The organism is Roseburia sp. AF12-17LB, assembly GCF_003479605.1.
Taxonomy (GTDB): Bacteria; Bacillota; Clostridia; order Lachnospirales; family Lachnospiraceae; genus Roseburia_C; species Roseburia_C amylophila.
This window is the reverse complement of sequence record NZ_QUHR01000013.1, coordinates 5,269-61,426: the sequence shown is the minus strand read 5'-3', so window position 1 is coordinate 61,426 and position 56,158 is coordinate 5,269. Positions and strand designations below refer to the sequence as shown.

Annotated in this window: 61 protein-coding genes and 2 tRNA genes; 54 read left to right on the top strand and 9 right to left on the bottom strand. The window is 41.2% G+C overall.

Features of this window, described 5'->3' with window-relative positions:
• Positions 1-81 precede the first annotated feature (81 nt).
• Positions 82-166: transfer RNA gene (locus tag DWV68_RS13080), tRNA-Leu, on the bottom strand.
• 183 nt (positions 167-349) lie between these two features.
• Between DWV68_RS13080 and DWV68_RS13075 the strand changes: the two genes are divergently transcribed.
• The 7 genes from DWV68_RS13075 (at position 350) to DWV68_RS13050 (ending at position 4,129) form a co-directional block, all read left to right on the top strand.
• Positions 350-433, top strand: a tRNA-Leu gene (locus tag DWV68_RS13075).
• Between the two features lie 313 nt (positions 434-746).
• Positions 747-1,091 carry a YlxM family DNA-binding protein gene (gene ylxM, locus DWV68_RS13070; RefSeq protein ID WP_117840863.1) on the top strand — a complete coding sequence of 115 codons (345 nt, stop codon included), beginning with the start codon at positions 747-749 and terminating at the stop codon, positions 1,089-1,091.
• Position 1,092: 1 nt separating this feature from the next.
• Positions 1,093-2,454, top strand: a complete 1,362-nt coding sequence (gene ffh / locus DWV68_RS13065) for a signal recognition particle protein (RefSeq protein ID WP_118665991.1) — start codon at positions 1,093-1,095, stop codon at positions 2,452-2,454.
• Positions 2,455-2,503: 49 nt separating this feature from the next.
• Positions 2,504-2,749, top strand: coding sequence for a 30S ribosomal protein S16 (gene rpsP / locus DWV68_RS13060; RefSeq protein ID WP_022243187.1), 246 nt, complete (start codon positions 2,504-2,506; stop codon positions 2,747-2,749).
• Positions 2,750-2,761: 12 nt separating this feature from the next.
• Positions 2,762-2,989, top strand: coding sequence for a KH domain-containing protein (locus tag DWV68_RS13055; RefSeq protein WP_022243186.1), 228 nt, complete (start codon positions 2,762-2,764; stop codon positions 2,987-2,989).
• Between the two features lie 308 nt (positions 2,990-3,297).
• The gene (locus DWV68_RS15010; protein WP_330419946.1) at positions 3,298-3,510 is read left to right on the top strand and encodes a hypothetical protein; all 213 of its coding nucleotides are present in this window, start codon (positions 3,298-3,300) and stop codon (positions 3,508-3,510) included.
• The gene (locus DWV68_RS13050) at positions 3,464-4,129 is read left to right on the top strand and encodes a hypothetical protein (RefSeq protein ID WP_330419945.1); all 666 of its coding nucleotides are present in this window, start codon (positions 3,464-3,466) and stop codon (positions 4,127-4,129) included. The genes DWV68_RS15010 and DWV68_RS13050 overlap by 47 nt, the downstream gene beginning before the upstream one ends.
• Positions 4,130-4,234: 105 nt before the next feature.
• On the opposite strand, the gene DWV68_RS13045 is transcribed toward DWV68_RS13050, so the two are convergent.
• Together DWV68_RS13045 and pyrB are read right to left on the bottom strand one after the other, a co-directional pair.
• Positions 4,235-4,675: an aspartate carbamoyltransferase regulatory subunit gene (locus DWV68_RS13045; protein WP_022243184.1), complete on the bottom strand. Its 441-nt coding sequence runs from the start codon at positions 4,673-4,675 to the stop codon at positions 4,235-4,237.
• A gap of 5 nt (positions 4,676-4,680) precedes the next feature.
• Positions 4,681-5,595 carry an aspartate carbamoyltransferase gene (gene pyrB / locus DWV68_RS13040; RefSeq protein ID WP_022243183.1) on the bottom strand — a complete coding sequence of 305 codons (915 nt, stop codon included), beginning with the start codon at positions 5,593-5,595 and terminating at the stop codon, positions 4,681-4,683.
• A gap of 179 nt (positions 5,596-5,774) precedes the next feature.
• Here pyrB and DWV68_RS13035 point away from each other — a divergent pair, with 179 nt between their 5' ends.
• Positions 5,775-6,191 (top strand): PH domain-containing protein, encoded by a 417-nt coding sequence (locus tag DWV68_RS13035; RefSeq protein ID WP_022243182.1) that lies wholly within the window; start codon positions 5,775-5,777, stop codon positions 6,189-6,191.
• Between the two features lie 86 nt (positions 6,192-6,277).
• On the opposite strand, the gene DWV68_RS13030 is transcribed toward DWV68_RS13035, so the two are convergent.
• Positions 6,278-6,676, bottom strand: a complete 399-nt coding sequence (locus tag DWV68_RS13030; RefSeq protein WP_117840866.1) for a putative ABC transporter permease — start codon at positions 6,674-6,676, stop codon at positions 6,278-6,280.
• Positions 6,677-7,150: 474 nt separating this feature from the next.
• Here DWV68_RS13030 and DWV68_RS13025 point away from each other — a divergent pair, with 474 nt between their 5' ends.
• The 24 genes from DWV68_RS13025 (at position 7,151) to DWV68_RS12910 (ending at position 33,176) form a co-directional block, all read left to right on the top strand.
• Positions 7,151-8,605: a UDP-N-acetylmuramoyl-L-alanyl-D-glutamate--2,6-diaminopimelate ligase gene (locus DWV68_RS13025; RefSeq protein ID WP_118087332.1), complete on the top strand. Its 1,455-nt coding sequence runs from the start codon at positions 7,151-7,153 to the stop codon at positions 8,603-8,605.
• Between the two features lie 9 nt (positions 8,606-8,614).
• Complete coding sequence (gene priA / locus DWV68_RS13020; protein ID WP_118665989.1) at positions 8,615-10,840, top strand: replication restart helicase PriA; 2,226 nt, start codon at positions 8,615-8,617, stop codon at positions 10,838-10,840.
• Between the two features lie 27 nt (positions 10,841-10,867).
• Positions 10,868-11,338: a peptide deformylase gene (gene def / locus DWV68_RS13015; protein WP_117698487.1), complete on the top strand. Its 471-nt coding sequence runs from the start codon at positions 10,868-10,870 to the stop codon at positions 11,336-11,338.
• Between the two features lie 2 nt (positions 11,339-11,340).
• Positions 11,341-12,282 carry a methionyl-tRNA formyltransferase gene (fmt, locus tag DWV68_RS13010; protein WP_118087334.1) on the top strand — a complete coding sequence of 314 codons (942 nt, stop codon included), beginning with the start codon at positions 11,341-11,343 and terminating at the stop codon, positions 12,280-12,282.
• A 15-nt stretch (positions 12,283-12,297) separates the two neighbouring features.
• Positions 12,298-13,002, top strand: a complete 705-nt coding sequence (locus DWV68_RS13005) for a zinc metallopeptidase (protein ID WP_118087335.1) — start codon at positions 12,298-12,300, stop codon at positions 13,000-13,002.
• Entirely contained in the window at positions 12,995-14,305 is a 1,311-nt protein-coding gene (rsmB, locus tag DWV68_RS13000) for a 16S rRNA (cytosine(967)-C(5))-methyltransferase RsmB (RefSeq protein WP_118665987.1), read from the top strand. The genes DWV68_RS13005 and rsmB overlap by 8 nt, the downstream gene beginning before the upstream one ends.
• Positions 14,302-15,339: a 23S rRNA (adenine(2503)-C(2))-methyltransferase RlmN gene (rlmN, locus tag DWV68_RS12995; protein WP_022243174.1), complete on the top strand. Its 1,038-nt coding sequence runs from the start codon at positions 14,302-14,304 to the stop codon at positions 15,337-15,339. Before rsmB ends, rlmN begins: the two co-directional genes overlap by 4 nt.
• Before the next feature lie 10 nt (positions 15,340-15,349).
• A complete protein-coding gene (locus tag DWV68_RS12990) occupies positions 15,350-16,093 on the top strand; it encodes a Stp1/IreP family PP2C-type Ser/Thr phosphatase (RefSeq protein WP_118087338.1) in 744 nt (247 codons plus the stop codon).
• Positions 16,087-18,150 carry a Stk1 family PASTA domain-containing Ser/Thr kinase gene (gene pknB, locus DWV68_RS12985; RefSeq protein ID WP_117698491.1) on the top strand — a complete coding sequence of 688 codons (2,064 nt, stop codon included), beginning with the start codon at positions 16,087-16,089 and terminating at the stop codon, positions 18,148-18,150. Before DWV68_RS12990 ends, pknB begins: the two co-directional genes overlap by 7 nt.
• Before the next feature lie 8 nt (positions 18,151-18,158).
• A complete protein-coding gene (gene rsgA / locus DWV68_RS12980) occupies positions 18,159-19,037 on the top strand; it encodes a ribosome small subunit-dependent GTPase A (RefSeq protein ID WP_118665985.1) in 879 nt (292 codons plus the stop codon).
• A 105-nt stretch (positions 19,038-19,142) separates the two neighbouring features.
• Positions 19,143-19,802 (top strand): ribulose-phosphate 3-epimerase, encoded by a 660-nt coding sequence (gene rpe / locus DWV68_RS12975; protein WP_118056829.1) that lies wholly within the window; start codon positions 19,143-19,145, stop codon positions 19,800-19,802.
• A 1-nt stretch (position 19,803) separates the two neighbouring features.
• Positions 19,804-20,451, top strand: a complete 648-nt coding sequence (locus DWV68_RS12970; RefSeq protein WP_118056949.1) for a thiamine diphosphokinase — start codon at positions 19,804-19,806, stop codon at positions 20,449-20,451.
• 234 nt (positions 20,452-20,685) lie between these two features.
• On the top strand, positions 20,686-21,726 hold the full coding sequence (locus tag DWV68_RS12965) for an ABC transporter substrate-binding protein (RefSeq protein ID WP_118056827.1): 1,041 nt from the start codon (positions 20,686-20,688) through the stop codon (positions 21,724-21,726).
• A gap of 48 nt (positions 21,727-21,774) precedes the next feature.
• On the top strand, positions 21,775-23,244 hold the full coding sequence (cobA, locus tag DWV68_RS12960; protein WP_118056826.1) for a uroporphyrinogen-III C-methyltransferase: 1,470 nt from the start codon (positions 21,775-21,777) through the stop codon (positions 23,242-23,244).
• 129 nt (positions 23,245-23,373) lie between these two features.
• Entirely contained in the window at positions 23,374-24,306 is a 933-nt protein-coding gene (gene cysK, locus DWV68_RS12955; RefSeq protein ID WP_117946590.1) for a cysteine synthase A, read from the top strand.
• A gap of 38 nt (positions 24,307-24,344) precedes the next feature.
• A complete protein-coding gene (locus tag DWV68_RS12950; protein WP_118056948.1) occupies positions 24,345-25,385 on the top strand; it encodes a sulfate ABC transporter substrate-binding protein in 1,041 nt (346 codons plus the stop codon).
• Positions 25,386-25,399: 14 nt separating this feature from the next.
• Positions 25,400-26,248: a sulfate ABC transporter permease subunit CysT gene (gene cysT / locus DWV68_RS12945; RefSeq protein ID WP_117946588.1), complete on the top strand. Its 849-nt coding sequence runs from the start codon at positions 25,400-25,402 to the stop codon at positions 26,246-26,248.
• A 12-nt stretch (positions 26,249-26,260) separates the two neighbouring features.
• Entirely contained in the window at positions 26,261-27,124 is an 864-nt protein-coding gene (locus DWV68_RS12940) for a sulfate ABC transporter permease (protein WP_117946586.1), read from the top strand.
• Position 27,125: 1 nt separating this feature from the next.
• Positions 27,126-28,187, top strand: a complete 1,062-nt coding sequence (locus tag DWV68_RS12935) for an ABC transporter ATP-binding protein (protein ID WP_117946584.1) — start codon at positions 27,126-27,128, stop codon at positions 28,185-28,187.
• Positions 28,188-28,193: 6 nt separating this feature from the next.
• Complete coding sequence (locus tag DWV68_RS12930) at positions 28,194-29,906, top strand: adenylyl-sulfate reductase subunit alpha (RefSeq protein ID WP_117946582.1); 1,713 nt, start codon at positions 28,194-28,196, stop codon at positions 29,904-29,906.
• A complete protein-coding gene (locus tag DWV68_RS12925) occupies positions 29,890-30,204 on the top strand; it encodes a 4Fe-4S dicluster domain-containing protein (RefSeq protein ID WP_117946580.1) in 315 nt (104 codons plus the stop codon). Before DWV68_RS12930 ends, DWV68_RS12925 begins: the two co-directional genes overlap by 17 nt.
• 33 nt (positions 30,205-30,237) lie before the next feature.
• Positions 30,238-31,137, top strand: a complete 900-nt coding sequence (gene cysD / locus DWV68_RS12920; protein WP_117946578.1) for a sulfate adenylyltransferase subunit CysD — start codon at positions 30,238-30,240, stop codon at positions 31,135-31,137.
• Between the two features lies 1 nt (position 31,138).
• On the top strand, positions 31,139-32,836 hold the full coding sequence (locus DWV68_RS12915; RefSeq protein WP_117840880.1) for a sulfate adenylyltransferase subunit 1: 1,698 nt from the start codon (positions 31,139-31,141) through the stop codon (positions 32,834-32,836).
• Positions 32,837-32,930: 94 nt separating this feature from the next.
• Entirely contained in the window at positions 32,931-33,176 is a 246-nt protein-coding gene (locus tag DWV68_RS12910; RefSeq protein ID WP_242988732.1) for a LacI family DNA-binding transcriptional regulator, read from the top strand.
• 287 nt (positions 33,177-33,463) lie between these two features.
• Here DWV68_RS12910 and DWV68_RS12905 read toward each other — a convergent pair whose 3' ends face one another.
• Both DWV68_RS12905 and DWV68_RS12900 read right to left on the bottom strand, forming a co-directional pair.
• Positions 33,464-34,132: a hypothetical protein gene (locus DWV68_RS12905; protein ID WP_008402220.1), complete on the bottom strand. Its 669-nt coding sequence runs from the start codon at positions 34,130-34,132 to the stop codon at positions 33,464-33,466.
• A 71-nt stretch (positions 34,133-34,203) separates the two neighbouring features.
• Positions 34,204-34,968: a class I SAM-dependent methyltransferase gene (locus DWV68_RS12900; RefSeq protein ID WP_117699067.1), complete on the bottom strand. Its 765-nt coding sequence runs from the start codon at positions 34,966-34,968 to the stop codon at positions 34,204-34,206.
• A gap of 298 nt (positions 34,969-35,266) precedes the next feature.
• On the opposite strand from DWV68_RS12900, the gene DWV68_RS14590 reads away from it, so the two are divergent.
• The 3 genes from DWV68_RS14590 to larE all read left to right on the top strand — a co-directional run bounded on the left by DWV68_RS14590 (position 35,267) and on the right by larE (position 37,491).
• Entirely contained in the window at positions 35,267-35,512 is a 246-nt protein-coding gene (locus tag DWV68_RS14590) for a hypothetical protein (RefSeq protein WP_197420871.1), read from the top strand.
• A gap of 189 nt (positions 35,513-35,701) precedes the next feature.
• The gene (locus tag DWV68_RS12890; RefSeq protein WP_117699068.1) at positions 35,702-36,646 is read left to right on the top strand and encodes an Rpn family recombination-promoting nuclease/putative transposase; all 945 of its coding nucleotides are present in this window, start codon (positions 35,702-35,704) and stop codon (positions 36,644-36,646) included.
• Positions 36,647-36,657: 11 nt separating this feature from the next.
• The gene (gene larE / locus DWV68_RS12885; RefSeq protein WP_118056823.1) at positions 36,658-37,491 is read left to right on the top strand and encodes an ATP-dependent sacrificial sulfur transferase LarE; all 834 of its coding nucleotides are present in this window, start codon (positions 36,658-36,660) and stop codon (positions 37,489-37,491) included.
• 5 nt (positions 37,492-37,496) lie between these two features.
• Here larE and DWV68_RS12880 read toward each other — a convergent pair whose 3' ends face one another.
• Complete coding sequence (locus DWV68_RS12880) at positions 37,497-38,255, bottom strand: ABC transporter ATP-binding protein (protein WP_117947607.1); 759 nt, start codon at positions 38,253-38,255, stop codon at positions 37,497-37,499.
• Positions 38,248-39,252 carry a FecCD family ABC transporter permease gene (locus DWV68_RS12875; RefSeq protein WP_197420870.1) on the bottom strand — a complete coding sequence of 335 codons (1,005 nt, stop codon included), beginning with the start codon at positions 39,250-39,252 and terminating at the stop codon, positions 38,248-38,250. Before DWV68_RS12875 ends, DWV68_RS12880 begins: the two co-directional genes overlap by 8 nt.
• A 289-nt stretch (positions 39,253-39,541) precedes the next feature.
• Between DWV68_RS12875 and DWV68_RS12870 the strand changes: the two genes are divergently transcribed.
• From DWV68_RS12870 to DWV68_RS12825, 10 genes are all read left to right on the top strand, one after another.
• Entirely contained in the window at positions 39,542-40,792 is a 1,251-nt protein-coding gene (locus tag DWV68_RS12870; protein ID WP_118056822.1) for an O-acetylhomoserine aminocarboxypropyltransferase/cysteine synthase family protein, read from the top strand.
• A gap of 16 nt (positions 40,793-40,808) precedes the next feature.
• Positions 40,809-41,675, top strand: a complete 867-nt coding sequence (locus tag DWV68_RS12865; RefSeq protein ID WP_022243151.1) for a 4Fe-4S binding protein — start codon at positions 40,809-40,811, stop codon at positions 41,673-41,675.
• Positions 41,676-41,752: 77 nt separating this feature from the next.
• Positions 41,753-42,004: a sulfurtransferase TusA family protein gene (locus DWV68_RS12860; RefSeq protein WP_242988730.1), complete on the top strand. Its 252-nt coding sequence runs from the start codon at positions 41,753-41,755 to the stop codon at positions 42,002-42,004.
• Between the two features lie 21 nt (positions 42,005-42,025).
• A complete protein-coding gene (trxA, locus tag DWV68_RS12855; protein WP_022243149.1) occupies positions 42,026-42,349 on the top strand; it encodes a thioredoxin in 324 nt (107 codons plus the stop codon).
• A 29-nt stretch (positions 42,350-42,378) separates the two neighbouring features.
• On the top strand, positions 42,379-42,600 hold the full coding sequence (gene thiS / locus DWV68_RS12850) for a sulfur carrier protein ThiS (protein WP_022243148.1): 222 nt from the start codon (positions 42,379-42,381) through the stop codon (positions 42,598-42,600).
• Positions 42,584-43,390: a HesA/MoeB/ThiF family protein gene (locus DWV68_RS12845; RefSeq protein WP_117699072.1), complete on the top strand. Its 807-nt coding sequence runs from the start codon at positions 42,584-42,586 to the stop codon at positions 43,388-43,390. The genes thiS and DWV68_RS12845 overlap by 17 nt, the downstream gene beginning before the upstream one ends.
• A 60-nt stretch (positions 43,391-43,450) precedes the next feature.
• Positions 43,451-43,861 carry a M67 family metallopeptidase gene (locus tag DWV68_RS12840; RefSeq protein WP_118056821.1) on the top strand — a complete coding sequence of 137 codons (411 nt, stop codon included), beginning with the start codon at positions 43,451-43,453 and terminating at the stop codon, positions 43,859-43,861.
• Positions 43,855-44,757, top strand: a complete 903-nt coding sequence (locus DWV68_RS12835; RefSeq protein ID WP_022243145.1) for an NAD(P)/FAD-dependent oxidoreductase — start codon at positions 43,855-43,857, stop codon at positions 44,755-44,757. The genes DWV68_RS12840 and DWV68_RS12835 overlap by 7 nt, the downstream gene beginning before the upstream one ends.
• Positions 44,758-44,773: 16 nt before the next feature.
• The gene (gene cysK / locus DWV68_RS12830) at positions 44,774-45,709 is read left to right on the top strand and encodes a cysteine synthase A (RefSeq protein WP_117699075.1); all 936 of its coding nucleotides are present in this window, start codon (positions 44,774-44,776) and stop codon (positions 45,707-45,709) included.
• Between the two features lie 78 nt (positions 45,710-45,787).
• Entirely contained in the window at positions 45,788-48,415 is a 2,628-nt protein-coding gene (locus DWV68_RS12825; protein WP_118638985.1) for an ATP-binding protein, read from the top strand.
• 77 nt (positions 48,416-48,492) lie between these two features.
• Here the strand turns inward: DWV68_RS12825 and DWV68_RS12820 are convergent, their stop codons facing one another.
• A complete protein-coding gene (locus tag DWV68_RS12820; RefSeq protein ID WP_118638986.1) occupies positions 48,493-48,822 on the bottom strand; it encodes a winged helix-turn-helix transcriptional regulator in 330 nt (109 codons plus the stop codon).
• Positions 48,823-49,022: 200 nt separating this feature from the next.
• Here DWV68_RS12820 and acgA point away from each other — a divergent pair, with 200 nt between their 5' ends.
• From acgA to DWV68_RS12775, 9 genes are all read left to right on the top strand, one after another.
• On the top strand, positions 49,023-49,217 hold the full coding sequence (gene acgA / locus DWV68_RS12815; protein WP_118665983.1) for an ACGX-repeat peptide: 195 nt from the start codon (positions 49,023-49,025) through the stop codon (positions 49,215-49,217).
• Positions 49,218-49,246: 29 nt separating this feature from the next.
• On the top strand, positions 49,247-50,308 hold the full coding sequence (gene acgM, locus DWV68_RS12810) for a radical SAM/SPASM domain protein, ACGX system (protein WP_118665981.1): 1,062 nt from the start codon (positions 49,247-49,249) through the stop codon (positions 50,306-50,308).
• Positions 50,309-50,351: 43 nt separating this feature from the next.
• On the top strand, positions 50,352-50,966 hold the full coding sequence (locus tag DWV68_RS12805) for a 4Fe-4S binding protein (RefSeq protein ID WP_118665979.1): 615 nt from the start codon (positions 50,352-50,354) through the stop codon (positions 50,964-50,966).
• Position 50,967: 1 nt separating this feature from the next.
• Positions 50,968-51,750 carry a protein-ADP-ribose hydrolase gene (locus tag DWV68_RS12800; protein ID WP_118665977.1) on the top strand — a complete coding sequence of 261 codons (783 nt, stop codon included), beginning with the start codon at positions 50,968-50,970 and terminating at the stop codon, positions 51,748-51,750.
• Positions 51,751-51,778: 28 nt separating this feature from the next.
• A complete protein-coding gene (locus DWV68_RS12795; protein ID WP_118665975.1) occupies positions 51,779-52,702 on the top strand; it encodes an SIR2 family NAD-dependent protein deacylase in 924 nt (307 codons plus the stop codon).
• A gap of 237 nt (positions 52,703-52,939) precedes the next feature.
• Positions 52,940-53,257, top strand: coding sequence for a GNAT family N-acetyltransferase (locus tag DWV68_RS12790; RefSeq protein WP_330419944.1), 318 nt, complete (start codon positions 52,940-52,942; stop codon positions 53,255-53,257).
• 163 nt (positions 53,258-53,420) lie between these two features.
• On the top strand, positions 53,421-53,945 hold the full coding sequence (locus tag DWV68_RS12785) for a restriction endonuclease subunit S (RefSeq protein WP_118665973.1): 525 nt from the start codon (positions 53,421-53,423) through the stop codon (positions 53,943-53,945).
• Positions 53,946-53,949: 4 nt separating this feature from the next.
• The gene (locus DWV68_RS12780) at positions 53,950-55,545 is read left to right on the top strand and encodes a type I restriction-modification system subunit M (protein ID WP_118665971.1); all 1,596 of its coding nucleotides are present in this window, start codon (positions 53,950-53,952) and stop codon (positions 55,543-55,545) included.
• Between the two features lie 2 nt (positions 55,546-55,547).
• The coding region (locus DWV68_RS12775; RefSeq protein WP_197420868.1) for a restriction endonuclease subunit S at positions 55,548-56,158 on the top strand (611 nt) is incomplete at its 3' end.

The following is a 56,158-nucleotide window of genomic DNA, read 5'->3' as shown; positions in this document are numbered from 1 at the left end:
ATACCGACCTCCAATCGTTAGATTTTTTGGTCTAACTTTTAGGGGTCGGTACAATAAAGGTTTCCTCATCTTTTCATTGAATGCGGAAGATGGGACTTGAACCCACACAAGCGCAATGCTTACAAGATCCTTAGTCTTGCTCGTCTGCCAGTTCCGACACTTCCGCATACCGTATGAACTTACGTCTCATGACGACTTGTAAATAGTAACAAATTCCGGGACAATTGTCAATGCCTATTTTTAACTTTTTTCGATTTTTGTCAATTTTATATATTTTTTCAAAAAAAGGGAAAAAATTAAAAATAGGGGTTGACTTATTACCGTTGAAACGGTAAAATATCATTTGTTCGCAGGAGTGGCGGAATTGGCAGACGCGCAGGCTTCAGGTGCCTGTGGTAGCAATATCGTGTGGGTTCAAGTCCCATCTCCTGCATGAAAAAAGCCTTGATGATATCAAGGTTTTTTTTTAACTTTGCAGGAAATTGCTTTCCTGTAAAGTAAAAAACGTTCCGCGAGGATGCACTAAGGCACATTCTTTGTTCTATTGTAAAGTATCTGTAAGAAGCTGCCGGTGGCAGACTTTGCAACTCTGAAATTTCTTGATGAATTGTAAAAAGGAGCGTATAACAAATATTCGGAAAAATGAAAAGCGAGTGTAATAGAAGAAAAAGCAGGGTGTCAAGAAAAAATACTTGACACCCTGCTTCCTTTATAGTATGATAGCTAAGGTCGCAAGGAGTGAGAACATGGAAGAAAAAGTAGAACAGGCTTATTTATATGATTTTTATGGAGAGCTGCTCAATGAACATCAGAGAAGAATCTACGAAGATTTCGTGTTCAATGATTTATCTTTAGGCGAGATAGCTTCCTGCGAGGGCATCAGCCGCCAGGGTGTACATGATCTGATTAAGCGGTGCAATAAGATGCTGGAAGGCTATGAAGAGAAGCTTCATCTGGTAAAGAAATTCCTAGAGACGAAGCAGAAGGTAGAAGAGATTAACAAATTAGCGGAAAGCTTCAGGGCAGAACGCGCAGATACAGTAATTGATAAGATAGAGAGAATTTCAGGAGAGATATTGGAGGAGCTGTAATATGGCATTTGACAGTCTTTCACAGAAACTTCAAAATGTGTTTAAAAATCTTCGCAGTAAGGGACGTCTTACAGAAGATGATGTGAAGGCAGCACTGAAAGAAGTAAAGATGGCTCTGCTTGAGGCAGATGTTAACTTTAAAGTAGTAAAACAGTTTACCAAAGCAGTGCAGGAGCGTGCAATTGGTTCTGATGTAATGAACGGACTGAATCCTGGACAGATGGTAATTAAGATTGTAAATGAAGAGATGGTCAGGCTCATGGGCTCCGAGACGACGGAGATAGCACTTCGTCCGGGACAGCAGATTACCATTATTATGATGGTGGGTCTTCAGGGAGCTGGTAAGACAACGACGACCGCTAAGATTGCAGGTAAATTAAAACAGAAGGGCAAGAAGCCGTTGTTAGTAGCCTGCGATGTATACCGACCGGCTGCGATTGAGCAGTTGAAAATCAATGGAGAGAAGCAGGAAGTTGAAGTATTCTCCATGGGCGATAAGAATAAGCCGGTAAATATTGCAAAAGCAGCAGTAGAGCATGCAGTAAAGAATGGCAATCAGGTAGTCATCTTAGATACCGCCGGACGTCTTCATGTAGATGAAGATATGATGGATGAGTTGATTGAGATAAAAGAAAATGTGGATGTGGCACAGACCATTTTGGTTGTAGATGCCATGACCGGACAGGATGCCGTAAATGTGGCGGGAACGTTCGATGAGAAGATTGGAATTGATGGAGTTGTACTGACAAAGTTAGACGGTGATACCAGAGGTGGAGCGGCATTATCCATCCGTGCAGTAACCGGTAAACCGATTCTTTATGTTGGTATGGGAGAGAAACTTTCTGATTTGGAACAGTTCTATCCGGATCGTATGGCAAGTAGAATTCTTGGCATGGGCGATGTGCTTACATTGATTGAAAAAGCACAGAACGAGATTGATATAGATGAAGAGAAAGCCAAAGACATGCAGCAGCGTCTGAAGAAAGCAAACTTTACCTTTGATGATTATCTGCTTTCCATGGAACAGATGAAGAAAATGGGCGGCCTTGGAAATATTCTTGGTATGCTGCCGGGACTTGGCGGCGGAAAGATGCCGGATATTGATGAAGGTGAAGCTGAGAAAAATATGGCACGTACAACAGCCATCATCTATTCCATGACAAAGAAGGAAAGAAGTAATCCTTCACTTTTGAATCCGAGCCGTAAGCACCGGATTGCAAAAGGTGCAGGGGTAGATATCAGTGAAGTAAACCGTCTGGTAAAGCAGTTTGAACAGGCGAAGAAAATGATGAAACAGATGCCCGGACTTATGGGTGGACGTGGACGCGGTGGTAAAATGGGAAAATTCAAGTTTCCTTTTTAACATATAAGCATTTGCTTAGGATAGCATAATTCAAGGAGGTGAAACAGTAATGGCAGTAAAGATCAGATTAAGAAGATTAGGACAGAAAAAGGCTCCTTTCTATAGAATCGTAGTTGCAGATTCCCGTTCCCCAAGAGATGGAAAATGCATCGAAGAGATTGGAACTTATGACCCAACTAAGGATCCTAGTGAGTACCATGTAAATGAAGAACTGGCTAAGAAATGGTTAGCAAACGGCGCACAGCCAACAGAAACCGTAAACCGTATCTTCAAAGCAACCGGTATCGTAAAATAGTGAGGTGTACCTATGAAGGAATTAGTAGAAGTAATTGCAAAATCACTTGTAGATTACCCGGATGAGGTCAATGTCACAGAGACAGAGAACGAGAAAGCCATCGTATTGGAACTGCGCGTAGCTCAGTCCGACATGGGTAAGGTAATCGGAAAACAGGGACGCATTGCAAAGGCAATCCGTTCTGTTGTGAAAGCAGCAGCCTCAAAAGAAAACAAAAAAGTAATCGTTGATATTATGTAATAATATCGATGACATAAAAGGAAGCAGCAGAGTAATCTGTTGCTTCCTTTTTATCTATATGCACAGGAATTCGTTCCTGTGCACTTTTCCATCTTGTCCCATTGTGCGACATATGTTAAAATACAAAAAAGCATACATTAATACAATCGAAATAGCAAATTCTATTATTCAATTCTTGTTTCATTTTGAACATGACATTTCTGTATCTATCTATGCTTTTATTCACTAATTAATCAAAAAAGCAGGAGAGGTACAGCAGTGGATTTTGTAGCAATGGTTCTCCTGCCACATACAAGGAGGACTTGCCTATGACAAGAGAAACAAATGAAAACACACAGGTAGCAAACCGTAAATTCAAGGACACTATTTTTCGCATGCTATTTTCGGAAAAGGAAGCTTTGCTGTCACTTTATAATGCGGTTAATAGCAGTAATTATACGGATGCAGATGCGCTGGAAATTGTAACTTTAGAAAATGCTATTATTTTATATTGCAGCAGAATACCAGAGGCTTGTAGATAAGAAATCCCTATATTCTTCTGCGTTGCAGAAAATTCCAAATCCCCATTTTATTGTATTTTATAACGGAAGCATGCCGATAGAGGATTGTTGTACCAGACGGCTGTCAGATGCGTTTTATCATGCAACAGACAATCCATCTTTGGAGCTTGTTGTTACCACATTTAATGTGAATGTGGGGCACAACACGGAGTTAATGTCCCAGTGCCAGATATTGAGGGAATATTCCATTTATGTCGCAAAAGTGCGTGTTTTTACGGAACAGATGCCAGTAGATGCTGCTGTACAAAAAGCAGTTGCAGAATGCATCCATGAAAATATTCTGGCAGATTTCCTTAGGAAAAATCAGGCGGAGGTAATTGCTATGAGTATATTTGAATATGACAAAGAGGAAGAGGAAAAGAAATTAAGGAAAGCAGAATTTGAGGCAGGAGTCGAGCATGGAATAGAGCAGAGTTTAGTTTCACTTGTAATAAAGAAAATGAAAAAAGGAAAATCTGTAGAAGAAATTGCGGATATGCTAGAAGAAACTCCAGAAAAAATTCAAAATATATATGAACTGGCAAGAGATATGGCACCAGACTATGATGTAGAGAAAATCTGTGGACAATTGACAAGATAAAAAGATAAAACTGTAAGTTTTTTTCTAGGGGAAAAGAAAAGCAGTTATATAGTTTCATAAAAAGTGCACAGGAATTCGTTCCTGTGCACTTTTTAACAATTTTACTCATGCACGAAAACCGTAGTCGGTATACATTTCTTCGCAGTATTTGCAGCGATAGGTTTCTTCTTTTTCATCTGTGAGCAGGAAAATCTGGTCTAATTCCTGTTCGATGGAAGTAATGCAGCGTGGGTTCTTGCAACGGATTACATTTTTTACCTGCTTTGGAAGATGCAGTTCCTTTTTCTCAACGATTTTATCGCCTTTGATAATATTTACGGTAATATTGTGGTCGATAAAACCTAAGATATCTAAGTCTAAGGCATCAATCGGGCATTCGACTTTGATGATGTCTTTTTTTCCCATTTTATTGCTTTTGGCATTCTTGATAATGGCAACGGTACAGTCTAACTTGTCCAGCTTTAAATTGTGATAGATAGAAAGGCTCATACCGGCTTTGATATGGTCGAGAACGAAACCTTCATGAATTCCACTGATATTTAACATATTGATTACCTCCATTTTAATAGTGTAAGAATTAGAGCCATTCGCACATAGACACCGTACTGTGCCTGACGGAAATAAGCAGCTCTTGGGTCATCATCTACTTCTACGGATATTTCATTGACACGAGGAAGTGGATGAAGAACATACATATCGTCCTTGGCAAGCTTCATTTTTTCCTTGTCTAATATGTAATAGTTTTTCAGACGGACATAATCTTCTTCATTGAAGAAACGTTCCTTCTGCACTCTGGTCATATAAAGAATATCAAGTTTTGGCATTGCATCATCCAGTCTTGTTACTTCTTCAAACGGAATATTATTTTTTACCAGAACGTCTTCGCGGATATAGTCCGGAATTTTAAGTTCTTCCGGAGAAATAAGAACGAAGCGGATTCCGGGATAACGAATCAGTGCATTAATCAGAGAGTGCACGGTCCGGCCGAATTTTAAATCACCGCATAAACCGATTGTCATATTGTCTAATTTCCCTTTTAAAGAACGAATGGTTAATAAATCAGTTAATGTCTGGGTTGGATGTTGATGACCGCCATCACCGGCGTTGATTACTGGAATAGAAGATTTCTGGGAAGCTACGAGAGGCGCACCTTCCTTTGGATGACGCATGGCACATATATCTGCGTAACAGGAAATGATTCGGATAGTATCGGAAACACTTTCACCTTTTGCTGCGGATGAACTGTCTGCACTGGCAAAACCAAGAACAGAACCACCAAGGTTTAACATGGCAGCTTCAAAACTAAGACGGGTACGGGTACTTGGTTCATAGAAACAGGTTGCAAGTTTCATGCCATCACAGGCATGTGCATATTTTTGTGGATTTTTTTCAATATCACCTGCTAAATCCAGCAGTTGATCCAGCTCCTCTACGGATAAATCGAGGGGACTCATTAAGTGTCGCATAAGATTCCTCCTGTATGATGTTTTTAGTAATGTCATCTAGGCATTTTTACTATCATATAATAATAAAATATAAAATTCAAGGTAAAATATAAAGACGCAATATTCTGAAATTTGAAAAATTTTTCAGTATATGATAAAGTAGGGTATCATAAGGTGATGCAAAGAGAAGGAGAGCAAAAATGATTGAGGAAAGAAATGACATGCAGATGGACTTTGATGAGGATGCCCAGTACACAGAACGCAAGAGAATACTCTTTTTCGGTCTGCCATGGACCTTTACCAAATATAACATCAAACCAAGTGTAATTACTGTAGATGCAGGCTTATTCAAAATTGAAGAAAATGACTGCTATATGTATAAGGTACAGGATGTAAAATTAACGGCAACTTTGCTGGAGCGGATGTTCGGACTTGGAACTGTAATCTGTTATACCGGAGATGTTACCACACCGGAGCTTCGGCTGACACATATCAAACATTCCAGGGAAGTAAAAAATTACATCTTAAAAGCATCCGAAATTGCAAGAATGAAACGCCGTACTTTAAATACGTTAGATATTGGAGCTGGCGCAGATATTGATGATTTAGACTCATAAGCGTAACAGGACATTGCAGGATTCAGGCATCGCACGGACTTAATAAAGAAGTTCCGTGCGATGCTGTTTTATGCAGAAAAGGGGATTTAAGATTTTCTCCGGGGAACAGTGGTAACACGTTCAAATAGGAGACCTGCCATCATCCAGAGAGGCGCATAGTCTAAGCGGATGACACCGTTGATATTGGTTTTGGCATTGCTGTAATCCCATGGACAGATGCCCTTTTTCTTTAAGAAGGTTCCGGTCAGATACTCACAGACAAAGATACCGGCAGAGTAAATGGAACCCCGGAAGATGGCAGGCAGCTTATGAATGTGCTTATAAACAGGCGGAATAACCGCCGCCATGCCATAAATCGGGAACATCCAGATAGAAGTATGCCCCGTCAGTTTAAAATTGTTATTGCGGACAGAATCAAGGGAGGTGAAGATAATTTCCATGCACCAGCCCGTGAGTCCGCATATCATAAAATTATTCTTCATCATAAGAAAAGTATCTCCTTTGAATTTAGAAAAATACTATGAAATTATGAAACAGGGATGGAATGCGGCTGGTAATTTTTGTGTGTAAAATAACTGGGTGTTCACGAAAGGACGAATGTATGATAAGACCTGTTAGAAGCACTTGGAATTCTGTATAAAAACAGGCAACGCTGACACATGGATGTGGCAGTGAAGCGCATATGAACATGGATGTGAATTTGCGCTGGTTGCCGGAACAAATCATAACAATATCAGAATTCTTAGTGCTTCTTGCAGGTCATTATGTTACATTCAGATTTCGTGAACATCCGGTTATTTCGGTTACACAATAAATACATTTGCAGCATCACCCTGTTTCGTAATTTCATAAAATATCTGTAAGAAATTATGAAATCTTTCATAAATAAAAAGTGGAAAACTTGTAAAAACCCACCCGGTAGCATATAATGATAAAAGTGTATTTTTAAGGATACGTCTATGGCATATCTTAAGGATTTACTAAAGCAGGTTACATATATTTGTACACGGGGAACGATGGATTGTAAGGTGACACATATCTGCCATGATTCCAGACAGGTGGTCAGAGGAAGCATGTTTATCTGCCTTGCGGGAAGCAGAGAAGACGGGCACGATTATCTTGCTCAGGCAATTCGTAAAGGTGCAGCGGTTTGTGTAGTATCAAAGCATGTCTGGGTGGAAGGTGATGTGACAGTCATCCGGGTACGCAATACCAGTGAAGCCATGGCATGGATAGCCAGAAATTATTATGGTGCACCGGCAGAAGCCATGCAGATGATAGGAATTACCGGAACAAAAGGAAAGACCACGACTGCCTGTATGCTGTATCAGATGTTAAAGGAAGCCGGGGTAAAATGCGGACTGATCGGAACTCTTGGCGTACGAAGAAGCGATGGATTAAAAAAGCCAGGCAGCAATACGACACCGGATGCCCTGGTATTACAGAAGGAACTGCGGGAAATGGCGGATGCCGGATGCAGTTGTTGTGTGATGGAAGTATCCTCCCAGGGACTGAAGCATTACCGGGTGGAAGGAATCACCTTTGCCATTGGAATTTATACTAATCTGTCCATGGACCATATCGGACCGGGGGAGCATCGGAGTTTCCGGGAGTATGCCTGCTGTAAAAAACGGCTTTTTGAGCGTAGCCGGATGATTTGTATCAATGCAGATGATAAATATCATGGTTTTATGACAGCGGATCTTTCGGCTCCGGTTTATACTTATGGAATCGAACAACCCTGTGATATAAGAGCAGAGCATATCCTATATGAAAGAAGCAGTCGTGGATTAAATGTCACATATCAGACAACCGGGTGGATAAAGGATGAAATCGTATTAAAAATGCCCGGAACTGCCAATGTATATAATTCCCTTGCTGCCATGGAAGCAGCACATCTCCTTGGAATTTCCCCGGAGACGATAAGGAAAACCTTAAGAAATGTTTCAGTAAAAGGAAGAATTGAAGAAGTAAGAATTTCAGATAAATTTGATGTAGTCATTGATTATGCCCATAATGCGGCAAGTCTGGAATCACTGATAAAGACATTGCGGCAGTATCAGCCCAAGCGTCTGGTATTATTGTTTGGCTGCGGTGGAAACCGTTCTCCGCTGCGGAGGTTTCAGATGGGGGAGACAGCAGGAAGACTTTCGGATGTCACGATATTGACATCGGATAATCCAAGATATGAAAAGCCGGAGGCAATCCTTTCTGACATCGAACAGGGAATGAAGAGAACGAAAGGAAAGTATAAAATTATCCCGGATAGAAGAGAAGCCATTTCTTATGCTGTTTCTCAGGCACAGGAGGGCGATTTGATTGTAGTGGCAGGAAAAGGTCATGAAGAGTATCAGGAGATAGAAGGACATTTTTATCCGATGAACGAACGGGAAATGATAGAGAACAGTAGATGAGGTGAATCTATGGCAAAATATGCCAATATCATAATTGATATTTCTCATGAAAAATTAGATAAAACCTTTCAGTATCGGATTCCACCGGAAATGAAGGATGAGATAACGGAAGGAATGCAGGTCATTGTTCCCTTTGGAAACCGGACGATAAAGGGCTATGTGTTAGAACTGACAGATAAAGCAGAATTTGACACGGCAAAATTAAAGGACATTAAAGCCGTTGATAACAATGCCATGCAGATTGAATCACAGTTCATTGCCCTGGCAGCGTGGATGCGTAAAAATTATGGTGGAACCATGAACCAGGCATTAAAGACAGTGATTCCAATTAAAGAGAAAGCCAAAGAAAAAAAGAGCCGTTTGGTACGCCTTATGCTTCCTTTTAATGAGGCAGCAAGCCTTTTGGAAGAACTGAAAAGAAAGCACAGAACTGCCCGGGCAAGACTGTTAGAAGCACTGTTAGAAGAAACTGTCTTAAGTTATGATGTAATAACCAAAAAGCTTCATATTACGGCAGATGTCATCAAAGCAATGGTGCAGCAGGGAGTTATAACGGTAGAAGAAGTGCGGACTTACCGTAATCCTGTCCGTACACAGGAGATGGGAGCCTATACCCTGACCTTAAATGCAATGCAGCAAAAAGTGGTGGATGCAGTGATAGAAAATGCCAGAACAGAAAAGAAGCCGTGCCTCATTCACGGAGTGACCGGAAGCGGTAAGACAGAAGTATATATGGAGCTGATTGCAGAAGCTGCCGGCAGGGGAAAGCAGTCCATCGTATTAATTCCGGAGATTGCACTGACCTATCAGACGGTGATGCGGTTTTACCATAGGTTTGGCGACCGGGTTTCCATTATGAATTCGAAACTGTCACCGGGAGAGCGTTCCGACCAGTTTGAGCGGGCAAAAAAAGGTGAAATTGATGTTATGATTGGCCCTCGTTCTGCTTTGTTCACACCTTTTTCAAATCTTGGGTATATTATAATAGATGAAGAGCATGAGGGCACTTATAAAAGTGAGACGATACCAAGGTATCATGCAAGGGAAACCGCAATAGAGCGGGCGAGAATGTCCGGTGCCACCGTGATTTTAGGCTCGGCGACCCCTTCCATAGAAAGCTTTTATCATGCGAAAAAGGGTGACTATTTACTCCTTTCCATGGATAAGCGGGTGAAGGAAAAGCCACTGCCGGAATGTGAAATTGTGGACTTAAGAGAAGAATTAAAGGCAAGAAACTTTTCGATTTTAAGCAGAAGCCTTCATAAAAAAATAGAGCAGCGGTTATTGCGGAAAGAACAGGTTATGCTATTTATTAACCGCAGGGGAATGGCAGGCTTTGTATCCTGCCGTGCCTGTGGTCATGTAATGAAATGTCCCCACTGTGATGTGTCATTGCATGCACATAATAATGGAAAACTGATATGTCACTATTGTGGTTATGAGCAAAATCATGTTAAGATATGTCCGAGCTGTGGTTCAAAATATATCAGTGGTTTTAAAGCCGGAACCCAGAAAATTGAGGAGCTGGTAAAAAAAGAATTTCCTGAGGCAAGGATTCTTCGGATGGATTTTGATACCACAAGAAGCAAAGACAGCTATGAGAAAATCCTCTCCGCATTTGCCAATCAGGAAGCAGATATCCTGATTGGAACCCAGATGATTGTAAAAGGACATGATTTTCCAAATGTAACATTAGTAGGAGTGCTGGCGGCAGACTTATCTCTTTATGTATCCGATTATCATGCCGCTGAGAGAACCTTTCAGCTTCTGACCCAGGCAGCCGGAAGGGCAGGACGAGGTGAGAAACCGGGAGAGGTCATTATCCAGACTTATAATCCGGAGCACTACAGTGTCATCTGTGCAAAGAATCAGGATTATAACCAGTTCTATGAAGAGGAAATTTTCTACCGGCAGGCAATGCGTTATCCGCCGGTATGGCATATGCTGGTTGTGCTTTGTGCATCAAAAGAAGAAGCAGAAGCCTATGCATGTGCAAAAGAGCTTGCAGATACCATGGAAAAAGTGCAGGCTGATAAAAAGCTTCAGATGATTGGACCAGCAGATGCAGCAGTAGCCAGGGTAAATGACATTTATAAAAAAGTACTTTATTTCAAACACCCGGATTATGGTGTGTTGATTCAGATAAAAGATAAAGTAGAACAGCTTATGGAAGAAAAACAGGGAGTAAGAAACGTATCGGTGCAATTTGATTTTGACCCGGTAAATGGCTTTTAGAGAAAGAGATTTAAGGAGGAAGCAAAAATGGCATTAAGACAGATCCGGACAGTAGGAGATCCGGTATTGACAAAGACCTGTAAAGAAATTAAAGAGATAACACCAAAGATTTTAGAACTGGCAGATGATATGTTAGAAACCATGTATGAAGCCAATGGTGTGGGACTTGCCGCACCGCAGGTTGGAATCTTAAAGAGAATGGTAGTTATTGATATCGGAGATGGCCCGATTCTTATGATTAATCCTGAGATTATTGAGACCTCCGGAACCCAGACAGGGGATGAAGGCTGCTTAAGTCTTCCGGGTAAGGCAGGAACGGTTACAAGACCCAATTATGTAAAAGCCCGTGCATTTAATGAAGATGGTGATGAATATGAGATTGAGGGAACAGAGCTTTTAGCAAGAGCAATCTGTCATGAATTAGACCATCTGGATGGACATATGTATATGGAAAAAGTAGAGGGCGAGCTTCATGATGTAGTCTATGAGGAGGGTTAGAAATGAAAGTAATATTTATGGGAACACCGGATTTTGCGGTGGGTACATTAGAGGCAATTGTGGCAGCAGGTCATGAAGTAGTGCTTGCGGTAACACAGCCGGATAAACCCAAGGGAAGAGGAAAGAGCATGCAGTATCCGCCGGTAAAGGAAGCTGCAATCGCCTATGGAATTGAAGTGTATCAGCCGGAGCGGGTACGCCGTTCAGAATGCATAGAATATCTGGCAAAATATCAGCCGGACATCATTGTGGTAGCAGCCTTTGGACAGATACTTCCAAAAGAAATTTTAGAGATGCCAAAATATGGCTGTATCAATGTCCACGCATCCCTGCTTCCAAAATACCGTGGGGCTGCACCAATCCAGTGGGCAGTAATCAATGGAGAGAAGGCTTCCGGCGTAACGATTATGCGTATGGATGAAGGCCTGGATACCGGAGATATGATAGCATCTGTGGCTGTGGAACTGGATGCACAGGAGACCGGTGGCAGCCTTTTTGATAAATTGCAGGATGCCGGGGCACGATTATGTGTAGAAACCATGAAATCCATTGAAGATGGTACAGCAGTGTATACACCACAGGATAATGAGATTGCAACGCATACCAAAATGATTCAGAAGTCATTGGGAAAGATTAACTGGTCTTTATCTGCAGTGCAGATTGAGAGGCTGATTCGTGGACTGAATCCATGGCCGAGTGCCTATACTTACCTTTCCGGCAAGACATTGAAAATCTGGAAGGCAACGGTACATCCGGGCAATACGGATGCTGCACCGGGAACAGTGGTAAAGGCAGATAAACAGAGCCTTGTCATACAGACAGGCGTTGACCGCCTTTCGCTGGAAGAAGTGCAGTTAGAAGGAAAAAAACGTATGCCGGTTGCTGATTTCTTACGTGGATTTACAATCGGAAACGGAACGGTGCTTGGAACAAAACAGCAATAAAAAGGAGGAATTCATATGCCATATTATTATTGGTGGGACCCGACTTATTTCTTGGTAATTATTGGTGCAGTAATCTGTCTTCTGGCATCTGCCCATGTAAACAATACGTTTAAAAAATATTCAAAATACAGCAGTATGTCCGGAATGACAGGGGCACAGGCGGCACAGAGAATCTTAAATGCAGCAGGCATTTATGATGTGGAAATCCGCCATATTTCCGGAAACCTTACCGACCATTATGACCCGAGAAATAAGACCTTAAGTCTTTCAGACAGTGTCTATGGTTCGACATCTGTTGCAGCGGTTGGTGTAGCAGCCCATGAGTGTGGACATGCTATCCAGCATCAGAAGAATTATGTACCGCTTACCATTCGTGGTGCCATTGTTCCGGTAGCCAATATCGGTTCTACGCTGGCATGGCCGCTGATTCTGATTGGATTATTTATCAGCAGCCGCAGTGGTCAGGCATTGATTACAGCAGGAATCATCTGCTTTTCACTGGCAGTATTATTTCAGATTGTAACACTTCCGGTAGAATTTAATGCATCGAGAAGAGCAGTAAGAATCCTTGGAGAGACAGGAATCTTAGGAGAACAGGAACTGGGCTATACGAGAAAAGTTTTAGGAGCTGCAGCGTTAACTTATGTAGCGGGAGCAGCTTCAGCGATTCTTCAGTTACTGCGTCTGATTTTATTATTTGGAGGACGACGGGATGACTGATTCGGTGAACAGCCGGGAACTGGTGCTTGCAATTTTGCTGGCGGTAACAAAGGATGGCATATACAGTCATGTGGCGATTTCTGATGTACTGACCAAATATCAGTATCTTGAGAAACAGGAGCGCAGCTTTATTACCAGAGTCAGCGAGGGCACATTGGAGCGCATGCTGGAACTTGATTATATTATCAATCAGTTTTCCAGTGTGAAGGTGAATAAAATGAAGCCGGTAATCCGTTGTATTATCCGGAGTGCCGTCTATGAAATGAAATATATGGACAGTGTTCCGGTATCGGCTTCCTGCAACGAAGCAGTAAAGCTTGCAAAGAAAAAAGGCTTTGGAAAGCTTTCCGGATTTGTCAATGGAGTGCTTCGGAATATCGGAAGAAATCTTGATAAGATTGCATACCCGGATAAGAAAAAAGCTTATAAACAGTATTTATCCGTAACCTGTTCCATTCCGGAATGGATGATTACACTCTGGGAGAAAAATTATTCCTTAGAACGGATTGAAAAGATAGCAGAAGCATTTTTGAAAGAAGAACCACTGACCATAAGGTGTAATATTACAAAGATTACACCAGAAAGCTTGGTGGAGCGCTTGAAAAATCGTGGCATGGAAGTGAACATAGATGAAAAACTTCCTTATGCATTGCATGTAAGAGGTGTGGATTATCTTGGCAGCATTCCGGAATTTGCGGAAGGACTTTTTTATGTGCAGGATTTAAGCTCCATGAAGGTGGCTGAGGCGGCAGAGGTAAAAGCAAATGATACTGTCATTGATGTGTGCGGAGCACCCGGTGGAAAGAGTATACATATTGCACAGCTGCTTTCCGGCAGTGGCAGGGTTATCACCAGGGATGTCAATGAGTATAAAGTCTCTTTGATAGAAGAAAATATCAAACGTCATCAGGTGGTCAATATGACAGCCGAACAGTGGGATGCCCGTGTATCAGATAAAGGCAGTATCGGTAAAGCAGATGTAGTCATTGCCGATTTACCATGTTCCGGACTGGGCGTGCTCCGGAAAAAACCGGATATCAAATACCGGATGCAGCCGGAAGATATCAAGTCACTGATCGCATTACAGCGGGAGATTTTATCCACGGTACATCAGTATGTGAAGCCGGGCGGCAGAATGATTTACAGTACCTGCACCATTGATGTGGGAGAGAATGAAGAAAATGTTGCATGGTTTATGGCAAATCATAAAGAATTTGAATTAGAAAGCATGGAACAGATTCTGCCGGATGAATTAGGCAGTGATGGATTTTTCATTGCCAGATTAAGGAAAAATAATGTATGATAGAAAAAGTTGATGTAAAATCCTTAAATTTAAAAGAATTAGAAGAATTTCTTTTATCTCTGGGAGAGAAGAAATTCCGGGCAAAGCAGATATATGAATGGATGCACATCCATCATGTCACCTCCTTTGATGAAATGACAAATCTTTCGAAGAATTTAAGGGAGACATTAAAAGAGAAAGCAGACCTTATAGTATTAGAAGAAGAACTGGTACAGATTTCGAAGATTGACGGAACGAGAAAGTACTTATTTGCATTGGCAGATGGGAATATGATAGAAAGTGTGCTGATGAAATATAAGCATGGCAATTCCGTATGTGTTTCTTCCCAGGTGGGCTGCCGTATGGGCTGCCGGTTCTGTGCATCAACACTGGACGGACTGGTGCGTAATCTGACACCATCGGAAATCTTAGAGCAGATATACCGGATTCAGGAGAGCATCGGAGAACGTATTTCCAATGTGGTAGTCATGGGAAGCGGAGAACCTATGGATAATTATGATAATATTGTAAAATTCATTGAACTGCTGACAGACGAGCATGGACTTCATATCAGCCAGAGAAATCTTACGGTATCTACCTGTGGACTGGTGCCACGGATGAAGCAGCTCGCTGATTTGAAACTTCAGATTACACTGGCACTTTCCCTGCATGCATCCTCACAGGAAAAGAGGAAAGAGCTGATGCCGGTTGCCAACAGTTATGAGCTTTCCGAGGTCTTAGATGCCTGCAGATATTATTTTGACAAGACAGGACGAAGAATCACTTTTGAGTACAGTCTGGTGGGCGGCGTCAATGATACGGATGAGGATGCAGAGCGGCTGGTTAAGCTGGTTTCCGGCATGAACTGCCACATTAATCTGATTCCGGTAAATCCCATTAAAGAGCGGGATTATGTGCAGTCAGACCATGAGGAAATCCTCAAATTTAAAAATAAACTTGAAAAAAACGGAATTAATGTTACTATTAGAAGGGAAATGGGCAGAGATATTGATGGTGCCTGTGGACAGTTAAGAAAGAAATTTTTAGAAAGGTAGGTGGACTATCATGAAGACTTTTTCAATTACAGATATCGGACAAAAGCGCAGCTCCAATCAGGACTATGTCTTTTCCTCTGAGCAGCCGATTGGTAATCTGCCAAATCTTTTCATTGTTGCAGATGGAATGGGAGGACATAAAGCGGGAGATTATGCTTCCAGATATACGGTAGAGACATTAGAGAAGCTGATTCGTGAGTCGACATTGTCAGAGCCGGCTGCAATTATTGAGTCTGCAGTAAAGCAGGCAAATACCATGCTGTTAGAGGAAGCGAATCACCATGAGGAAATGAAGGGAATGGGAACTACTCTGGTAATTTGTACCATTCATGACAACGTGCTTACGGTTGCCAATGTGGGAGACAGCAGACTATATGTAGTAAATCAGGAAATCAGGCAGATTACGAAAGACCATTCGCTGGTAGAAGAAATGGTGCGGATGGGTGAGATGGACAAAGAAACAGCCCGGAATCACCGTGATAAAAACATTATTACAAGGGCAATCGGAGCAGTTCCGGAAGTGGATGTGGATTTCTTTGAGATTAATCTGGATCCGGAAGATGAAATACTTATGTGTACCGATGGATTAACCAACATGGTAGAGGATGCAGATATCAGAAATATTATGCTCAGTCAGCGTGATATTGCAGAACAAGCAGAAAGACTGGTAAAGACTGCCAATGAAAATGGCGGTAAAGACAACATTACAGTAATTGTAATAAAACCATTTTCGGATGAGGTGAAGATATGTTAACAGAGGGAATGTTTATCGCAGAACGTTATGAAATTATTGGGAAAATAGGCGCAGGCGGAATGTCTGATGTTTATAAGGCAAAGGATCATGTCTTAGGACGTTTTGTGGCAATTAAAGTTTTAAAGCAGGAATTCAGTGAAGATGTTAATTTTGTGACAAAGTTCCGTACAGAGGCACAGTCAGCAGCAGGCTTAGAGCATCCAAACATCGTAAATATCTATGATGTCGGAAGCGAAAACGGCATGCATTATATTGTCATGGAGTATGTGGATGGAATCACATTAAAGACATATATTGAGAAGAAAGGCAAACTGACTTACAAAGAAGCAGTCAGCATTGCCATTCAGGTGGGCAGAGGTATTGAGGCTGCACACAATAAGAATATTGTGCACCGTGATATCAAGCCACAGAATATTATTATTTCCACAGAAGGAAAAGTAAAGGTAACCGATTTTGGAATTGCCCGTGCAGCAACTTCCAACACCATTAATTCTGATGTTATGGGTTCCGTACATTATTCTTCTCCGGAGCAGGCAAGAAACGGTTTCGTAGATGGCAAGAGTGATATTTATTCTCTTGGAATTGTCATGTATGAAATGGTAACCGGAAGAGTTCCTTTTGATGGAGATACTACCGTTGCAGTAGCAATCCAGCATTTACAGGAAGAAATGGTTCCACCAACCGCGTATACACCGGACCTTCCAATCAGCTTGGAGAAGATTATTTTAAAATGTACACAGAAGAACCCGGACCGCCGTTATGAGAATATGGGCGAACTGTTGATTGATTTAAAGAAATGTCTGATTAGTCCGAATGAAGATTTTGTTACCATGGTTCCACTTGGCAGCAATGATAAGACAAGAGTCATCGGACAGGATGAATTAGAGCAGATCCGGGAAGGCTCCGGAAAAGTTTCCTATGATGAAGAGGAAGAAGCAGGAGAGGAAGAAGAACCGGATGAGGATGAATTAACAGAGGATGAGGAGAAGGAGAATGGAATTCTCAATCCGAAGATGGAAAAAGCAGTTACTATTATGGGAATTGTCGCTGCAGTTATCATCGTAGGAATCGTCATTTGCCTGGTTGGTAATATCCTTGGAATTTTCCGATTTGGCGGCAACAAGAAAAATGATACCGAGACAGAGATTGCAACAGAAACCGAAACAGACACCGAAGATAAAATCGAAATGATTGATTTGCGTGGTCTTACTTTTGAAGAAGCACAGAATGAAATCAAAGATAAGAAGCTTGATATCAAGTTAGAAGAAGGCGAGGAGATTTCCTCTGATGATTATGAGGAAGGACAGATTGCCGAGCAGAGTGTGAAGAAGGGTGAATCTGTAAAGGCTGGCGATACCGTTACTGTCCGTATCAGCAGCGGAGCAGGAGATGTTCCGATTCCTGACGTAGCCGGTTATAAGTCTTCGGAAGCACAGAAAAAATTAGAGGATATGGGCTTTAAGGTAAGCACGGATTATGATTACAGCGATACCGTACAGCAGGATTATGTTATCAAGACTACACCAGATATCGGAACCAATGCGAAGAAGGGTGATACCATTACCCTGATTTTGAGCCGTGGTATTGAAAGCGTACAGGTACCGGATGTCAGAGGACACTCAGAAACTGATGCGAAAAATGAATTAACCGGTGCAGGCTTAAATGTTACAACCAAGACCGATTACAGTGATGATGTGGCAGAAGGCCTTGTTATCAGTCAGGATCCGGTAAATGGCAAATTTGTTGACCGTGGAACAACCGTTACCCTGACCATCAGTTTAGGCAAGAAGACCACATACTATTCTTATAAGAGTGATACATTAGCAGTACCGCAGGATGGCAAGAATTATACCGGCGGAACCGTTACACTGAAAGGTTCTGATGGAAGTACCCTCTGGACAACAACCTTCGAGGGAACAACACCTGGTTCTGTGAATGTAGATAATATTAAAAATATGAGCAGCGGTACCCTTGAGGTTGACTGGACATATACCAACGAAGATGGTACAACAGGAACCAATGTGGTATCGACCTCTGTAAACTTTACTGAAAAATAAGGATGCACATGCAGGGAAAAATAGTCAAAGGAATTTCCGGATTCTACTACGTTCATGTAGTGGAATCCGGAATTTATGAATGTAAGGCAAAAGGAATATTCCGCCAGCAGAAGATGAAACCGCTGGTGGGAGATGATGTAGAGATTGATATTATTTCAGAAGAAAAGAAGACCGGAAATGTCGCAGCAATTCTTCCTAGAAAAAATGCACTGATTCGTCCGGCAGTTGCCAATGTGGAGCAGGCTCTTTTGATTTTTGCGGCGGCAAGTCCCAATCCGAATTTTAATCTTTTAGACCGCTTTCTGGTAATGATGGGACGGCAGGATGTTCCGGTAATCCTTTGTTTTAATAAGTGTGATTTGATTACTGAAGAACAGCAGCAGGAGATTGCTTCTATTTATGAAGCAAGCGGCTGCAAGATACTCTTTGTCAGTGCAAAAAAGGAACTGGGACTGAAAGAACTTCAGAAAATATTAGAAGGAAAGACTACAACGGTAGCAGGACCTTCCGGAGTGGGAAAATCTTCACTTATTAATCTTTTAGCACCGGAAGCCTGTATGGAGACCGGTGAAATCAGTAAGAAGATAGAGCGCGGTCGTCATACCACAAGACATGCGGAACTGATTCAGCTTAAGGGCGACGGTTATATTATGGATACACCGGGATTTAGTTCTCTTTATCTTCCGGAAATGGAGAAGGAAGAATTGCAGGATTGTTATCCGGAGTTTGCAGCCTTTGAACCGTATTGCAGATTTCATGGCTGTTCCCATATCAGTGAGCCGGACTGCGGAGTCAAAGAAGCTTTATCAGAAGGAAAGATTCATCCGGTGCGTTATGAAAATTACTGCCAGCTTTATGGAGAATTAAAGGACAGAAAGAAGTATTAAATAATTAGAGTATCGAAAGAGAAGAGATAGAAAATAGGATATCGAAAATAAAGTACAGCCAAATAAGATACGAAAGAAATATCAGATACAGAAAGGAATCAGACAATGAATTGTTTATCCCCATCTATTTTATCAGCAGATTTTAGTAAATTAGGAGAAGAGATTAAGACGGTAGATGAAGCCGGGGCGCAGTACATTCATATCGATGTAATGGATGGAAGCTTTGTGCCAAGCATTTCTTTTGGAATGCCGGTCATCCGTTCTATCCGGAAATGCACCGATAAAATGTTTGATGTTCATCTGATGATTGATGAGCCAATCCGTTATATTGATGAGCTGGTAGACTGCGGAGCAGATTTGATTACGGTGCATGCAGAAAGCTGTAAGCACTTAGACCGGACCATTGAAGCTATTAAGGAACGTGGCATCATTGCAGGAGTAGCATTAAATCCTGCTACACCATTAACTGCCATTGAACATATTTTAGAAAAAGTGGATATGGTATTAATCATGACAGTAAATCCGGGCTTTGGCGGACAGAAGCTGATTCCTTATACTATCGATAAAGTGCGTCAGTTAAAGAAAATGGTGCAGGAGCGGAAGCTGAAGCTTGATATTGAAGTGGATGGCGGCGTAAACCTTTCCAATGTTGAAACATTGATGGATGCAGGAGCAAATATTATTGTTGCCGGAAGCGCAGTTTTTGGCGGAGATGCGGAAGAGAACACCAGATGTTTCTTAAATCTCATTAATGGTGGTAAATAAGATGAAAACATTGATTATCAATGGCGGAACCATAGAGGATGCATTTGCATTAAGTTATATAGAACGGGTAAAACCGGATTGTATCTTAGCAGCAGACCGTGGCATGGAATTCTGTTACCGCAATCAGATAAAACCGGATGTCATATTAGGAGATTATGATTCGGCAGATAAAACCATATTGGAAGCATTTCGACGGCAAAGCGGCATTGAGTGGCACCAGTATCAGCCGGAGAAGGATTATACCGATTCTGAAATTGCCATCGGAAAAGCTATGGAGCGAAACAGCAGTGAAATCCATATATTGGGCGGCACCGGCACAAGGCTTGACCATGTGTTAGGTAATATACAGCTTCTGATGCAGCCGCTGGCAAAAGATATTCCGTGCTTTCTCATAGATTTCCATAACCGGATTCGTCTGTTGAAAGAGCGCGCGGTTCTTCAAAAGAGTCAGCAGTTCGGAAAGTATGTATCCTTACTTCCTCTTACAACAGAAGTAACCGGAGTAACATTGACCGGAATGAAATATCCTCTGCAGGATGCCGCATTTACCAGTGATAATACATTGGGCGTCAGCAATGAAATTGTAGAGGATGAAGCGGTGATAGATTTAAAAAACGGAATATTGATTATGATTGAATCGAGAGACTGATTCTTAAGAGACTGAATTCTGTAAGACGGAAGGAGGTCTCTTTTTTGTTATTAAGCTTCTTCAGGCATGAGAACGAAGGAGTAAATAACTTTTTTTGTTTAGTAGAATAGTGGACAGATTGTGCTGCTATTTTATTAAATGCAAAGAAAGGTATTTTCTATATCTTGACAAATCAAAAAAATATAGTACAATACAATTCATAGTAAATAAATAGGAAAAGGATGAAAAGAAAAAATGAACAGAAGTGTAAGAACAAAAATAACAGCACTCGGTCTTTGCGTAACATTAATGTTTACAGTACTGACAGGATGTGGAAATAAGGATACAAAGGAGACCTTAAGCACGGAGCAGCAGTCTGTGACAGAGGTAATTGAGAGTACAGAAAATGTGACAGAAGCAGGAAATGAAGTGACAGAGGGAGCCAGTGAAGAGAATCCGATTACTTTTACGGATGCACTGGGAAGAGATGTAACCGTAACTTCCCATGACCGTGTGGCAGCCATGATTGGAAGCTTTGCAGATGTCTGGTTATTATCCGGTGGTGAACTGGTGGCAACAGCCAATGATTCCTGGGAGTCATTAGACCTTGACTTAGGAGATGATGTGGTAAATCTTGGAAGTATTCAGGAGCCAAATACAGAAGCATTACTTGCCACACAGCCGGATCTTGTAATTGCAAGCACCAATACTACTTCTAATGTGGAGATGGAAAATATGCTGACAGAAGCAGGCGTTACAGTAGCATATTTTGATGTATCTGATTTTGACGCATATCTTCAGATGTTAGACATTTGTACAGATATTACCGGAAGAAAGGATTTATATGAAAAAAACGGACTTGATGTTCAGAAACAGATTGAAGAAATCAAGGCGAGAGTAGACGATTCCCATCCAAGCGTATTATTTTTACGTGCAGCAGCAAGTGGTGTAAAAGCCAAAGGAAGTGAAGGCAGCGTAGGTGGTGAGCTGTTAAAGGATTTGGGATGTGTGAATATTGCAGACAGTGACAGCGGATTATTGGATAATCTGAGCCTTGAAGCAATCGTAACCGCAGATCCGGATTATATTTTCGTGACTACACAGGGAACCGATACAGATGCGGCACTGGAAAATGTGCAGGAAACATTAATTGACAGTCCGGTATGGAGCAGTCTTACTGCAGTGAAAGAGAATCACTATTATGTACTGGATAAACGGCTTTACAACCTGAAACCAAATGCCCGCTGGGGAGAAGCGTATAAAGAACTGGCAGACATTTTATATCAGGAAAACTAAGACGCAGAAACTTAAGTGACAGAGTATAGGCAATAAAGGAGAATCGGGATGGGATATTTTCCATTTTTTGTGGAACTAAAAGGAAAAAGAGGACTGATTGTCGGTGGCGGTATTGTAGCAGAACGCAAGGTAAGAAAGCTGCTGCCTTATGAACCAGAGCTTCTGGTTGTTGCACCAAAGATTGATGATGGAATCTGGAAACTTTCCGAAGAAATAAAAGAGAAAAGAAAAAAGAACGCAGATACGTCGGAACTTATTTTATCCGAGCGGGATTTTGAAACTACAAATCTGGAAAAAATGGATTTTGTTATTGCGGCAACCTCGGATGAAACATTGAATGCAAGGATTGCAAAGCTTTGTGAAGAGAGGAATATTCTGGTAAATGTTGTAGATGATAAGGAAAAATGTGGATTCCTGTTCCCGTCACTGATTCGGGAAGGAAAGCTCAGTATCGGCATTTCTACCGAAGGAGCAAGTCCAAGAGTAGCAACCACGTTCCGTGCCCGGTTAAGCGCAGACATCCCGGAGCGGATGGAAGAAATCCTGGATTATCTTGAAAAGATTCGTCCTTTTGCAAAAATGGCAATCGAAGATGACAAAAAGAGAGCTGCTTTTCTGATGGAATTGGCAGATGTGTGTATGGGAAAAGGACGTCCCCTGACAGAAACTGAATGCGAAATTTTACTGGAAAATTATCGAAACAAGACATCAAAAGATGTACTTTCGGATAAAGGAGCACCTTCGGATAGGGAGACGCAATCTGGAAAAGATGTATATTCAGATAGAAAAATATCACCAGGAAAGGTAGTTCTGGTGGGAGCCGGTTGTCTGTCCTATGAATACATAACACTGCGCGGCATGCAGGAAATCAGAAAAGCACAGGTGCTGATTTATGATGCGTTAATTGATACAAGGCTTCTTGATTTTACCATTGAAAACTGTGAAAAAATCTGTGTAGGAAAACGCAGTGGCAGACACAGCATGAAGCAGGAAGAGATTAATATGCTGCTGATAGAGAAGGCAAAAGAAGGTGCGCATGTTGTAAGGTTAAAAGGCGGTGACCCATTTGTCTTTGGCAGAGGAAATGAAGAAGTAGACGCACTGACGGAGGAAGGCATTGAAACAGAAGTAATTCCCGGCATTTCCTCCTGCATTGCAGTGCCGGAGCTTGCCGGAATTCCGGTGACGGAGCGGAAGGTCAGCCGGAGCTTTCATGTAATGACCGGGCATTTTGCCGGAGATGAGGAATCATTAAAAGATGAGATTCACAAAATGGCTGCCATGGATGGAACCTGTGTCTTTCTGATGGGATACACAAGGCTTGCGGAGATTATAAGAGAATTACAAAACGGCGGTGCAGCGGCAGAGACACCGGTAGCAGTAATTCATGGAACTTCTGATGGAAGCAGCCGGGCAGCCTATGGAACACTTCTTACCATCGAAAAAGAAGTGCAGGAGAAACAGATTTCAATGCCGGCAGTGATTGTGGTAGGAGATACCGTCCGTTTACCGGAGTAAGAAAAAGAAAAAAATTCAGGACTTTTCGGAAAAACGAGGTCCTGAAAAAAATTTCTTACATTTCCTATTGACCATATATGAATTATAGGGTATTATGGTAAATAGTTACAGGAAAGGAGAAAAAAGGAAATGGCGAAAATAGCACAATCTCTGACAGAATTAGTTGGTAATACACCAATACTGGAACTGAAAAATTACGAAGAAGCAAAGCATCTTCCGGCACACCTTTTAGCAAAGCTTGAGTATTTTAATCCATTGGGCAGCGTAAAAGACCGTGTGGCAGAAGCAATGATAGAACAGGGAATAAAAGACGGGCTGATTAATGACAAGACCGTTATTATAGAACCGACCAGTGGCAATACCGGAATCGGGCTGGCATTTGTATGTGCGGCAAAGAAGCTGCATCTGATTTTAACCATGCCGGATACCATGAGTGTTGAGCGAAGAAAGATTGTAACAGCACTGGGAGCAGAAGTGGTACTGACCCAGGGACGGCTTGGCATGCGGGGCGCTATTGAGAAGGCGGCCCAGTTAAAAGAAGAATATGGAAATGCATTTATTCCGCAACAGTTTGAAAATCCGGTCAATCCAAAAATCCATGAGCTTACTACCGCAGAAGAAATCTGGCGGGATACGGACGGGAAGATAGACATCTTTGTAGCTTCCGTAGGAACCGGTGGAACACTGACCGGAACAGCAAGAGGCTTAAAGGCAAAGAAAGCAGACATTAAGATTGTGGCAGTAGAACCTGCAACTTCCGCCGTTCTTTCCGGAAAAGAACCGGGACCACATAAGATACAGGGAATTGGCGCAGGATTTATTCCGAAGGTTATGGATTTGTCACTGGTTGATGAGATTATTCCGGTAGATAATGATGTGGCATTTGATACCACAAGAGAAGTGGCAAAGACGGATGGACTCCTGATTGGAATCTCGTCCGGTGCAGTCTTACATGCAGCAGAAGAACTGGCAGGCAGACCGGAGAATAAAGATAAAAATATTGTTATCTTAATGCCGGACAGCGGAGAGCGGTATTTATCCACCTCTTTATTCGAATTATAAAATCAATGAAAAGAGATAGAAAGGAAATGTTGGGTGACATGCAAAAGAGCAGAAAACAGCAGGGAAAGAAAACTACATATCGTTACCACATCACTGCACTTTTGCTTGCAGTCATGATGTTGCTGCTCAGTGGATGTGGTAGACAAAAGAGTGATGTCATTACCATAACCAATGTTTCCTATGACCCAACCAGAGAGTTTTATGAAGCATATAATAAAATGTTCATACAGCATTATGAAGCAGAAACCGGAAAAAAAGTGGAAGTCATCCAGTCTCATGGAGGCTCCGGCATGCAGGCACGTTCCGTAGTGGAAGGTTGTAATGCGGATGTGGTGACACTGGCACTGGCACATGACATTTCGTTGATAGAGGATACCGGATTGATTAATGAGGGCTGGATGGATCAGTTCCCGGATCAATCCGCACCATATACTTCAACCATTGTCTTTCTGGTACGAAAGGGAAATGAGAGAAATATCAAAGACTGGGATGATTTGATTCAACCGGGTGTTGAAGTAATCACGCCGGACCCGAAGAGCAGCGGCGGTGCATGCTGGAACTTTCTGGCAGCATTAAGCTATGCAAAGGAAAAGGGTTACAGTGAAGCAGAACAAAAGAAATTTTTAAAAGAACTTTATGCCAACGTTTCCGTGATGGATTCCGGAGCAAGAGGTTCCACAACCACCTTTGTGGAAAATGGAAAAGGCGATGTACTGATTGCATGGGAAAATGAAGCCATGACAGTACTTAAGAATTATCCGGGAGAATATGAACTGATTTCTCCGACGGTCAGTATCTTAGCACAGCCCAGTGTGGCAGTGGTAGATGATAATGTAGATTTCAATGGAACAAGAGATGTGGCAGAAGCATATTTATCTTATTTATATGAAGATGATGCACAGCGGCTCGCCGCAGAGAATGGTTACCGTCCATCCAATCAGGAAATTTTAAAGGAATATGAAGATACCTTTGACCTGACGATGACACTTTGGAGTATTGATGATTTTGGTGGCTGGGATCAGGCATACAAAGATTATTTTGATGATGATGCCTGGTTCGATGAGATATATAACTACTAGAAGAAGAGGCAAGTATGAAAAGACGATTCCGTAAAAATAAAAAAATCAGAGTCATACCGGGATTTCATTTAACGCTTGGAATTACAGTTACAATGCTTTCACTGATTGTACTGATTCCACTGGCATCCGTAATGGTATATTCCTTAAAGTTATCTCTGTCAGAATTTTTCGGACTTCTGACCAAGTCAAATGTATTATATGCATTTGCCACCAGCATCGGATGTTCTTTCTTAGCAGCATGTATCAATGTGGTGTTTGGTGTGATATTAGCCTGGACGCTGACCCGGTATGATTTTCCGGGAAAACGGATTTTAGATGGATTTATTGAACTTCCATTTGCACTGCCTACTGCAGTTGCAGGTATTACTTTATCAAAGATGTATTCTGACACCGGAGTCATCGGAAAGCCGTTAGCAGTCCTTGGAATAAAAGCAGCATATACCCATGTGGGACTGGTCATTGCACTGGTATTTGTGGGAATTCCATTTGTCGTGCGTTCCGTTCAGCCAATATTGGAAAAATTGGATGGACAGTATGAAGAGGCAGCTTATATCCTTGGAGCAACGCCTTCGAAAACATTTTTCAAAGTAATCTTATCTGAGATGAAACCGGCAATTTTAACCGGATTTGGACTGGCATTTGCCAGAGGGGTAGGAGAATATGGAAGCGTTATCTACATATCCGGCAACAGTGCCAAGGAGCATACACAGGTAATTTCCTATGTCATTATGCAGAAATTAAATTATATTGATTATGCCTCTGCAACAGCAATTGCACTGGTTATGTTAATCATATCATTCCTTATTTTATTTGCGGTAAATATCATTCAGATGAAGCAGGCACAACGCACGAATCAGTTATAGAAGGAGAAAAGTATGAACGAGCTTGAAAAACTGGAAAAAAGAAAAAAAAGTACGCGTCATATTCTGATTACAGTCAGTGTACTGTTCCTGTTCCTGATGCTGGTTCTTCCGCTGCTCTGCATCATTGCAAGTTCCTTAAAAGAAGGATTTGCCTTTTACATGCAGTCCATCCGGATAGATTATGTAAAGAGTGCTTTAAAGGTAACTCTGATTGCAACAGTGGCAGCGGTGGTGATTAACACATTCTTTGGATTATGTGTTTCATGGCTTTTAACCAAGTTTTCCTTCCGAGGAAAACAGGTGCTGGCAACCTTGATTGATATTCCGTTTTCCATTTCACCGGTTATCGTGGGACTGGCATTTTTGATGACATTTGGAAGACTGGGCTGGACCTATCCATTTATCCGGGCAATTAACCAGTTTTTTGGAACGAATATCAGAATCGCTTTTGCAATTCCGGGCGTTATTTTAGCAACGGTATTTGTAACATTTCCTTATGTATCAAGGGAAGTGATTCCGGTTTTAAATGCTCAGGGCAAGGACGAAGAAGAAGCAGCAGCCCTGATGGGAGCCGGCGGACTGAAAATCTTTTTTAAGATTACATTTCCACAGATGAAATGGGCATTGCTCTATGGAGTCATCCTTTGTACATCGAGAGCCTTGGGAGAGTTCGGTGCGGTCAATGCTCTGTCAAAGACAAGAGGAGAGACCTTTACACTTCCACTGGAAATCGATGCATTATATATGTCGGGTACAGAGCAGTCCGTTACTGCAGCATTTGCAGTATCCTCGCTTTTGGTTATTCTGGCAGTTATTATATTATTCCTTCGAAATATTCTGGAATATCGGGCAAAAACAAGAAGGGAGAGCCGCTGATATGTATGTTGAAATGAAAGATATATGCAAACAATATGGCAGTTTTAAAGCTTCTGATCACGTCAGCTTTGGCATTGAAAAAGGAAAACTGGTGGCACTGCTTGGACCATCCGGCAGTGGAAAGACAACACTGCTTCGTATGATTGCAGGACTGGAAATGCCAAATTCCGGAGATATTTACATCGATGGAAAGCGGGTCAATGATATACCGGCTTCCAAACGAGGCATTGGATTTGTTTTTCAGAACTATGCATTGTTCCGCTATATGACGGTATATGACAATGTGGCATTTGGACTGGAGCTTCAGAAGGTGCCAAAGAAAGAGATTAAGAAGCGGGTAATGGAGCTTTTGGAGATTACCGGACTTTCCGGTATGGAGAAGCGGTATCCGAACCAGTTGTCCGGCGGACAGCGGCAGAGAGTTGCTTTTGCAAGGGCATTGGCACCAAGACCACAGGTACTGCTTCTGGATGAACCGTTTGCAGCAATTGACGCCAAGGTTCGTTCGGAATTAAGACTCTGGCTTCGCAGTGTGGTTACAAAGCTTGGAATCACCAGCATTTTTGTAACCCATGACCAGGATGAAGCCGTTGAGGTGGCAGATGAGATTATCATTACCAATCACGGAACCATCGAACAGATTGGAACACCGGCAGAGATTTATAATACACCGGATACTCCGTTTGTAGCACAGTTTATTGGACGTTCTTCCCTGGTGGAACATTACGAAGAGCTGCATGGATTTGATAAAATCGAGGGCGCAGCGAAAGCAGTCATCCGACCGGAATTTGTAAAGATACATAAATTTGGCAAAATTGACCGCTATATGAGTGCATCCCAGGATGGCATTGTAAAGGATATCGTATTCCGTGGAAACCGTCTGGATGTTACGGTAGACGTAGGCGGCATAGAGATAATCTGTGAATGGCCATTGGAAAAAGAAAGTCTTGAAATCGGAGAGAAGGTAAGCCTTTTGATTTACCGGTTATATGTGCTGGATAAAGAGCGGACGTATCTCTGTGAAAATAAAGAAATGCAGGAGGATGATGTATTCTACATCTAAGTTGCTATGGAAATTAAAAACAGAAAAATATTGGATACAGACATTTTAATTATTGGCGGTGGAACCGCAGGCTGTTATGCAGCACTGACCATTGCAGAACAGTCCGATGCGAAAGTTATCATTGCAGAGAAAGCCAACATCAAAAGAAGCGGCTGTCTTGCAGCCGGAGTAAATGCCATTAATGCATATATCGTAGAGGGCAGAAAGCCGGAAGATTATGTGGATTATGCCAAAAAGGATGCAGACGGCATCGTAAGAGAGGATTTACTTCTTACCATGTCGGAGGGCTTAAACCGTGTAACAGAGAAAATGGAGAAGCTTGGTCTTGTCATTTTAAAAGATGAGAATGGTAAATATGTGGCAAGAGGAAACCGGAATATCAAAATCAACGGTGAGAATATCAAGCCGTTACTTGCTTCTGCAGTAGAGGTACTGCCAAATGTTACGATTTTAAACCGGGTGGCAATTACCGATTATCTGGTAAAGGAGAACAGGATTTATGGTGCAGTGGGATTTTCCATTGAAAATGAGACAGCAGTAGAAATCCGGGCGAAGAAAGTGCTTTGTGCAACCGGTGGAGCATCCGGTCTTTACCGGCCGAACAATCCGGGATTCTCCAGACATAAGATGTGGTATCCACCATTTAATACCGGAGCCGGTTATGCCATGGGAATTGAGTCGGGAGCAGAGATGACCACCTTTGAAATGCGTTTTATTGCACTGCGTTGCAAAGATACCATCGCACCGACCGGAACCATTGCACAGGGTGTGGGGGCAAAGCAGGTAAATGCCCTTGGTGAAGTGTATGAGACAAAATACGGACTTACCACTTCACAGCGTGTGTATGGAACCGTAAAAGAGAATTTATTAGGACACGGTCCATGTTATCTTCGGACAGAAGGAATCAGTGCCGAGCAGGACGATTCCTTAAAGAAAGCTTATCTTAACATGGCACCAAGCCAGACCTTAAAATGGATCGAACAGGGAAAGAACCCAAGTGAGCAGAATGTGGAAATCGAAGGAACCGAGCCGTATGTGGTAGGTGGACATACCGCCAGTGGTTACTGGGTTGACACCAGAAGAGAATCTACGATTCACGGACTGTATGCAGCCGGAGATGTGGCAGGAGGCTGTCCACAGAAATATGTAACAGGAGCCATGGTCGAGGGCGAGATTGCAGCAAAGGCAATGGTAGAAGACCTTGCAAAAGAAAAGGCTGCAAGCTATGAAATGACGGAAGAAGAAAAAGCATTCTGTGACAACAGATTTGAAGAAAAGATGAAGGAGTATGATAAGATTTTAACAAATCAGTCCGGTTTATATGATACGGAACAATTAGAAGAAGCCATGCAGAAGGTAATGGATACCTATGCAGGCGGAATCAGTAATCATTATCAGTTTAATGAAAACCAGCTGAATCTGGCAGAAGAGAAAATCGAAAAGTTAAAGGAACTTTCGAAGGGGCTTGGAGCTTCCAATATGCATGAGCTGATGTTTGTCTATGAGCTTAAGAACCGGCTGACGGTCTGTGAGACACTGATTTATCATCTGAGAGCCAGAAAGGAAACCCGATGGCACAGTTTTGCAGAAAACTTAGATTATCCGGATAAGAGTGATGAGTGGTTAAAATATGTCAATACCAGAAAAGAAAATGGTAAAATCCATGTGCTCTTCCGGGAATTAGTAAAGCGAGGTGAGACCTATGAGCATAGCTATTAATCAAAGCAAATGTGTGGGATGCGGCAGATGCAGTCAGGTCTGTCCGGGAACTCTGATTGGAATGGGTTCTGACGGAAAGGCATGTATGCTCTATCCGAAGGACTGCTGGGGCTGCTGCTCCTGTATTAAAGAATGTAAGGCAGATGCCATAGCACTTTACCTGGGAGCCGATATGGGCGGCATGGGAAGTAAGATGAGTGTTGCAAGCCGGGAACAGTATCTGGACTGGAAGATAGAGAAAAGGGATGGCACCGTAGAGACCATCGTTATCGACAGAAAGCAATCGAATCAATATTAATAAATCGCCACGGGGTGGCAGAAAGAGGTAAGTATGGGTGAATTATCACATTTGGATGAACTGGAAGCAGAAGCAATTTACATCATAAGAGAGGTGGCCGCAGAGTGCGAGAAGCCGGTTATGCTTTATTCCATTGGAAAAGACAGCTCCGTAATGCTGCATCTTGCCATGAAAGCATTTTATCCGGAGAAGCCGCCATTTCCATTCCTGCATGTAAATACCACATGGAAATTCAAGGAAATGATTCACTTCCGTGATGAGACAGCAAAGAAGCTTGGCATTGAAATGTTAGAGTATATCAATGAAGATGGTGTAAAGAAGGGCATTAACCCATTCGACCATGGCTCTGCATATACCGACATCATGAAAACACAGGCACTGAAACAGGCACTAAATAAATATGGATTTACTGCAGCATTTGGTGGCGGCAGACGAGACGAGGAAAAATCCCGTGCAAAGGAAAGAATTTTCTCCTTCCGTAATGAAAATCATGCCTGGGACCCGAAGAACCAGAGACCGGAAATGTGGAAGCTTTACAACGCTAAAATCAATAAAGGCGAAAGCATTCGGGTATTCCCGATTTCCAACTGGACAGAGACTGATATCTGGCAGTATATCAAACGTGAGAAAATTGACATTGTACCATTATATTTTGCAGCAGTACGTCCGGTAGTATATCGTGATGGAAATATTATCATGGTGGATGATGACCGTATGCGTCTGCTTCCGGGAGAAGAAATCCAGTACAAGAGTGTACGTTTCCGTACCTTAGGATGCTATCCTTTGACCGGAGGAACAGAGTCAACAGCAACTACATTGGATGAAATTATCGATGAGACTTTAAGTGCAGTATCTTCCGAGAGAACCACCCGTGTCATTGATAACGAAGCAGCAGGCAGTATGGAAAGAAGAAAGAGAGAGGGGTATTTCTAAGATGAGTGGATTATTAAAATTTATTACATGCGGTAGTGTGGATGACGGAAAGTCCACTTTGATTGGACACATTCTTTATGATGCAAAGCTTTTGTATACAGACCAGGAAAAAGCACTGGAATTAGATTCCAAAGTAGGAAGCCGCGGTGGAGCAATTGACTATTCTCTTCTGTTGGACGGACTGATGGCAGAGCGTGAGCAGGGTATTACCATTGACGTAGCATACCGTTATTTTACAACAGACAACAGAAGCTTTATCGTAGCAGATACACCGGGTCATGAAGAGTACACCAGAAACATGGCGGTTGGTGCATCCTTTGCAGACCTTGCAGTTATCTTAATTGATGCAAAACAAGGGGTACTGGTACAGACCAGAAGACATGCCAGAATCTGTGCATTAATGGGAATCAAGTTCTTTGTATTTGCAGTAAACAAAATGGATCTGGTAGACTACAGCGAAGAGCGTTTCAAAGAAATCGAAGCACAGATTAAAGAATTAGCAGACGAACTGAAGTTAGAGAGCATTTACATTATTCCGGTTTCTGCAACAGAAGGTGATAATGTAACAACCAAATCCGATAAAATTAGCTGGTACAAGGGAGAGGCATTGCTTCCATACCTTGAAAAAGTAGATGTAACAGAGAAGAAGCAGGAAGAGGGCTTCTATATGCCGGTACAGAGAGTGTGCCGTCCGGACCATACTTTCCGTGGATTCCAGGGACAGATTGAATCCGGTGAAGTAAAAGTCGGAGACGAAATCGTTACCCTGCCAAGCAATGAGCGTGCGCATATCAAGAGCATTTTAGTAGGAGATAAAGACAGCCAGAGTGCCTTTATGGGACAGCCGGTTACACTGCAGCTTGATAAAGAAGTAGACGTATCCAGAGGCTGTGTCATTGCATCCGGCAATAACCTGCCAATCAGCAAATCCTTTACAGCAACCATTCTCTGGATGGATGATGAGGAGCTGACACCGGGAACCGATTATCTGGTAAAACTTGGAACCAAGCAGATTCCTGGTATCTTAAAGAACATTCAGTATAAGATTGATGTAAATACCGGTGAATTTATTCCGGCAGGACAGCTTAAGAAAAATGAGATTGCAGTCTGTGACCTTGATTTGCAGGAGCCGGTTGTCATCGATGAATTCAAAAAGCATAAGACTTTAGGAGAGCTGATTCTGATTGACCGTATTTCCAATATGACTTCTGCCTGCGGTGTAGTAGAAGATGCTGCCGTAGATGAGAGCAAGGATTTAAAAGCAGCTTTCGTATATGGAAGCCTTAAGGGAAATGGAGACATTTTCGAAGAGTTCTATTATAACCTTGAGAGTATGACGATTGCCAAGGTACGTCCGGTTCAGAAGACCTATACCATTGGAGATGAAATTCCGGTAAGCGGAGAGAGCTATCAGTATCCGGATGACTTCGATATTGTCATCTTAAGAGAAAGAATCTTTGTACAGGTTCGTGGACGCAAGGTAGAAAAGATTGCACCGCTGGCAGAATACCAGTACAGCAATGTTCCGGTTATCAACGGAAGAGGCTTTGCCGTTGCCATTACATCTGCACAGGATGCACAGGCATTCTTAGACGATCTGGCTGCAGCAGGTGAAAAACCATCCAGTGACTTCTTCAATAAGTGGCTGCATTTTGAAACATATCGTAAGATTATTTTCAAGGATGAAATCTGGTTATAGGAAATTAGTTGTAAAAAAAATAAGTCATAAAAATAGCTGGGAATACGCTTTTTGCGGTTCCTCATAAAAAATGCGGGATACAGGAGGGATTAATATGTCGATTAAGAAAATTGCGGCGATAGCAGGCGTTTCAACAGCCACTGTATCCCGTGTTTTGAATAATCCGGATTACAAATGTTCATCGGAAGGGCTGCGGGAGAAAATCTGGCAGATAGCAAGAGAGATGAACTATATGCCAAACGAGGCAGCCAGGAATCTGAAAATGGGTAAGAGTACTACAAAAGACACGATGTATTACCTTGATATTTTAATGACACGGACGGGAAATAATCAGGAATAGTGACGGCTTAATTATACCTGGAAAATGTGAGCCCCAGGTGTTAAAGAAGCTGTCTTCCTACTATAAAGTAACTCCCTTTTTACAAAAGTGTGTCTGATGCATAATTCCTTATAATTATTCGCTTTTTCTACTTTTATACATTTTATATTCATTTTCCATAATGTGGAGCTTATTTTTTGATAAGTTGTCGTGCAATTTATTAGAATGGAATTTTTGAAAGAGCCAGCATCTTGAATGGGCTGACTCTTTCAATGTCATCTGTAATTGACAAACTGGAATTTGACTAATTATTGTGTTTTAATGATTCTATAAACTACCCCCAATTGAGCAGGGTATGTTTCTTGAATCATTCCATTAAACCATATTGTAACGATATCTCCCACCTGAACATCTTCCGCTAAATTTTCTGCCGATACATAATACTCTCCATCATTCATCTGACAAAAGCCTTCAGCTGTACTCACATGCGTTACAAGAAGTTCTCCATCATCGGTAATTTCTTTTACTTTTGCATTAAAATTGATAACCTCTATTGGAATAGACGTATCATCTTTTTCAATATCTCTAAATATGATTCGTTCGTCATCAATGACTACTATGAGCTGACCTTCAGAACTCCTTTGATAATGATATCCGCTTCCGAAATTTGATTGATTATTTTCAGATGGTAACTCTGTCCCTGCCACTGTTGACACAATTTCTCCATCCATTGTTCCACAACCAGGCATTGACGCTACATATCCTGTGTCTTTATATATAACACCATCAACCATAACACATGGAGGATATGAGCCAGTATCTGCTATTTGCTCATTTTGTACTACATCATCATTTTCTTTATTTTCTGTTTCTACGGACACATTTCCAGACACAGGTTCTTTATTTTCTTGATTCGTTCCACATCCAGCCATTCCCAGCACCATACATAATACAAGCAGATAGATTACTTTTTTCATAATACATGCCTCCTTAACTTATATTTTTTAACTCTATAAACTGAAAGTTTCTTTTTCTTGATAAATGGGGATTAGTTTTCCTTTTTTCCAATCAGCAATAACCACCTATGGTCAAAGCATATTTGTCCCTCCTTGATATAGGGATTAAAACCTGTTTTATCTCCACCATTCAAATCGTATTCCATTTTATCAATAATATCTTTTTGAATATCCTCTGGTGTACTTGTCAAATCCATCCAACTTTGTAGATTTACAGGAACAAGTGTTGTTTCTTCAAGCTGAAGCTCAAAAGCATCCTCAAACAATGCTTCAAATTCTTCTCTGCTAAGTATTCTTGTATGTGAGTTATCACGCATCGTTTCAATAGCGTCATTAGTTTCACGCAATTCTTCTGTAGTCGCTACCATATCCCAAATAACAAGTTTTCCACCTTTTTTCAAAACTCGTTGCATCTCCCGAAAAGGCTTTTCAGGCTCAACAAAATGGTGCAATGAAAGTCTTGTAATCACAAGGTCAAATGTTTCATCTTCAAAAGGTAAGCATTCCGCATTCCCCGATACAAATGATATGTTCTGAATACCTTCTTGCTTTGCCAGTTTTTTTCCCTGCTCCAACATTGCTTCTGTCAAATCCAAACAAGTAATGTCCTTAACATAAGGAGCCACTGCTCTTCCACATATACAGGTTCCAGCAGCAACCTCCAATGCATGTTCATTGCCCCTTGCCTGAATACTACGAATCAAATAATCGGTATATTCTGCCTTAGACATATGATATGAAGCAAATTTCTCTGCTTGTGTACCAAATGATTTTTTCACTTCATTATAGTTATTCATAAACTTTTACCTCGCTGTAAACTTCCGATTTGTATAACAGTAGTCTAACACATGTTGTTTAAAAATACTACAGCCAAGCTAATGTCTGTAATTTGCCCTAAAATTTCATTTTATGGAATTTGGACTACTTGATTTTCTAATTGCATACGCAATTCATGAAATGCATAATTATACTGTTGATACATCGGACACACAAATGTAAATAGGGACTAAAGTAATTGTTTCAGTAAATCGTAATTCTACCAATTATCAAGTAGATGAGGTCATCTGTGATGAAAGAAGAATTGCAGCAAAGGCATTGGAATATCTGATTTCTTTAGGACACCGTAAGATTGGCTATGCAGTCATGGAGAAGCTGATTCAGGGTGAGAATCCGCCAACAGCCATATACTGTGCCAATGACCTGATCGCCATTGGTATGTTAAAGTACATGTGCGCAAACGTTTACATGGAAAATGACAAAAATGAGAAGAAAATAGTTACAAAAACAGAAAAAATGTTTTATCTTTGTAAAGATTATATAAATTCTATTAAATTAGATTAAAATATTCCGCAGAGTACTTGTGCTCTTCGGAATATTTTTGCTATTATACTTAAGTAAAATCAGTTCATAATAATATTCGATATTCATCTATTATGCAGGCGTGTTGAACTGCCTGTATTCGTGATAATCTTATATTCATATTTTCAGAATCTTTTTATCCAAAATATTTATTTAACAGGGGGAAAATACTTGGCAGATAAGGATTTGGCAGAAAAATATCTGGAATCATTTTCGGATGTTTTTGCTGACATATATAATGTATTACTTTTTCGAAAGGAGATTCTTTTGGAAGAAGGATTGGAAGAGGGACCAACAGAAAGCATCTATAAGGTGGAAGAAAACAATCTTCGGAATCAGTTTCGGGATACTGTGAAATTATATAAGAATGGGTTATACAAAGTGGCATCTTTTGGGATTGAAAATGAAAGTCGGATAGACAAAAATATGCCCATCCGGATTATGGGGTATGATTATGCTGTGTATCGGGCGCAGATTGACCGTGGGGAAGAACGAAAATATCCGGCAATTACGATTGTTTTAAATTTCAGTGATACAGAATGGAAAAGTCCGAATGCGCTATTTGACATTTTAGATGTTTCTCCGGAACTAAGACCGTATGTAAATGATTATAAAATATTTGTTTTTAATATTGCATTTTTGCCGGAGAAAGTCCGAAAAGAGTTTAAGAGCGATTTTAAAATTGTAGCAGATTTTTTTGCAGAAAAACGTCTTGGAAGATATAATCCCAAGGAACATCCGGAGGCAATCTGCCATGTAGAAGCGGTTTTGAATCTACTTCGGGTGTTTACAAATGATAAAACCTATGTCAAAATAGAGAAAACAGTAGCAGAACGTGTGAAGGCAGGAGAGGTGATTACAATGTGTACGTTTGCAGAAGAGATGACCAACAAGGGAATAGAGATTGGTGAAGCGCAGGGCATCAAGATTGGTGAAGCGCAGGGCATTAAGATTGGCGAAGCAAAAGGAATTAAAATTGGTGAAGCCCGTGGAATTGCCAGAGAAAAAATCAGTGTTGCAAGAAACCTTTTAGACCTTCTGACAGATGAAGTAATTGCAGAAAAGGTCGGACTGGAGCTTGCTACGGTAAAAGAACTCAGAGAAGAAGTGAAGTAGAGGCATAAGAAATGGATAAAATAGCAGCGCCAACTCCGGAACAGTTAAAAAAGCAGGAAGCGTTAAAACAATATTTTGAAAAATTAGGCAGCGTGGCAGTTGCATTCTCAAGTGGTGTGGATTCCACCTATCTTTTGAAAGTGGCGCATGATGTATTGGGAGAGCGGGCAATTGCAGTAACTGCGTCCTCCTGTTCATTTCCAAAGAGAGAGTTAGGGGAAGCAGAAGCATTTTGCCGGAAAGAAAATATAAGACATTTTATTACAGAATCGGAAGAACTTGAAATCGAAGGATTTGCACAGAATCCTAAGAACCGCTGTTATCTTTGCAAGCATGAATTATTTGAAAAGATATTAAAGATTGCAGAAGAAAAGAAAATAGCTTATGTGGCGGAAGGCTCTAACCTTGATGATAACGGAGATTATCGTCCGGGATTAAAAGCAGTGGCAGAGCTTGGAATAAAAAGTCCGCTCAGAGACTGTGGTTTTACCAAGCAGGATATTCGTGTTCTTTCGAAGGCATTGAATCTTCCAACCTGGGAAAAGCAGTCCTTTGCCTGTCTGTCATCCCGGTTTGTCTATGGAGAGACCATATCCGAAGAGAAACTTACAATGGTGGATAAAGCGGAACAATTATTATTGGATTTAGGTTTTCATCAGGTGAGGGTAAGAATTCATGGAATGATGGCAAGAATTGAGATTGAGCCGGAAGAATTTTCGAAGCTGATGGAAAAGGAGAATCGGGAGAGAATTGCAAAAGCTTTCCGGGAATATGGATTTACCTATGTAACCTTAGACCTTTGCGGTTACCGGATGGGAAGTATGAATGAAACATTGGAAAAGTAAGGAACTTACTCAAAGAAGTAGTAAGTTCCTTCCGCATCAGAGAACGTCTTAAGTGAAGTATGAAATACTTTATTTAAGACGTTTTTTTGTACGCATTCATCCGGAGTGCCCTGAAAGCAGATGGCACCGGATTCCATGACGATAAGTTTGTCTGAAATAGTAAGTGCCTTGGCAAGGTCGTGCAGCACCAAAAGAATTGTTTTTCCCTGTGCTTTTAAGATTGGAAGCATCCGGTAGAAATTATTCTGGCTTTCCAAGTCTAAGAAGGTAGTCGGTTCATCCAAAATAATCGTATCGCAGTTCTGGGCTAAAGTCATGGCAAAGAAGACACGCTGTCTTATCCCACCGGAAAGAGTGTCAGTTGCAACGTTGCGGTAATCCGTAATATGGGTAAATTCCATGGCATCTTCCACCAGTTTGCGGTCTTCTTTGGTGAGGCGTCTGGAGAAGCCAAGATATGGAAAACGTCCATGCTCCACTAAGGTATGAACCGGAAGAGCAGGAATCACTTCACGAATCTGCGGTAAAAATGCAATTTTCTGGGCACGAAGGTGTCCATTCATATGATAAATATCTTCGCCATCTAATGTGATAGAGCCGTTAAAAAGCTGGCTGGATTTATTTAATACGGAAATCAGTGTTGTTTTGCCACAGCCATTTGGCCCTACGATGGTTGTGATGCTGCCGGTAGGAATTTCAACGGACAGATTTTTAATCAGAGGCACCTTGTGGTAGCCAATGGAAACGGAATCAAATTTAAGCATGGACTCTGCGGCCTCCTTTCTTTCCTAATAAAAGATATAAGAAAAACGGTCCGCCAACAAAAGAAAGAATAATGCCGGCAGGAAGTTCATATGGTGCGGCAATAACACGTCCAAGGGTGTCACAGAAGAGGACGAAACTTGCACCTAAGAGAGCACAAAGGGGAACTAAAAGCCGCAGATCATTGCCAAAGAGCCGTCTTGCAATATGAGGAACAATCAGCCCGACGAAGCTTAAAAGTCCTGCATAGCTTACCACACAGCCTGCCAGTATACTGGAAAGCATCAATAACAGGAAACGGAGCAGCGATACCGGAATGCCAAGGGAGCGGGCAACATCTTCTCCAAGACTCAGAACATTCATGTGGCTTCCAAAAAAGCAGGAGAGAATAACCGCAATGACAATGGCAATGCCGGGAGCCAACAGCGTTTTGGTGGTGACATCAGAAAGAGAACCAATCATAAAGGTAGTGAGGTTTAAGGTGATATCATCACTTAATAATTTTACCGTATTGATTCCGGCACTTAAAAAAGAAGAAACGGTAATTCCGGCAAGAATAATAGTAGTACGTTTGCTGTCTGCCATATACGCCAGTGCAAAAATAAGAAGTGTTGTCAGAAAGGCACCTGCAAATGCAAAGATGGCATTATGGGCTGCACGGCCCTGGAAGAGGGCAAGCCCAATCATAACGGCAAATCCGGCTCCGGAATTGACACCGATGGTATTCGGACTGGCAAGGGAATTATTCATAACAGTCTGTAAGATAACTCCGGCGCAGGATAAACCCATGCCGGCAGCAATGGCACCAAACATCCGTGGAATTCTGATATGAAAAAGTAACAGACCTGTGACAGAAGTCCGGTCATTTTGAATCAGACAGGATAAAATCTCTTTTGGATTTAATAAAACACTGCCGAAAAAAAGACTTGCCAACATCATAAGAAGCAGCAGGAAAAACATTCCGGCAAAAGATAAAATGATTTTTTTTCTCGTGTACATAGGAAATCCTTTCCGTTATTCCAGAAATATGTATTGTGTTTCCTGAAAAGTATTGTTGCAACAAAGAATGAGCCTTGGCACGTTCTCGCGCCTGCGGCGGTCGCTTGCGTGAATAAAATAACATATTCGGAGAGAAATAACAATGCTCTGATAAATTAGTATTGACAAATTAGAAAAATATAGTAAAATATAATTCATACAAAACCAATAGGAATAATCGTAAATAGATTTCCTAAGGCAGTTCAAAGTATTTAGTGCACGATAAGACGTGCAGGAATTGGAGCGTAAGATGAAGTTTAATACCGCATTATTACATGGAGATTTTCAAGGAGAACCGAATACAGGTGCAACAACAACTCCGATTTATCAATCCAGTGCATTTGCACATGAGTCGGCAGAGAAGCTAGAAAAGATTTTTCATAACCAGGCACCGGGATATTCCTATACGAGAATCAGTAATCCTACGGTAGATGCATTTGAAAAAAGAGTAACGGCGTTAGAGGGTGGCGTAGCAAGCGTTGCCTGTGCATCAGGAATGGCAGCACTCTACAATGCATTTTGTAATATCCTTCGTTCCGGCGATGAAATCGTATCCAGTGCCAGTCTCTATGGCGGCAGCATTGATTTATTCCGTGACTTAGAGGCATTTGGTATCACAACACATTATGTGGAAAACAATGACCTGGCTGCATTTGAAGCAAAGACCAATGAACATACCCGTCTTTACTTTGCAGAGACCATTGGTAATCCAAGACTTGATGTGACAGATATTACGGCACTTGCAAATCTGGCACATGAGCATCAGGTACCGCTCATTATAGATAATACGGTTGCTACTGCATTCTTAGTGAAGCCGCTTTCCCTAGGAGCGGATATTGTAATGAATTCTTCCTCTAAATACATCAATGGTCACAGCAATTCCATCAGCGGAATTATTACGGACAGCGGCAGATTTAAGTGGGATGTGGAAAAATATCCGGGCATGGCAGACTTTAAGAAGTTTGGACCATTTGCCTATACTGCCAAGCTTCGGAATGGACTGTTCCGCAACACAGGAGCCTGTCTGTCTCCGCAGAATGCATTTTATAACTGCATCGGGTTAGAGACACTGGGAATCCGGATGGAGCGTATCTGTGACAATGCAGCAGAACTGGCAAGGTTTTTTGTAAGAGAATATCCGGATGTAACAGTCAATTATCCGGGATTGGAGAGCAGTCCATGGCATGAAATCGCAAAGAAACAGTTTAAGGACCGTTTTGGTGGAATCTTAACCATACGGACCGGAAGCAAGAAACGGGCATTTGAAATAATCAATGCATTAAAGCTTCCGCTGATTATTTCCAATATCGGAGATACGAAAACATTAGTGATTCATCCGGAATCTACATTAAATGTACACAGTACCCCGGAAGAAAAAAGAGACGCCGGAGTATTTGATGATTTGATCCGCATCAGTGTCGGAATTGAAGATATCGAAGATTTAATCGAAGACTTCAGACAGGCAATGGATCAGAGCAGACCAGAGAAAAGCAAAGAGTAAATGGAGGAAGCAGACAATGGCAAAAATTGATTATGCGGCATTGAAAAAAGGCGGATTTATGCGCCAGAAACAGAAAGGATTCTTTTCTTTAAGAATTCAGGTAGTTGGAGGAAACCTGACAGCAGAAAATATTAAAGCAGTAGCAGATGTGGCAGAAAAATATGGAAAAGGCTATGTTCATATGACTTCCAGACAGGGCATTGAGATTCCATTTATTAACTTTGAAGATATAGAAGAGGTTCGTGCAAAGTTAGCAGACGGTGGTGTAAAACCTGGTGTATGTGGACCGAGAGTCCGTACCGTTACCGCATGTCAGGGCTCTGAAATCTGCCCGAGCGGATGTATCGATACCTATAGCCTGGCAAAGAAATTAGATGAGCATTACTTCGGAAGAGAGCTTCCACACAAATTCAAATTTGGTGTTACCGGATGTCAGAACAACTGTCTTAAGGCAGAAGAAAATGATATCGGTGTAAAAGGTGGTATGGAAGTAAGCTGGGTAGCAGATAAATGTATCAATTGTGGTGTCTGTGAAAAGGCGTGCCGTGAAGATGCTATCAAATGTACCGGAACAGAAGTTACCATTGATTATGATAAATGTACCAACTGCGGCCGTTGTGTAAAATCCTGCCCGACAGATGCATGGGAAGGAAAGAGCGGATATATTGTATCCTTTGGTGGATTATTTGGAAATCATATTTACAAAGGAGAACAGTTACTTCCGCTGATTACCGATGAAGAGACATTATTCCGTGTGACTGATGCAGCCATTGGATTCTTTGAAGAGCATGCAAATCCGGGTGAGCGTTTCCGTTTACTTTTACAGCGCGTAGGAGAAGATGAATTCCGCAAAGTAATCCGCAATGCATTTGAAGAAAAATAGAGTTGCCGGAAGCAGCAGAAAAAGAAAAAATCGGAATGGAAATTCAAAATAAAAATTATTATATGAGGAGAAATAAGATGGAAATCGAAGGAATCAAGATTGATGATACAGTAGATATTACCGATAAAGTGTGCCCGCTTACTTTTGTAAAGGCAAAGGTTGCAATTGATGAGTTAGAGGATGGCGAAGTCATTGCAATCCGTATGAATGACGGCGAGCCGGTACAGAATGTACCACGCAGTATTAAAGAAGAAGGACATCAGATTTTAAAACTGGTTAATAACGAAGATGGAACCTATAACCTCATTGTAAAGAAGGTTGAGGACTAAACATCTGGAAGGGAGAAAGAAATGGCAGAACGCGTAACAAAAGACACTTTTGAAGAAAAAGTATTGAAGAGCAGCCTCCCGGTGCTGATTGATTTTTACTCAGACAGTTGTGTTCCGTGCAAGAAAATGTCACCGGTCATTGGTGCTATCGCAGACGAACAGACAGAAAAATTAAATGTCTATAAAGTAAATACCAACTTTGATTCAGAACTGGCAGAAAAATACAGTGTAATGTCTGTACCAACCATTGTACTCTTCAAGGATGGCGAAGAAATTGCCCGTAAGAGTGGTGCAGAGAAAAAAGCGGTACTTGAGGAGTGGATTACCCAGTCCCTTGACAAATAAAAATAAAGAAAAGTGAGAGGAAGGAAATTATGCAGATTACAGTAGCAGGCGAAAAGAAAGAAGTAAAAGACGGATTAACACTTCCGGAATTAATTGAGCAGGAAAATGTAGAGACACCGGAATATGTAACCGTATCCATTAACGATGAATTTATAGAAACAGAAGCAAAGGCAACAACCGTTCTTAAGGATGGTGATAATGTAGAATTCCTTTACTTCATGGGAGGTGGAAGCTATGGCATTAACGGATGAGCAGATTGAACGTTATTCCAGACATATCATTTTAAAAGAAGTTGGCGCTAAGGGTCAGAAAAAACTTTTAAATGCAAAAGTTTTAATCATCGGAGCAGGCGGACTTGGAGCACCGGCAGCAATGTATCTTGGAGCAGCAGGTGTAGGTACCATCGGAATTGCAGATGCAGATGAAGTAGATTTAAGTAACCTTCAGAGACAGATTATTCATCAGACAGCAGATGTTGGCAAAGCAAAAGTGCAGTCTGCAAAAGAGACCATTAATGCAATGAACCCGGATGTAGAAGTCCGTACATATCGTGAATTCATTACCAGTGAAAATATCATGGACATCATTGCAGATTATGATTTTATCATTGACGGAACCGATAACTTCCCGGCAAAATTCTTAATTAACGATGCCTGTGTTATGGCAAAGAAACCATTTTCCCATGCAGGAATCATCCGTTTCAAAGGTCAGTTAATGACCTATGTTCCGGGAGAGGGACCATGTTACCGTTGTGTATTTAAGAATCCACCACCAAAGGATGCCGTACCGACCTGTAAGCAGGCTGGTGTTATCGGCGCAATGGGTGGTGTCATCGGAAGCCTTCAGGCAATGGAAGCAATCAAATACATCCTTGGAGTAGGAGATCTGCTGACCGGTCAGTTATTGACCTATGATGCAATTAAGCAGGAATTCCACAAGATTAAGCTTCCTTGGAATGGCAAGGGATGTGCCGTTTGTGGAGAACATCCGACCATAACAGAGCTGATTGATTATGAACAGGCAGAATGTACAGATAAATAAATGTATCAGTAAATAAATGTTATCAGATACATAACCCATGAAACATAGAAAGAGGATAGCATGATTTCATTAAAAAAAGCAGATTATGAAAAAATACTGGCACATGCCAAAAGCTGTGTACCAGAAGAGGCTTGCGGACTGATTGCAGGAACCAAAGACGGAGAGGATAAGGTGGTAGAAAAGGTATATCTGTTGACCAATATCGACCATTCCAATGAGCATTTTACACTGGATCCGAAAGAGCAGTTAGCAGCCGTAAAGGATATGCGTGCCAATGGTCTCATGCCTTTAGGCAACTGGCACTCCCATCCGGAATCTCCTTCAAGACCATCCGAAGAAGATAAGCGTCTTGCATATGACAGTAAAGCAAGCTATATGATTCTTTCTCTGATGGAACCGGAACAGCCGGTACTCAATTCATTTCATATTGAAGGCGACGAATCAACAAAGGAAGATCTGGTAATATGTTAGATGTAGTTATCATTGGAAGTGGGCCGGCAGGTTTAAGTGCGGCAATCTATGCTAAGCGGGCAAACCTCGATGCAGTTGTACTGGAAAAAGAATATCTTGGAACCGGACAGATTGCATACAGCAGCCGGGTAGATAATTACCCGGGACTGCCGGGCAAAGACGGTTATTCTTTAGGAGAGGCATTCTTAGAGCATGCCGAAGGACTTGGAGTAACCATTGAAGAGGCAGAGGTTACAGCCATTACAAAAAAAGAGCAAAGCTTTGTCATTTCCTGTGAAGATGGAAAGAACATAGAAGCGAAAACCGTAGTCTATGCGGCAGGCTGTCAGAACCGCAGATTAGGGGTGCCGGGAGAAGAAAAGCTGCTGGCAAAAGGAGTTTCTTTTTGTGCAGTCTGTGACGGTGCCTTTTATAAGGGAAAGAAAGCTGCAGTCATCGGTGGTGGAGATACCGCATTGGATGATGCATTGTATTTATCCGATATCTGCGAACAGGTATATCTCATTCACCGGAGAGCAGAATTCCGTGGAGCAGAGAAGACAAAAAAGAAATTAGAAGAGCTTTCCAATGTAACGATACTTACCAATACGAGAGTACAGGAAATCACCGGGGAAGATAAAGTAGATGGTATTATTTTAGATAACGGTGGGACAATAGCTGTAGATGGTGTTTTTGAAGCGGTTGGAATGATTCCAAATACGGAATTATTAAAGAACCTTGACGTTCTCGATGAGAAAGGCTATGTGATTGCAGGAGAAGACTGCAGTAGCAGTCTTGCGGGACTGTTCGTGGCAGGAGATGTGCGGACGAAAAGCCTGCGTCAGGTAGTCACAGCAGTTGCAGATGGTGCAGTGGCAATTCAGTCTGCAACCGGATATATCAAAGGAATGGAATAGAAAGAAGGAAACGTGTGTGAAAGGAATAGTGGACAGTGCTTCGGAACTGATTGGAAAGACGCCGATGCTCTATCTTCATAATTATATGAAAGAGGCAGGTGTAGAGGATGCGGCAATCATTGCCAAGCTGGAGTATTTTAATCCGGCAGGTTCGGTAAAAGACCGAGTGGCACTTGCCATGATTGAAGATGCAGAGAGAAAGGGAAAATTAAAGCCGGGAGCTACGATTATCGAGCCAACTTCCGGTAATACGGGAATCGGACTTGCTTCTGTGGCGGCTGCAAAAGGGTATCATGCAATTTTAACATTGCCGGAAACCATGACGGTAGAACGTCGGAATCTTCTGCAGGCGTATGGAGCGCATATTGTGCTGACCTCCGGGTATAAGGGAATGAAGGGTGCAATCGAAAAAGCAGAAGAACTTCATAAAGAGATTCCAGGTTCAATTATTTTAGGACAGTTTGAAAATCCGGCAAATCCAAAAGCCCATGAAGAAACCACAGGACCGGAAATCTGGGAACAGACAGAAGGCAGCGTTGATATTTTTGTGGCAGGAGTCGGAACAGGTGGAACCATAACCGGAGTTGGAAAATATCTGAAAAAGCAGAAGAAGTCCGTACACATTGTTGCAGTAGAACCTGCAACCAGTCCGGTTCTTTCACAGGGAAAAGTCGGACCTCATAAAATTCAGGGAATCGGTGCCGGATTTATTCCGGATACACTGGATACTTCTGTTTATGATGAGATTATTCCAATCAAAAATGATGATGCCTTTGAAGAAGGAAGAGCATTTGCCCGCAGCGAGGGAATTCTTGTGGGAATCAGTGCAGGAGCTGCATTAAAGGCAGCTGTTGAGCTGGCAAAAAGGAAAGAAAATAAAGGAAAGAACATTGTGGTGCTTCTTCCGGATTCCGGGGACCGCTATTTATCTACTCCTTTATTTGCAAAATAAAATCAGTGGAAAAGCATCAGGCATTCCGCTATAATATGGTAAAAGAGTCAAAAAGACTTTTACGAAAGGAAAAGAAGTATGTTCTATTTTCTTGTGTCGGTAAATATTATAGCGCTTATCCTGATGCTTTTTATGTTGGCAGTCTGCCTTCATAAAAAGCTCTCCAAAGCACAGCTTGCATTTATTATTTATGATATTTTTACCATGCTGTTTGTGGTGGGAGTTCATCTGGAACTGGTGCATTCGGATACCGTTGGTGAGGCACTTGCGGGGCTGTGTATCCAGTATGTGGGACAGGCAGGCTTTCTGATGGCATTTTTATGGTTTGCATCCGAATTTGGCAGATTAAAAATTCCAAAGTTTATTTATTTTATTCAGGCAGTAATTAATACAATTGTTTTGACAGGAGTATTTACGGCAGAATATCATCCATATTTTTATAAAACAATGCGGATATTGAAAGATGGCATATATCACCGGATTGAAGTTATACCCGGAATCATCTGGAAACTGCATTATATACATCTGGGAACGGTAATACTTGCGGTATTTATTTTGTGTATCATGCGTTACGGGGAGAGTTCACCGATTCATAAAAAGCGGATTATTTATATGATAGCAGGTGTGGGAACTTTTGCACTGGAATTAATCTTAAAGGGTCTGGGTGTATTTGGCAGTTATAATCCGGTAGTCATTGCCATGACAATTATGATGTTCTGCATGATGATGGCAATGATTCGTTATGGATATTTTGGCTCTCTGCAGGCTGCGGTGGATAATGCATTTAATCATGGAAAAGAAGGCCTGATTATCCTGGATGCAGAAAATAAAATTATTTCCGTCAATCAGCGTATGAAGGAACTTTTCCCGGAAATAAAGGTAGGAAGTGCCGCAAGCAGGCAAAAAGAAATCCTGCAGGCACTGACAAACCGGGAAAGGCTGTTGCATAAAAATGACCGCATCTATGAACTTCGTATGGAAGATATTGTGGAAAATGGTGAGAAGGATGGCTGCATGCTCTGGTTTATCGACCAGACAGAAAACTTGGAAATGATGCAGAGACTCCGTAGTGCGGATGAAGCGAAGACCAGATTTTTAATGAAAGTGAGCCATGAGCTGCGGACTCCGATGCATACGATACTTGGTATGAATGAAGTGATTTCAGAAGAAACATCAGAAGAAAAAATCCGTAGTTATACCAGAGAAATTGCATCTGCCGGTGACAGTATGGTTGCACTGATAGAAGAAGTGTTAGATGCTTCACGGTTAGAAAGTGGTACGCTTCAGATAAAGAAGGATGCATTTGCTTTAGAAGAGGTTATCAATGACGCAGCAGCCCAGATGAGACCACAGGCAGAGAAGAAATCTTTAAGCTTCCGGCTGCGGATGGAGGAACCATTATTAAAACCAGGAAAACATTTCTATGGAGACAAGGCACATATCCGTCAGATTATCATTAATCTTCTGGAAAATGCGTTGAAATACACAGATGAAGGCTTTGTGGAGCTGGGTGTAGAAAAAGCGGTGGAAAATGGAGATACCTTTTTAAAGATAACTGTGACTGACAGTGGAATCGGAATAGGAAAAGAAGAGCAGGATAAAATCTTTGAAATCTTTGAACGGGGCAATAATGCCAGAAACAGCAGAAAAGACGGAATCGGTCTCGGACTGGATATTGCAAGACAACTGGCAGAGGCTATGGGTGGAAGTCTCAGCCTGATTAGTGAAGTGACAAAGGGAAGTACCTTTACGGTTCGGATTCCGTGGGTAGAAGTATCGGAAAAACATCATTTTACAAAACAGAGTGCGAAAAGTATGAATGCGGATTACAGCAGCTTTACCATTCTTGCGGTAGATGATAATGAGCAGAATCTGATGGTATTAGAACATCTTTTACATAAGACAAAGGTTAAAATGGAAACCGTGATGGATGGAAATACTGCCGTTCAAAAATGTGAAGAGAAAACATATGATTTACTTCTTTTAGACCATATGATGCCAAAGCCGGATGGCATAGAGACGCTGCACCTCATCCGTGCAGATGAGAAAGGACGAAATCATTATACGCAGGCAGTGGCATTTACCGCTAATGCAACAGCTGGTGCAAAAGAACTGTACAAAAACGAAGGATTTGCAGAGTATATTACCAAACCGGTAAAACCGGGCACACTGGAGATTATGCTGCAGAAATATCTTAGGGATTATCTGCCGGAAGAAAATATGGTTTTCCAGGGAAACATGGATGATACAAAGGTAACAAAGCTAAGAGGCTTATTACATTATCTTGAGAAGAATGGAATTGCAGCAGAAGAAGGCTTATCCTATGCGGATGGAGATGAACAGTTCTATAAAGAATTGTTAGGCATCTTTGTAAAAGAAAAAGAGAAGAAGCAGCATCATTTAGAGAAAGCGTTCCAATCTCTTAAGGTAAATCATGTAGTAACAATGAAAGAAGCTGCAACTATCATAGATTCAGAAGCTGCAACAGATATAGAAATGATGAACAAATTATGGAAAACATTCGTAACCCAGTCCCATGGATTAAAGGGTGAAGCCTGGGGCATCGGAGCCAGAACGCTTGGAGATTTCTTTTACCAGCTGGAGTGTGCCGGAAAAGAAAAAAACATCGAAAAGATAGAGCATTTTTATCCGAAAGCCATGGAAGAGTGGCAGCAGGTAGTAGATGCTATTCAAAGAGTATTATAAGAAAAGCACGTCGCTTGAAATACAAAATGGGTGAAGCCCAAAAGTGTATTTTAACGGCGTGCTTTTTCTTATCTATTTCAGTAAAGAAAGGTCGCTTTATAATTGTCTCCCCATTCCTGCATGGCAGTAAGAATCGGACGCATGGATTCGCCGAGGTCACTGAGTGCATATTCTACACGCGGCGGAACTTCCGGGTAAACAGTTCTTGTAATAATTCCATCCTCTTCCATGGCACGTAAGCTGTCTGTTAAAACCTTCTGGCTGATTCCTTCCAAATTCTTTTTCAATTCATTAAATCTCCAGGGTCTTTCTAAAAGATTTCTTATAATTAATAGTTTCCATTTGCTGCCGATTAACTGGACCGTGGTAGCAACCGGACATTCCGGTAATTCGTCTTTTGTCAACATCTGTATTCCCTCCATTTGTTCAAATTGTGATATTAGATTCAAAAATAATGTAACATATAAATCTGCATGTGTATAGTGGTTACAAAAAGGTGCCTATGTAATAAAAAAGTGCGTACTTTTTTAGTGGAAAAACTCTTGCTATGATAAGTCTGCAACAAGGAAATTGCCGAAAAATAAAAGAATCAGAGGAGGAAACAAAAATGGCATTATCAAATCTTTTTGGATGGAACAACAAAGTGTACGCAAAGACAAGTACAGCGTGTGGAACAGCCTGTGGAGCAGCAGACAAACCAGAGGAGAAACCGGCAGCGTGTGGAACAGCCTGTGGAGCAGCAGACAAACCAGAGGAGAAACCGGCAGCGTGCGGAACAGCTTGTGGTGCATCTGATAAATAAGAAAGATTAGGAAAGAAGGGCAGGATAGGATGAGTCAGTATTTTTCGTTTCAATGGCATATTACAGATGAGTGTGACCAGCGTTGTAAACATTGTTATATTTTTTCGGGAGACGGATGTAAGGAATTAAAAAGCATGACATTCGGCCAGATGCGTGAAGTGGTAGCAAATTGCGAAGACTTCTGCAAGGTTTATAACCGGGTACCATATTTTTATATCACCGGAGGAGATCCTATCCTTCACCCGGATTTCTGGAAGCTGCTGGTATTGCTGAAAAGCAAAAATATTCCATTTACATTAATGGGAAATCCTTTTCATTTAAATGATGAAATCTGCAGAATGTTAAAGGTGTGCGGCTGCGAGAAATACCAGATGTCTTTGGATGGAATGCAAAAGACACACGACTGGTTCCGCAAACCGGGCAGCTTTGACTTGACACTGGAAAAGGTTGGCTGCCTTAACCGGGCAGGAATCAAAAGCATTATTATGAGCACCGTATCAAAGACTAATTTAAAGGAAATTCCGGATATTATTGATGCGGTAGTAAAAGCGAAAGTTAAGGTATATGCATTTTCCCGCTATGTCTCAACTGGCGGAGAGGTAGACAGCAATCTGACTCCACAGGAGTATAGAGATTTACTGGAAATCTGTGATGCGAAATATAAAGCATATGAGGCGGCGGGATGTGAGACCTATTTTAATAGAAAAGACCATCTGTGGACATTATACGAATATGAAAACGGTCAGTTCAAATTGCCACAGAATGCAGTGGACGGAATGATTTATGGAGGCTGCAACTGTGGAAACTGTCATATTACAATATCTTCAAACGGAGATGTGATGGCATGCAGAAGAGTGATGGACAGCAAGGTGGCAAATATATTCGAAGACCGGCTGGCAGATGTCTGGCTCTGCCAGATGGAGAAATACCGGGACTATGATAAATTTGTAAAATGCAGTAAATGCGAACTGAAAGCATGGTGCAGAGGCTGTCCGGCTGTTGCAAACGGAGCAGCTGGAAATTTCTATGGAGCAGATCCACAGTGCTGGAAGACAAGAAATGAGATTACCGGGGAGGTGCTATCATGTTAATGGATATCATCAAATCGTGATAATAAAATAGAGGTGACAGAAAATGGATTTGGCAACATGTTTAAAGAAAATGCAGTTAGTAGGTGTGCTGGCATTTGCAACGGTGGATACAGATGGAGCACCACAGATTCGAAATATCAGTGCGATACATTATGAAGAAGATGCAATTTACTTTTTTACAGCAAGAGGGAAAAATTTCTGCAGGGAGCTTCAACAGGATGGCAGAGTGCAGATTCTTTGTTATACCAGATATAAGGAAATGATTCGGATGTCCGGAAAAGCTTATGCAGTGGCGGAGAGCGAACAGGAAAAATTGCGGGATATTATTTTTGAAGAACAGCCTTATCTTGGCAATGTATATCCGGGCGATACCAGAAATATCGGAATTGTTTTCTGCATCGACAGAGCAGAAATAGAATATTTTAATCTGGGTGTTAATCCCATATTCCGGGAGACATATCAATTGGGAAATGCTGGAATAGAAGAAAAGGGATATTACATAACGGATGCCTGCATCGGATGTGGTACCTGTCAGAGCAGTTGTCCGCAACGCTGTATCACAGAAGGCGAGCCATTTACAATACAGCAGAATCATTGCTTGCACTGCGGAAGCTGTTATGAAAATTGTCCGGTGCAGGCAATTGAAAGAAGAGGATAGCATGAATCAGTCAGAGAGAAGACGTTATTTAATCGAAAGATTGTTAGAAGAGCGGAAGGGATATTGGAAAGAAGATAAGACCATGCAGATTCCAGCCGGAAAAGAAGAACAGAAAACACTGCTCCGGTCACTGATGAATGTCAGAATGCCATCTGCTATAGATGAAGAGTTTTTGCACATACAGGATGCTTATTTGCAGCAGGCAAATGCCGAAAAGGGAATCGTGACATTTTCTGAAATGGAAGAATTAGAGCCGGAGCTTTATCTTTACAAGGGAGACATTACGAGACTTAAGGTGGGTGCCATTGTAAATGCTGCCAACAGCGGAATGACAGGCTGTTACCAGCCCTGCCATAACTGCATTGACAACTGTATCCATACTTATGCGGGAGTCCAGCTGCGGTTAGCATGTGCGAAGCTGATGCAAAGACAGGGACATGAAGAACCAACCGGTCAGGCGAAGCTTACATCTGCCTATAATCTTCCCTGTGAATATGTGATTCACACAGTAGGACCGATTGTAAGTGGCAGGCTTACAAAGAAACATGAGGAACTTCTTTCTTCCTGCTATCAGTCCTGTCTGGAAGCAGCCGATGAAAAGAACTTAGAGTCCATTGCCTTCTGTTGCATTTCTACCGGTGTATTTATGTTTCCAAATGAGCGGGCGGCTGAGATTGCAGTGGAAATGGTGAAAGCATATAAAAAGAGAACCGGAAGCCGGATAAAAGTAGTCTTTAATGTTTTTAAGAATTATGATGAAGCGTTTTACAGAGACCTGTTGTAAGTGAGAAAAATTAAGTTAAGGAGTACACATGAAAATAACGTTTGAAAACTTCCTTTGCGGAATACCGGCAAGGGATTATATCACTCAGGATATTCCATATCAGGAACAGATAAATGAAGCTGGAAAGATGTTAAAGGATGCCGATTATGTTCTGATTGGTGCGGGAGCCGGAATGAGCACGGCAGCAGGTGCACAGTATGGCGGCAGCTTTTTTGAAGAAAATTTTGGAGAATTCCAGAAAAAGTATGGAAAAGGACCTTATATGCAGGATATGTATTCGGCAAGTTTTTATCCGTATCCGGATGAAGAAAGCTATTGGGGCTACTGGTCGAAGCAGGCACTGCTCGGTGGAATGGAACTGGATGTGACACCACTTCATAAGTGTTTATTAGAGGCTTTTTCTGATAAAAATATATTTGTATTAAGCACCAATGCAGATGGGCAGTTTGTGAAAGCCGGACTGCCGGAAGAGAAAATATTCTGTACCCAGGGAGACTATTTTCATATCCAGTGCAGGCGGGGCTGCCATAATAAGATTTATGATGCAAGAAAGCTTTTTTTCCAGATGAATCAGGCGAGAAGAGACTGTAAGATTCCATCCTACATGGTGCCGAAATGTCCGGTCTGTGGCGGACCGATGGATATGAATCTCAGAAAAGACGGGCATTTTGTGCAGGATGAGGCATGGTATCATGCGGAAAAACTTTTCTCGGAATATCTTAGCGAAGCGGTGCATAAGAAACTTGTATTATTGGAACTTGGCGTTGGATTTAATACGCCGACCATCATCCGTTTCCCATTTGAAAAGCTGGTGCGGGAGCATGGAAATATAAGTCTGATAAGATTAAATCTTGGAGAAGCGGTCGTGCCGGAAAGCTTTGGAAAACGGGCAGTGGGCATTGATGCGGACATGGCAGGAAGTATCCGGGATATTGCTGCCAGTTGTAAATAAGAATGATTGAAATATGATTGATGAACGGCGAATGCTGTTCATGATATCATGCTTGAAAAAGGCGCAGGAAATTTGGTTTGTTTCATAAAAAACAGAGAGGATAAATGCATGAATATATTTGAACTGAAGGAGAGAACACCAAAGAGAATCGAACAATTATTAGCGGTCTAGGAGCAGTCTGTCCGGGCAACCCATTTATTTCTCTCTGACGAAGAAATCAATCAGATTAAAGCGTATGTGCTGCAGGCATTAAGTGATGTTGCCCATTTGGTCATTGCTGAGAGCAAATCCGGTGAGATAGCAGCTTTTTTAGGAACAGAACACAAGCGTCTGGAAATGCTTTTCTTAGCACCAGAGGAAAGAGGCAAGGGACCAGGCAGACAGTTACTTCAATATGGAATTGAAAACTATGATATAAATGAAGTCACAGTAAATGAGCAGAATCCTAAAGCGGTTGGCTTCTATGAACACATGGGATTTGAAATATATAAAAGAACAGATTTTGATGAAGAAGGGAATCCGTATCCACTGTTATATATGAAGTTGAAAAAGTGAAAAGTTTGAAGTCCCACAAAATGGACTAGAAATATAGTATATTGGAGTCGTGAGTAATCACGACTCTTTATTTGTAATTTAATTAAATTACATATTGACAAAGAATGACAATGTGTTATTATTATAAATGTAATTTAACTAAATTACGGAAAGGAGAAGGGAGATGGAGGTAAAAAAATTAAGTGATATCATTAATTTTACTTTAGGTAAAAATCCTACAAGGCTAAAAGAACAAGAAGTATGTTTATATTTGCCAGAAGATTTTGAAAATGACTTATATTGTATGAGTGAATATGATGGTAAAGCAGAATGCATTATTAATCTTATTAAATCGAAAGCAGCGCCAATATCGGCGAAGAATAAGGATAAATGTATAACATCAAATTTTTTGAAATGTGAGTTTGATGAGCAAATACTGGATAAATGGTATTTTTGTTATCAGTTTAATGAAGGAAAAGATTTTGAACAACAGATTATGATGGTTCATCAGGGAACAACACTTAGTGTAAAAAAGTTAAATGTAAAAACGATTGGAGAATTAAAAATAAGATTGCCAGATTTAGAGAAGCAGAGAAAAATTGGAGAATTGTATCGACAGTCTTTAATACAAAATCGGTTAATGTTAAAGCAGATGGAGAAAATTAAGAAATTTACACTTACAATAATAAGGAAGATTGAGGAGGATTGAAAAAATGGCAGAGGGTAAAGATTTATTACAGGTATTATGGAGTGGGGCTGATGTGCTCCGAGGAAAAATGGATGCGAATGAGTATAAGACATATTTACTGGGACTTGTTTTTTATAAGTATTTATCAGATTCGTATCTGGTAAAAGCATACGATTTATTAAATGATGAGACACCAGATGATCTGCAAGAGGCACAGAAACAATATGAAGAAGTAATGGAAACGGATGATGCAGAAGATTTGTTACAAGAGTTAAAACATTCAATGCATTATACATTAGATCCTAATATGACATATGTAAGTATGTTAAACGATGCAAAGGCAAATACTTTTAATAGGGAAAAATTACAGGCTGCATTTAATCGAATTCAAGAGTCGGATGAATTGTTTCATGGATTATTTGCAGATGTAGATTTATATTCTAATAGACTTGGAACTGGAGATCAGAAACAGAGCACTACAATAGCAGAAGTAATTAAGGTTCTTGATGGAGCAGATTTGATTCATGCAAAAGGTGATGTTCTTGGAAATGCTTATGAGTATTTGATTGGACAGTTTGCTTCAGAGACAGGAAAAAAAGCAGGAGAATTTTATACTCCTCATGGACCAGCACAAATTCTTTGTAGAATTGCAATGACAGGACAGGAAGAAAAAAAGGGACTTCAGGTATATGACCCGTGTATGGGTTCTGGTTCTCTGATGCTTAGTTGCAGGAATTATTCAAAGGAGCCAGATTATATTAAATATTATGGACAGGAACTTATGCCATCAACTTATAATCTGGCAAGAATGAATATGTTTCTTCATGGAGTACTTCCAGAAAATCAGCATTTGAGAAATGGAGATACTTTGGATGCAGATTGGCCAACAGATGAAGAAACAGAGTTTGATGTGGTTACTATGAATCCGCCATATTCAGCTAAATGGTCGGCAGCTGAAGGATTTAAGCAGGATGAAAGATTTATGGATTACGGCGGCAAGCTTGCCCCAAAATCAAAAGCAGATTATGCATTCCTATTACATGGTTTCTATCATTTGAAGCAGACCGGCACAATGGCAATTGTACTTCCTCACGGAGTATTGTTTAGAGGGGCAGCAGAGGGAAGTATTAGAGAAACATTACTTAGGAATGGATCTATTTATGCAGTAATTGGTTTGCCGTCAAACATGTTTTATAATACTTCTATTCCAACGTGTATTGTAGTTCTGAAAAAGCACAGAGAGGGAAGAGATGTACTTTTTATTGACGCATCTAATCTTTTTGAAAAAGAAAAGAAACAAAATGTGATGAATGAGGAACACATTGATAGAGTTCTTGAATTGTATAAGGATAGAAAGAATGTTGATAAAGTTGCATATTTGGCATCTTATGAGGACATAAAAGCAAATGATTTCAATCTTAACATTCCTAGATATGTTGATACAAGTGAGGAAGAAGAGGAGATAGATTTGCGGGCACTTACGGGAAGTATTAAAGAAACTAATAAAGCAATTAAGGAAAGTAATGAAGCATTGCTTTCCATGTTAGGAGAACTTACCTTTAATTCTTCAGAAACAGAAGCAGCTGTTAAGGAATTTGTTGAAATATTTAAGGAGGTGTAGAAATGGGTAATACACCTAATATTAGATTTAAGGGTTTTACGGATGATTGGGAACAGCGTAAGTTGGGAGATATCATAACTGAATATAAAGAGACTGTTGATTCGGATTGCACATTACCAATTCTTACTTCATCCAAAACAGAGGGCGTAATACTGCAAGAAGAGCATTTTGGAAGAAAGCAACAGCATGATATTACCGGGTACAATATACTACCAAGAAATTACTGTACTTATCGAAATAGAAGTGACGGAGTAGACTTTACATTTAATATCAACAAATGCTGTGATAAAGGGATTATTAGTAAATTTTATCCCGTTTTTAGTGGCAAAAATAGTGATGTTTTCTTCCTCTCATTGGTATTGAATAATAGCGAAGAAGTTGTACGTGAAATAGCATATACATGTACAGGAACAGGACAGAAGGTACTGTCATTTCTCGATTTGCAAAAGATGAAGGTTAGGGTACCCAATTTTGATGAGCAAAAAGAAATTGCAGCATATTTTGAAAGCCTCGACCACATCATCACTCTTCATCAGCGTAAGTGTGATGAAACAAAAAAATTGAAGAAATATATGTTACAAAAAATGTTTCCACAAAAAAATGAGAAAAAACC

What these genes read in the sequence shown, in the direction of transcription:
- DWV68_RS13035 (WP_022243182.1), top strand. Translation starts at nt 5,775, where the DNA reads ATGATTGAGGAAAGAAATGACATGCAGATGGACTTTGATGAGGATGCC.
- fmt (WP_118087334.1), top strand. Translation starts at nt 11,341, where the DNA reads ATGAAAGTAATATTTATGGGAACACCGGATTTTGCGGTGGGTACATTA.
- DWV68_RS13050 (WP_330419945.1), top strand. Translation starts at nt 3,464, where the DNA reads ATGCTATTATTTTATATTGCAGCAGAATACCAGAGGCTTGTAGATAAG.
- DWV68_RS13030 (WP_117840866.1), bottom strand. Translation starts at nt 6,676, where the DNA reads ATGATGAAGAATAATTTTATGATATGCGGACTCACGGGCTGGTGCATG.
- cysD (WP_117946578.1), top strand. Translation starts at nt 30,238, where the DNA reads ATGGGTGAATTATCACATTTGGATGAACTGGAAGCAGAAGCAATTTAC.
- DWV68_RS15010 (WP_330419946.1), top strand. Translation starts at nt 3,298, where the DNA reads ATGACAAGAGAAACAAATGAAAACACACAGGTAGCAAACCGTAAATTC.
- DWV68_RS12860 (WP_242988730.1), top strand. Translation starts at nt 41,753, where the DNA reads ATGGAAATCGAAGGAATCAAGATTGATGATACAGTAGATATTACCGAT.
- DWV68_RS12910 (WP_242988732.1), top strand. Translation starts at nt 32,931, where the DNA reads ATGTCGATTAAGAAAATTGCGGCGATAGCAGGCGTTTCAACAGCCACT.
- DWV68_RS12950 (WP_118056948.1), top strand. Translation starts at nt 24,345, where the DNA reads ATGCAAAAGAGCAGAAAACAGCAGGGAAAGAAAACTACATATCGTTAC.
- thiS (WP_022243148.1), top strand. Translation starts at nt 42,379, where the DNA reads ATGCAGATTACAGTAGCAGGCGAAAAGAAAGAAGTAAAAGACGGATTA.
- ylxM (WP_117840863.1), top strand. Translation starts at nt 747, where the DNA reads ATGGAAGAAAAAGTAGAACAGGCTTATTTATATGATTTTTATGGAGAG.
- pyrB (WP_022243183.1), bottom strand. Translation starts at nt 5,595, where the DNA reads ATGCGACACTTAATGAGTCCCCTCGATTTATCCGTAGAGGAGCTGGAT.
- DWV68_RS12970 (WP_118056949.1), top strand. Translation starts at nt 19,804, where the DNA reads ATGAAAACATTGATTATCAATGGCGGAACCATAGAGGATGCATTTGCA.
- rpe (WP_118056829.1), top strand. Translation starts at nt 19,143, where the DNA reads ATGAATTGTTTATCCCCATCTATTTTATCAGCAGATTTTAGTAAATTA.
- DWV68_RS12845 (WP_117699072.1), top strand. Translation starts at nt 42,584, where the DNA reads ATGGCATTAACGGATGAGCAGATTGAACGTTATTCCAGACATATCATT.
- DWV68_RS12785 (WP_118665973.1), top strand. Translation starts at nt 53,421, where the DNA reads ATGGAGGTAAAAAAATTAAGTGATATCATTAATTTTACTTTAGGTAAA.
- def (WP_117698487.1), top strand. Translation starts at nt 10,868, where the DNA reads ATGGCATTAAGACAGATCCGGACAGTAGGAGATCCGGTATTGACAAAG.
- DWV68_RS12875 (WP_197420870.1), bottom strand. Translation starts at nt 39,252, where the DNA reads ATGTACACGAGAAAAAAAATCATTTTATCTTTTGCCGGAATGTTTTTC.
- DWV68_RS12880 (WP_117947607.1), bottom strand. Translation starts at nt 38,255, where the DNA reads ATGCTTAAATTTGATTCCGTTTCCATTGGCTACCACAAGGTGCCTCTG.
- DWV68_RS12825 (WP_118638985.1), top strand. Translation starts at nt 45,788, where the DNA reads ATGTTCTATTTTCTTGTGTCGGTAAATATTATAGCGCTTATCCTGATG.
- DWV68_RS13025 (WP_118087332.1), top strand. Translation starts at nt 7,151, where the DNA reads ATGGCATATCTTAAGGATTTACTAAAGCAGGTTACATATATTTGTACA.
- rpsP (WP_022243187.1), top strand. Translation starts at nt 2,504, where the DNA reads ATGGCAGTAAAGATCAGATTAAGAAGATTAGGACAGAAAAAGGCTCCT.
- cysT (WP_117946588.1), top strand. Translation starts at nt 25,400, where the DNA reads ATGAAAAGACGATTCCGTAAAAATAAAAAAATCAGAGTCATACCGGGA.
- rsmB (WP_118665987.1), top strand. Translation starts at nt 12,995, where the DNA reads ATGACTGATTCGGTGAACAGCCGGGAACTGGTGCTTGCAATTTTGCTG.
- DWV68_RS12925 (WP_117946580.1), top strand. Translation starts at nt 29,890, where the DNA reads ATGAGCATAGCTATTAATCAAAGCAAATGTGTGGGATGCGGCAGATGC.
- cobA (WP_118056826.1), top strand. Translation starts at nt 21,775, where the DNA reads ATGGGATATTTTCCATTTTTTGTGGAACTAAAAGGAAAAAGAGGACTG.
- rlmN (WP_022243174.1), top strand. Translation starts at nt 14,302, where the DNA reads ATGATAGAAAAAGTTGATGTAAAATCCTTAAATTTAAAAGAATTAGAA.
- DWV68_RS13055 (WP_022243186.1), top strand. Translation starts at nt 2,762, where the DNA reads ATGAAGGAATTAGTAGAAGTAATTGCAAAATCACTTGTAGATTACCCG.
- DWV68_RS12865 (WP_022243151.1), top strand. Translation starts at nt 40,809, where the DNA reads ATGGCAAAAATTGATTATGCGGCATTGAAAAAAGGCGGATTTATGCGC.
- pknB (WP_117698491.1), top strand. Translation starts at nt 16,087, where the DNA reads ATGTTAACAGAGGGAATGTTTATCGCAGAACGTTATGAAATTATTGGG.
- DWV68_RS13005 (WP_118087335.1), top strand. Translation starts at nt 12,298, where the DNA reads ATGCCATATTATTATTGGTGGGACCCGACTTATTTCTTGGTAATTATT.
- DWV68_RS12835 (WP_022243145.1), top strand. Translation starts at nt 43,855, where the DNA reads ATGTTAGATGTAGTTATCATTGGAAGTGGGCCGGCAGGTTTAAGTGCG.
- DWV68_RS12915 (WP_117840880.1), top strand. Translation starts at nt 31,139, where the DNA reads ATGAGTGGATTATTAAAATTTATTACATGCGGTAGTGTGGATGACGGA.
- DWV68_RS12965 (WP_118056827.1), top strand. Translation starts at nt 20,686, where the DNA reads ATGAACAGAAGTGTAAGAACAAAAATAACAGCACTCGGTCTTTGCGTA.
- rsgA (WP_118665985.1), top strand. Translation starts at nt 18,159, where the DNA reads ATGCAGGGAAAAATAGTCAAAGGAATTTCCGGATTCTACTACGTTCAT.
- DWV68_RS12795 (WP_118665975.1), top strand. Translation starts at nt 51,779, where the DNA reads ATGAAAATAACGTTTGAAAACTTCCTTTGCGGAATACCGGCAAGGGAT.
- cysK (WP_117946590.1), top strand. Translation starts at nt 23,374, where the DNA reads ATGGCGAAAATAGCACAATCTCTGACAGAATTAGTTGGTAATACACCA.
- DWV68_RS12820 (WP_118638986.1), bottom strand. Translation starts at nt 48,822, where the DNA reads ATGTTGACAAAAGACGAATTACCGGAATGTCCGGTTGCTACCACGGTC.
- DWV68_RS12805 (WP_118665979.1), top strand. Translation starts at nt 50,352, where the DNA reads ATGGATTTGGCAACATGTTTAAAGAAAATGCAGTTAGTAGGTGTGCTG.
- DWV68_RS12930 (WP_117946582.1), top strand. Translation starts at nt 28,194, where the DNA reads ATGGAAATTAAAAACAGAAAAATATTGGATACAGACATTTTAATTATT.
- DWV68_RS12870 (WP_118056822.1), top strand. Translation starts at nt 39,542, where the DNA reads ATGAAGTTTAATACCGCATTATTACATGGAGATTTTCAAGGAGAACCG.
- DWV68_RS12780 (WP_118665971.1), top strand. Translation starts at nt 53,950, where the DNA reads ATGGCAGAGGGTAAAGATTTATTACAGGTATTATGGAGTGGGGCTGAT.
- DWV68_RS12900 (WP_117699067.1), bottom strand. Translation starts at nt 34,968, where the DNA reads ATGAATAACTATAATGAAGTGAAAAAATCATTTGGTACACAAGCAGAG.
- larE (WP_118056823.1), top strand. Translation starts at nt 36,658, where the DNA reads ATGGATAAAATAGCAGCGCCAACTCCGGAACAGTTAAAAAAGCAGGAA.
- DWV68_RS12935 (WP_117946584.1), top strand. Translation starts at nt 27,126, where the DNA reads ATGTATGTTGAAATGAAAGATATATGCAAACAATATGGCAGTTTTAAA.
- DWV68_RS12990 (WP_118087338.1), top strand. Translation starts at nt 15,350, where the DNA reads ATGAAGACTTTTTCAATTACAGATATCGGACAAAAGCGCAGCTCCAAT.
- DWV68_RS12905 (WP_008402220.1), bottom strand. Translation starts at nt 34,132, where the DNA reads ATGAAAAAAGTAATCTATCTGCTTGTATTATGTATGGTGCTGGGAATG.
- DWV68_RS12840 (WP_118056821.1), top strand. Translation starts at nt 43,451, where the DNA reads ATGATTTCATTAAAAAAAGCAGATTATGAAAAAATACTGGCACATGCC.
- DWV68_RS13045 (WP_022243184.1), bottom strand. Translation starts at nt 4,675, where the DNA reads ATGTTAAATATCAGTGGAATTCATGAAGGTTTCGTTCTCGACCATATC.
- acgA (WP_118665983.1), top strand. Translation starts at nt 49,023, where the DNA reads ATGGCATTATCAAATCTTTTTGGATGGAACAACAAAGTGTACGCAAAG.
- ffh (WP_118665991.1), top strand. Translation starts at nt 1,093, where the DNA reads ATGGCATTTGACAGTCTTTCACAGAAACTTCAAAATGTGTTTAAAAAT.
- trxA (WP_022243149.1), top strand. Translation starts at nt 42,026, where the DNA reads ATGGCAGAACGCGTAACAAAAGACACTTTTGAAGAAAAAGTATTGAAG.
- DWV68_RS12800 (WP_118665977.1), top strand. Translation starts at nt 50,968, where the DNA reads ATGAATCAGTCAGAGAGAAGACGTTATTTAATCGAAAGATTGTTAGAA.
- DWV68_RS12940 (WP_117946586.1), top strand. Translation starts at nt 26,261, where the DNA reads ATGAACGAGCTTGAAAAACTGGAAAAAAGAAAAAAAAGTACGCGTCAT.
- priA (WP_118665989.1), top strand. Translation starts at nt 8,615, where the DNA reads ATGGCAAAATATGCCAATATCATAATTGATATTTCTCATGAAAAATTA.
- acgM (WP_118665981.1), top strand. Translation starts at nt 49,247, where the DNA reads ATGAGTCAGTATTTTTCGTTTCAATGGCATATTACAGATGAGTGTGAC.